General features: G+C 43.8%; 45 protein-coding genes and 1 pseudogene (1 of these 46 running past the window's edge). 24 read left to right on the top strand and 22 right to left on the bottom strand.

Going from position 1 to position 57,671, the window contains the following annotated elements:
* The 12 genes from AB4180_RS18775 to AB4180_RS18720 all read left to right on the top strand — a co-directional run.
* Nucleotides 1-841, top strand: the 3' portion of a protein-coding gene (locus tag AB4180_RS18775) for a beta-ketoacyl-ACP synthase III (protein WP_010437276.1). Its footprint begins 110 nt before the window's first position; only the last 841 of its 951 coding nucleotides appear in the window; its start codon lies off the left edge, out of view; it ends in the stop codon at nt 839-841.
* 80 nt (nt 842-921) lie between these two features.
* Nucleotides 922-1,845 carry an ACP S-malonyltransferase gene (gene fabD / locus AB4180_RS18770; RefSeq protein WP_102248938.1) on the top strand — a complete coding sequence of 308 codons (924 nt, stop codon included), beginning with the start codon at nt 922-924 and terminating at the stop codon, nt 1,843-1,845.
* A 25-nt stretch (nt 1,846-1,870) separates the two neighbouring features.
* The gene (fabG, locus tag AB4180_RS18765) at nt 1,871-2,605 is read left to right on the top strand and encodes a 3-oxoacyl-ACP reductase FabG (RefSeq protein ID WP_029222897.1); all 735 of its coding nucleotides are present in this window, start codon (nt 1,871-1,873) and stop codon (nt 2,603-2,605) included.
* A 166-nt stretch (nt 2,606-2,771) separates the two neighbouring features.
* Nucleotides 2,772-3,005 (top strand): acyl carrier protein, encoded by a 234-nt coding sequence (acpP, locus tag AB4180_RS18760; RefSeq protein ID WP_012603569.1) that lies wholly within the window; start codon nt 2,772-2,774, stop codon nt 3,003-3,005.
* A gap of 93 nt (nt 3,006-3,098) precedes the next feature.
* A complete protein-coding gene (gene fabF / locus AB4180_RS18755) occupies nt 3,099-4,343 on the top strand; it encodes a beta-ketoacyl-ACP synthase II (protein WP_004736554.1) in 1,245 nt (414 codons plus the stop codon).
* A 103-nt stretch (nt 4,344-4,446) separates the two neighbouring features.
* The gene (gene pabC / locus AB4180_RS18750; protein ID WP_017099036.1) at nt 4,447-5,325 is read left to right on the top strand and encodes an aminodeoxychorismate lyase; all 879 of its coding nucleotides are present in this window, start codon (nt 4,447-4,449) and stop codon (nt 5,323-5,325) included.
* On the top strand, nt 5,322-6,338 hold the full coding sequence (gene mltG, locus AB4180_RS18745) for an endolytic transglycosylase MltG (RefSeq protein ID WP_017099035.1): 1,017 nt from the start codon (nt 5,322-5,324) through the stop codon (nt 6,336-6,338). Before pabC ends, mltG begins: the two co-directional genes overlap by 4 nt.
* Before the next feature lie 10 nt (nt 6,339-6,348).
* Complete coding sequence (gene tmk / locus AB4180_RS18740; RefSeq protein ID WP_017099458.1) at nt 6,349-6,981, top strand: dTMP kinase; 633 nt, start codon at nt 6,349-6,351, stop codon at nt 6,979-6,981.
* A gap of 6 nt (nt 6,982-6,987) precedes the next feature.
* The gene (locus tag AB4180_RS18735; RefSeq protein ID WP_102248937.1) at nt 6,988-7,953 is read left to right on the top strand and encodes a DNA polymerase III subunit delta'; all 966 of its coding nucleotides are present in this window, start codon (nt 6,988-6,990) and stop codon (nt 7,951-7,953) included.
* On the top strand, nt 7,944-8,711 hold the full coding sequence (locus AB4180_RS18730; RefSeq protein ID WP_102248936.1) for a TatD family hydrolase: 768 nt from the start codon (nt 7,944-7,946) through the stop codon (nt 8,709-8,711). The genes AB4180_RS18735 and AB4180_RS18730 overlap by 10 nt, the downstream gene beginning before the upstream one ends.
* 444 nt (nt 8,712-9,155) lie before the next feature.
* Entirely contained in the window at nt 9,156-10,586 is a 1,431-nt protein-coding gene (ptsG, locus tag AB4180_RS18725) for a PTS glucose transporter subunit IIBC (protein ID WP_009848984.1), read from the top strand.
* Between the two features lie 391 nt (nt 10,587-10,977).
* Nucleotides 10,978-11,382 carry a hypothetical protein gene (locus tag AB4180_RS18720; protein ID WP_017100270.1) on the top strand — a complete coding sequence of 135 codons (405 nt, stop codon included), beginning with the start codon at nt 10,978-10,980 and terminating at the stop codon, nt 11,380-11,382.
* 58 nt (nt 11,383-11,440) lie between these two features.
* On the opposite strand, the gene AB4180_RS18715 is transcribed toward AB4180_RS18720, so the two are convergent.
* The 3 genes from AB4180_RS18715 to AB4180_RS18705 form a co-directional block, all read right to left on the bottom strand.
* Complete coding sequence (locus tag AB4180_RS18715) at nt 11,441-11,539, bottom strand: methionine/alanine import family NSS transporter small subunit (protein WP_009848986.1); 99 nt, start codon at nt 11,537-11,539, stop codon at nt 11,441-11,443.
* 2 nt (nt 11,540-11,541) lie between these two features.
* Complete coding sequence (locus AB4180_RS18710; RefSeq protein ID WP_009848987.1) at nt 11,542-13,002, bottom strand: sodium-dependent transporter; 1,461 nt, start codon at nt 13,000-13,002, stop codon at nt 11,542-11,544.
* A gap of 497 nt (nt 13,003-13,499) precedes the next feature.
* Nucleotides 13,500-14,093 (bottom strand): hypothetical protein, encoded by a 594-nt coding sequence (locus tag AB4180_RS18705; protein ID WP_029223909.1) that lies wholly within the window; start codon nt 14,091-14,093, stop codon nt 13,500-13,502.
* A 145-nt stretch (nt 14,094-14,238) separates the two neighbouring features.
* On the opposite strand from AB4180_RS18705, the gene AB4180_RS18700 reads away from it, so the two are divergent.
* Together AB4180_RS18700 and AB4180_RS18695 are read left to right on the top strand one after the other, a co-directional pair.
* Nucleotides 14,239-14,328, top strand: coding sequence for a YnhF family membrane protein (locus AB4180_RS18700; protein ID WP_102248935.1), 90 nt, complete (start codon nt 14,239-14,241; stop codon nt 14,326-14,328).
* A gap of 41 nt (nt 14,329-14,369) precedes the next feature.
* Nucleotides 14,370-15,572 (top strand): patatin family protein, encoded by a 1,203-nt coding sequence (locus AB4180_RS18695; protein ID WP_017100269.1) that lies wholly within the window; start codon nt 14,370-14,372, stop codon nt 15,570-15,572.
* A gap of 178 nt (nt 15,573-15,750) precedes the next feature.
* Here AB4180_RS18695 and pyk read toward each other — a convergent pair whose 3' ends face one another.
* Nucleotides 15,751-17,199: a pyruvate kinase gene (gene pyk, locus AB4180_RS18690; protein WP_012603578.1), complete on the bottom strand. Its 1,449-nt coding sequence runs from the start codon at nt 17,197-17,199 to the stop codon at nt 15,751-15,753.
* A gap of 319 nt (nt 17,200-17,518) precedes the next feature.
* Between pyk and AB4180_RS18685 the strand changes: the two genes are divergently transcribed.
* Both AB4180_RS18685 and AB4180_RS18680 read left to right on the top strand, forming a co-directional pair.
* Nucleotides 17,519-18,736, top strand: coding sequence for an ROK family protein (locus tag AB4180_RS18685; RefSeq protein WP_017102815.1), 1,218 nt, complete (start codon nt 17,519-17,521; stop codon nt 18,734-18,736).
* A gap of 167 nt (nt 18,737-18,903) precedes the next feature.
* Nucleotides 18,904-19,845, top strand: coding sequence for a chemotaxis protein CheV (locus AB4180_RS18680; protein ID WP_009848992.1), 942 nt, complete (start codon nt 18,904-18,906; stop codon nt 19,843-19,845).
* A gap of 318 nt (nt 19,846-20,163) precedes the next feature.
* On the opposite strand, the gene AB4180_RS18675 is transcribed toward AB4180_RS18680, so the two are convergent.
* The 4 genes from AB4180_RS18675 to AB4180_RS18660 all read right to left on the bottom strand — a co-directional run bounded on the left by AB4180_RS18675 (nt 20,164) and on the right by AB4180_RS18660 (nt 26,445).
* A complete protein-coding gene (locus tag AB4180_RS18675; RefSeq protein WP_102248934.1) occupies nt 20,164-23,256 on the bottom strand; it encodes an error-prone DNA polymerase in 3,093 nt (1,030 codons plus the stop codon).
* A gap of 113 nt (nt 23,257-23,369) precedes the next feature.
* Nucleotides 23,370-24,839: a DNA polymerase Y family protein gene (locus AB4180_RS18670; RefSeq protein WP_102248933.1), complete on the bottom strand. Its 1,470-nt coding sequence runs from the start codon at nt 24,837-24,839 to the stop codon at nt 23,370-23,372.
* 3 nt (nt 24,840-24,842) lie between these two features.
* Nucleotides 24,843-25,550 (bottom strand): translesion DNA synthesis-associated protein ImuA, encoded by a 708-nt coding sequence (gene imuA / locus AB4180_RS18665; RefSeq protein WP_102248932.1) that lies wholly within the window; start codon nt 25,548-25,550, stop codon nt 24,843-24,845.
* Nucleotides 25,551-25,704: 154 nt separating this feature from the next.
* On the bottom strand, nt 25,705-26,445 hold the full coding sequence (locus AB4180_RS18660; protein WP_029225624.1) for a YciK family oxidoreductase: 741 nt from the start codon (nt 26,443-26,445) through the stop codon (nt 25,705-25,707).
* 143 nt (nt 26,446-26,588) lie between these two features.
* Here AB4180_RS18660 and sohB point away from each other — a divergent pair, with 143 nt between their 5' ends.
* Nucleotides 26,589-27,650, top strand: coding sequence for a protease SohB (gene sohB, locus AB4180_RS18655; protein ID WP_009849001.1), 1,062 nt, complete (start codon nt 26,589-26,591; stop codon nt 27,648-27,650).
* A gap of 191 nt (nt 27,651-27,841) precedes the next feature.
* Here sohB and AB4180_RS18650 read toward each other — a convergent pair whose 3' ends face one another.
* The 3 genes from AB4180_RS18650 to AB4180_RS18640 form a co-directional block, all read right to left on the bottom strand.
* Nucleotides 27,842-29,404 (bottom strand): SpoVR family protein, encoded by a 1,563-nt coding sequence (locus tag AB4180_RS18650; RefSeq protein ID WP_017102060.1) that lies wholly within the window; start codon nt 29,402-29,404, stop codon nt 27,842-27,844.
* Between the two features lie 11 nt (nt 29,405-29,415).
* A complete protein-coding gene (locus AB4180_RS18645) occupies nt 29,416-30,687 on the bottom strand; it encodes a YeaH/YhbH family protein (protein WP_009848997.1) in 1,272 nt (423 codons plus the stop codon).
* Between the two features lie 142 nt (nt 30,688-30,829).
* Complete coding sequence (locus AB4180_RS18640; RefSeq protein WP_029222896.1) at nt 30,830-32,764, bottom strand: PrkA family serine protein kinase; 1,935 nt, start codon at nt 32,762-32,764, stop codon at nt 30,830-30,832.
* 354 nt (nt 32,765-33,118) lie between these two features.
* Between AB4180_RS18640 and AB4180_RS18635 the strand changes: the two genes are divergently transcribed.
* Complete coding sequence (locus AB4180_RS18635) at nt 33,119-33,874, top strand: MipA/OmpV family protein (RefSeq protein ID WP_017078144.1); 756 nt, start codon at nt 33,119-33,121, stop codon at nt 33,872-33,874.
* A gap of 192 nt (nt 33,875-34,066) precedes the next feature.
* Here the strand turns inward: AB4180_RS18635 and AB4180_RS18630 are convergent.
* The 7 genes and pseudogenes from AB4180_RS18630 to AB4180_RS18600 all read right to left on the bottom strand — a co-directional run.
* Nucleotides 34,067-34,153, bottom strand: a pseudogene (locus AB4180_RS18630) (prepilin-type N-terminal cleavage/methylation domain-containing protein); the annotation flags it as partial.
* 18 nt (nt 34,154-34,171) lie between these two features.
* Entirely contained in the window at nt 34,172-34,741 is a 570-nt protein-coding gene (locus AB4180_RS18625; RefSeq protein WP_017084001.1) for an outer membrane protein, read from the bottom strand.
* 396 nt (nt 34,742-35,137) lie between these two features.
* The gene (locus tag AB4180_RS18620) at nt 35,138-35,638 is read right to left on the bottom strand and encodes a YfbU family protein (RefSeq protein WP_009846313.1); all 501 of its coding nucleotides are present in this window, start codon (nt 35,636-35,638) and stop codon (nt 35,138-35,140) included.
* A gap of 221 nt (nt 35,639-35,859) precedes the next feature.
* Complete coding sequence (gene pflA, locus AB4180_RS18615) at nt 35,860-36,600, bottom strand: pyruvate formate lyase 1-activating protein (RefSeq protein ID WP_009846312.1); 741 nt, start codon at nt 36,598-36,600, stop codon at nt 35,860-35,862.
* A gap of 163 nt (nt 36,601-36,763) precedes the next feature.
* Nucleotides 36,764-37,765: a lipid A deacylase LpxR family protein gene (locus tag AB4180_RS18610; RefSeq protein ID WP_102248931.1), complete on the bottom strand. Its 1,002-nt coding sequence runs from the start codon at nt 37,763-37,765 to the stop codon at nt 36,764-36,766.
* Between the two features lie 200 nt (nt 37,766-37,965).
* Nucleotides 37,966-40,242, bottom strand: coding sequence for a formate C-acetyltransferase (gene pflB, locus AB4180_RS18605; protein WP_012603590.1), 2,277 nt, complete (start codon nt 40,240-40,242; stop codon nt 37,966-37,968).
* Nucleotides 40,243-40,549: 307 nt separating this feature from the next.
* On the bottom strand, nt 40,550-42,091 hold the full coding sequence (locus AB4180_RS18600) for a DUF3360 family protein (protein WP_009846317.1): 1,542 nt from the start codon (nt 42,089-42,091) through the stop codon (nt 40,550-40,552).
* Between the two features lie 791 nt (nt 42,092-42,882).
* Between AB4180_RS18600 and AB4180_RS18595 the strand changes: the two genes are divergently transcribed.
* The 5 genes from AB4180_RS18595 (at nt 42,883) to AB4180_RS18575 (ending at nt 48,983) form a co-directional block, all read left to right on the top strand.
* Entirely contained in the window at nt 42,883-43,653 is a 771-nt protein-coding gene (locus tag AB4180_RS18595) for an ABC transporter ATP-binding protein (RefSeq protein WP_004736532.1), read from the top strand.
* Nucleotides 43,654-43,777: 124 nt separating this feature from the next.
* Entirely contained in the window at nt 43,778-44,548 is a 771-nt protein-coding gene (locus tag AB4180_RS18590; protein WP_102248930.1) for an ABC transporter substrate-binding protein, read from the top strand.
* A 79-nt stretch (nt 44,549-44,627) separates the two neighbouring features.
* On the top strand, nt 44,628-45,368 hold the full coding sequence (locus AB4180_RS18585) for an ABC transporter permease (protein WP_012603591.1): 741 nt from the start codon (nt 44,628-44,630) through the stop codon (nt 45,366-45,368).
* A 2-nt stretch (nt 45,369-45,370) separates the two neighbouring features.
* Nucleotides 45,371-46,048: an ABC transporter permease gene (locus AB4180_RS18580; RefSeq protein ID WP_009846321.1), complete on the top strand. Its 678-nt coding sequence runs from the start codon at nt 45,371-45,373 to the stop codon at nt 46,046-46,048.
* 199 nt (nt 46,049-46,247) lie between these two features.
* Complete coding sequence (locus AB4180_RS18575) at nt 46,248-48,983, top strand: ImpA family metalloprotease (protein ID WP_102248929.1); 2,736 nt, start codon at nt 46,248-46,250, stop codon at nt 48,981-48,983.
* A gap of 136 nt (nt 48,984-49,119) precedes the next feature.
* Here AB4180_RS18575 and xthA read toward each other — a convergent pair whose 3' ends face one another.
* The 3 genes from xthA to emrD all read right to left on the bottom strand — a co-directional run bounded on the left by xthA (nt 49,120) and on the right by emrD (nt 53,723).
* Nucleotides 49,120-49,926: an exodeoxyribonuclease III gene (xthA, locus tag AB4180_RS18570; RefSeq protein ID WP_102248928.1), complete on the bottom strand. Its 807-nt coding sequence runs from the start codon at nt 49,924-49,926 to the stop codon at nt 49,120-49,122.
* Between the two features lie 169 nt (nt 49,927-50,095).
* On the bottom strand, nt 50,096-52,186 hold the full coding sequence (locus AB4180_RS18565; protein ID WP_198592236.1) for a S9 family peptidase: 2,091 nt from the start codon (nt 52,184-52,186) through the stop codon (nt 50,096-50,098).
* Nucleotides 52,187-52,517: 331 nt separating this feature from the next.
* Nucleotides 52,518-53,723 carry a multidrug efflux MFS transporter EmrD gene (gene emrD, locus AB4180_RS18560; RefSeq protein WP_102248926.1) on the bottom strand — a complete coding sequence of 402 codons (1,206 nt, stop codon included), beginning with the start codon at nt 53,721-53,723 and terminating at the stop codon, nt 52,518-52,520.
* A 513-nt stretch (nt 53,724-54,236) separates the two neighbouring features.
* Here emrD and AB4180_RS18555 point away from each other — a divergent pair.
* Nucleotides 54,237-56,354, top strand: a complete 2,118-nt coding sequence (locus tag AB4180_RS18555) for a methyl-accepting chemotaxis protein (RefSeq protein ID WP_017097702.1) — start codon at nt 54,237-54,239, stop codon at nt 56,352-56,354.
* Nucleotides 56,355-56,498: 144 nt separating this feature from the next.
* On the opposite strand, the gene AB4180_RS18550 is transcribed toward AB4180_RS18555, so the two are convergent.
* Nucleotides 56,499-57,632, bottom strand: coding sequence for a cupin domain-containing protein (locus AB4180_RS18550; protein WP_102248925.1), 1,134 nt, complete (start codon nt 57,630-57,632; stop codon nt 56,499-56,501).
* Between the last annotated feature and the right edge of the window lie 39 nt (nt 57,633-57,671).

Raw genomic sequence — 57,671 nt, 5'->3', positions numbered from 1 at the left:
AGGTATTAAAGAGCGTCGTATTTCAGCGGAAAACGAAACTGTTGCGGATATGGCGTTTTACGCTGCTGAGAATGCCATTGAAATGGCAGGTATCGACAAAGAAGATATTGATTTAATCATCGTTGCGACAACCAGCAGTAGCCACACATTTCCGTCTTCGGCATGTCAGGTACAAGGCAAGCTTGGTATCAAAGGCTGCCCTGCGTTTGATTTGGCTGCGGCGTGTTCTGGTTTTGTCTACGCACTGTCTGTTGCTGATCAACACATCAAGACTGGCATGTGTAAGAACGTTTTGGTAATCGGTGCGGATGCACTGTCAAAAACCTGTGATCCGACTGACCGCTCTACTATCATCTTATTTGGTGATGCTGCAGGTGCGGTGGTTGTTGGCGCAAGCGAAGAGCCAGGTATTTTGTCTACTCACATTTACTCTGATGGTAAATATGGTGAGCTTCTAAGCCTAGAAGTTCCAGAGCGTGGCGGTGATGCGGACAAATGGTTGCACATGGCGGGCAACGAAGTATTTAAAGTGGCGGTAACTCAGCTTTCTAAGCTAGTGAAAGACACATTAGCGGCGAACAATATGGATAAGTCAGAGCTTGATTGGTTAGTTCCACATCAAGCGAACTACCGTATTATCTCGGCAACCGCTAAAAAGCTGACGATGTCGCTTGATCAAGTTGTGATTACTCTTGATAAGCACGGCAATACGTCGGCAGCTACCGTACCAACGGCCCTTGATGAGGCTGTTCGCGACGGGCGAATTAAACGTGGTCAAACGCTTCTACTTGAAGCGTTTGGTGGCGGCTTCACTTGGGGTTCTGCGTTAGTTAAATTCTAACCCCAAGCGATAATCAACAAACAAGGCACATAACTTATGTGCCTTATTCAATTTTTTGCTTTGCTTAAAGGAAAATTACTATGAGCAAATTTGCTATCGTATTCCCAGGCCAAGGCTCTCAAGCTATCGGTATGCTTGCTGACCTAGGCGAACAGTATGATGTTGTTAAAAAGACATTTGCTGAAGCTTCAGAAGCACTTGGTTACGATCTATGGGCATTGGTTCAAGATGGTCCAGTAGAAAATCTAAATGAAACTTTCCGTACTCAACCGGCTCTACTAACAGCGTCTGTTGCAATCTGGCGTGTATGGCAAGAGCTTGGTCTAGAGCAACCTGCAAAACTAGCCGGCCACAGCCTAGGCGAATACTCTGCACTAGTGTGTGCGGGTGTTATCGACTTTAAAGAAGCTATCAAGCTAGTTGAGCTACGTGGTCAACTGATGCAAGAAGCGGTTCCTGCGGGTGTTGGTGCAATGTACGCAATCATCGGTCTAGATGATGAAGCTATTGCTACAGCGTGTGAAGAAGCGGCACAAGACGAAGTTGTGTCTCCAGTTAACTTCAATTCACCTGGCCAAGTTGTTATCGCGGGTAACAAAGCAGCAGTAGAGCGCGCTGGTGCACTATGTAAAGAAGCGGGCGCTAAACGTGCTCTTCCTTTACCAGTATCTGTGCCGTCTCACTGTGCCCTTATGAAGCCTGCAGCAGACAAGCTAGCGGTTGCTCTGGAAGCTCTAGAGTTCAACACGCCGGCACTGCCTGTTATCAATAACGTTGATGTTATTGCTGAAACAGACCCGGCAAAAATCAAAAGCGCACTTGTTCGCCAGCTGTACAGCCCAGTTCGTTGGACTGAAGGTGTACAAGCTATGAATGAGCAAGGCGTAGAGAAGCTACTAGAATTAGGCCCAGGTAAAGTTCTTACCGGTCTAACAAAACGAATCGTAAAAACTATGACAGCTGCTGCAGTTAATGACACTGCATCACTAGAAGCTGCTAAGTAAATAAACACTTAATAGAGAAGTTATGATGAATTTAGAAGGCAAAGTTGCACTAGTTACAGGCGCAAGCCGTGGTATCGGTCGTGCAATCGCTGAACTTTTAGTTGAGCGTGGTGCTAAAGTTATCGGTACTGCTACGTCTGAAGGCGGCGCTGCTGCAATCAGTGAGTACCTAGGTGAGAACGGTAAAGGTCTTGCTCTTAATGTAACGGATGTTGACTCAATTGCAGCTACACTGAAAACCATCAACGATGAATTCGGTGCGATTGACATTCTGGTTAACAACGCAGGTATCACTCGTGATAACCTACTTATGCGTATGAAAGACGATGAATGGAATGACATCATCGATACTAACCTAACGCCTATCTTCCGCATGTCTAAAGCTGTATTGCGTGGCATGATGAAGAAGCGTCAAGGACGTATCGTAAACGTTGGTTCTGTAGTCGGTACTATGGGTAACGCTGGTCAAGCTAACTACGCAGCTGCAAAAGCAGGCGTAATTGGTTTTACTAAATCAATGGCTCGTGAAGTTGCGTCTCGTGGTATTACAGTGAACACTGTAGCACCTGGTTTCATCGAAACTGACATGACTAAAGCGCTAAATGATGACCAACGTGCAGTAACTTTGGCGAATGTACCAGCAGGTCGACTAGGTGACCCTCGCGAAATCGCTGAAGCTGTGGTATTTTTGGCGTCACCTGCGGCAGCTTATATCACAGGTGAAACACTTCACGTCAATGGCGGTATGTACATGGTGTAAATTATGTGCAACATTTGTGCATGATTTAAGTCAAGATCATACGTAATTTCGGTTAAAATCGTGAAAATTGTGGTTTGACCAGAAAAGTTGACCTTGCAACTTTCAATAGATTGAATAAACTACGGAAAACATCGCATAAAGCGAACTCTGTAAAGGAAAAGAAAAAATGAGCAACCTCGAAGAACGCGTAAAGAAAATCATTGTTGAACAGCTAGGTGTAGACGAAGCTGAAGTTAAAAACGAAGCTTCTTTCGTTGATGACCTAGGTGCAGATTCTCTAGACACAGTTGAGCTAGTAATGGCTCTAGAAGAAGAATTCGACACTGAGATTCCAGATGACGAAGCTGAGAAAATTACTACTGTTCAAGCTGCTATCGATTACGTAACTAGCGCTCAGTAATAATCTCTCCCAGGCGGTCACCTCGACCGCCTGTGTTTTATCTAACTCATCTATCCTCATCTTAAATCACCTCAATCCCCGGAGTGTAATATCGTGTCCAAGCGTCGTGTAGTTGTCACTGGCATGGGTATGTTGTCGCCGGTAGGCAACACTGTAGAATCTTCTTGGAAAGCCCTGCTAGCTGGTCAAAGTGGTATCGTTAATATCGATCATTTTGACGCAACCAATTTCTCAACTCGTTTTGCAGGTCTAGTTAAAGACTTTAACTGCGAAGAGTATATGACTAAAAAAGATGCTCGTAAGATGGACTTGTTCATCCAGTACGGCGTCGCAGCAGGTATTCAAGCTTTAGATGATTCAGCCCTAACTATTACTGAAGAAAACGCTCCTCGTGTAGGCGTTGCTATCGGTTCTGGTATTGGTGGTCTTGGTTTGATCGAAGCCGGTCACAAGGCTCTAACTGAAAAAGGCCCTCGTAAAATCAGCCCGTTCTTCGTACCGTCGACGATCGTGAATATGATTGCGGGTCACATGTCTATCATGCGTGGCCTACGCGGTCCAAACATCGCGATCTCTACAGCATGTACGACTGGCCTACATAACATTGGCCACGCGGCTCGTATGATTGCATACGGCGATGCTGACGCAATGCTAGCGGGTGGTGCTGAAAAAGCATCGACACCACTAGGTATGGGCGGTTTTGGTGCGGCTAAAGCACTGTCTACTCGTAACGATGAGCCTCAAAAAGCTTCTCGTCCATGGGACAAAGGCCGTGACGGCTTCGTTCTTGGTGACGGTGCAGGCATGATGGTTCTTGAAGAGTATGAACATGCTAAAGCTCGTGGCGCTAAGATTTACTGTGAGCTAGTTGGCTTCGGTATGTCGGGTGACGCTTACCACATGACATCTCCAAGTGAAGATGGCTCTGGTGGTGCACTAGCAATGGAAGCGGCTATGCGTGATGCTGGCATTACTGGTGAACAAATCGGTTATGTTAATGCACACGGTACTTCGACTCCTGCAGGTGACGTAGCGGAAGTTAAGGGCATCAAGCGTGCTCTTGGCGAAGCAGGCAGCAAGCAAGTCTTGGTTTCTTCTACGAAATCAATGACAGGCCACCTTCTAGGTGCTGCAGGTTCTGCTGAAGCGATTATCACAGCGATGTCTCTAATTGATCAAATTGTTCCACCAACAATCAATTTAGATGATCCTGAAGAAGGCTTAGATATTGACTTAGTACCCCACACTGCGCGTAAAGTTAGCGGTATGGAATATGCTGCATGTAACTCATTCGGTTTCGGTGGTACAAACGGCTGTTTGATCTTCAAAAAGATTTAATCATCTTATATAAGAGTCAAACATCGTAGATAGTCATAATTAGAACTGTTTTTAAACGGCTCGATGCTTTAGCATTGAGCCGTTTCTTTTTATGGGGAAAAACATGTTTTGGGTTGATGGAGAAAGTCAGCAAACTGTCGATATCTTAGATCGCTCGTTTCAGTATGGAGACGGCTGTTTTACTACCATGCTTGTTCAAGATGGCCAGATTCAATATTTTCACGATCATCAGCGTCGTGTTGATGATTGTCTTAAAGCGTTACGCATTTCCGAACTTGATTGGAATACGGTTAACCTTTGGCTCGATAATGCACTTGAACATATCCAACACAATGCGCTTCCTGGTACAAAGAGCCTTAATGGTTCAACGAATCTTCAAGATAAAAACAAGCCTCATAATCAAAAAGCTGGGATAAAGCTACACGTTAGCCGTGGGGCCGGCGGTCGTGGCTACAGTACCAAGAATATCGCCAAGCCAACGATAACCATCAGTACATTTGATTTCCCTAGTCATTATTCAGCGTGGCAAGATTCTGGTGTAGAACTCGGTATCTGCCAACAAGCACTAGGTTTGAGCCCATTGCTCGCAGGTCATAAGCACAATAATCGTCTTGAGCAGATCTTGATGAAAGATGAAATGGATCAGGCCGATGAAGCTGATGGCGTGGTTCTGGATATATCAGGTAATGTGATTGAAACCACCATGGCTAATCTGTTTTGGCGCAAAGGTCAGATGATATATACACCTCAACTGACGCAAAGTGGTGTGGCGGGGGTTATGCGTAAGCAAGTGTTAACCGCGCTGAATCAAGCTGAACTTTCCGTTACAATTAGTGACTACTGCTTATCTCAACTCATGCAAGCTGATGAGATTTTCATGACCAACTCCATCTTAGGGGTTGCCCCAGTTACCCGTATTAGTGATACCCAATTCAACATTGGAACCGTTACTCGTAGCCTTCAAGGACAACTAAACTCGTGATCAAAAAGTTATTTATTTTTATTACCTTGTGCTTAATTGCAGCCGCTGCTGCTGGTTTTTATGTTTACAACCAAGCGCAAGATAACCTGAAACAAGTTATTCAATTAGAAAAACCGCAGGTGGTTACCGTTGCTTCAGGTAGCAGCTTTAACCGTGTTCTAGCACAGTTGATTAACGAGGGGCTTTTTGAGGCTTCTCCTTACGAGAAATTAATCCGTAAGTTACATCCTGAGCTTGTAGACGTAAAAGCGGGTACATTCCTGCTTGAACCCGGTTTAACCCTAGAGCAGACGCTACAAGTGCTTGTCGAAGGGAAAGAGCACCAATTTACCATTACCTTCGTAGAAGGCAGTCGTTTTGACGAGTGGCTTGTTCAGTTAAAAGACAACGAATTCATACAGCAGACGTTGAATGATGTCTCTGAAAAAGAAATCGCACAAAAGCTTGGTATCGAAAATGAAAAGCTAGAAGGCCTTTTCTTAGCGGAAACATACCACTACACCTATGGCACAACGGATTTAGATTTGTTGAAACGTGCCCACCGAGATCTGATGAACGTGGTCAATGATGAGTGGGAAAATAGAGCCGATAAACTGCCTCTTAAATCGCCTTATGAAGCGCTAATTCTTGCGTCTATCATCGAGAAAGAGACTGCTGTCGCTTCTGAGCGTGAGCGTGTGTCTTCTGTATTCGTTAACCGCTTGAACAAGCGTATGCGTCTGCAAACTGACCCAACGGTTATCTACGGCATGGGCGATAGCTACAAAGGCAATATTCGTAAGAAAGATCTACGCACACCAACGCCGTACAACACCTATACAATGAGCGGTTTACCGCCAACACCGATCGCGATGGCGGGTAAAGCGTCTATCAACGCGGCTCTGAATCCAGAGAAGAGCAACTACCTGTATTTTGTTGCGAGTGGAACGGGCGGTCACGTATTTTCAAAGAGTTTGACTGAGCATAACCGTGCAGTACGAGCTTACTTAAAGCAATTAAGAAAAAACAAATAAAGAAAGAATTATGAATCAGTCGAAATTTATCGTGGTTGAAGGCCTTGAAGGTGCTGGCAAAAGTACAGCAATCAATGCCATCGTTGAGACATTGAAAACAGCTGGTGTCGCTGACATCGTTAATACTCGTGAACCCGGTGGTACCGTGCTTGCCGAGAAGATGCGCTCGTTGGTCAAAGAAGAACACGAGGGCGAGAAGCTTCAAGACATGACTGAGTTGCTGCTGATGTACGCAGCGCGTGTTCAATTAGTAGAAAACGTCATCAAGCCCGCATTAGACAGCGGTAAATGGGTATTGGGTGATCGCCATGATATGTCTTCTCAAGCATACCAAGGTGGTGGTCGTCAGATCGCTCGTAGCACTATGGAATCATTGAAAGCAACCACGCTAGGCGGCTTTAAGCCAGATCTAACCCTATACTTGGATCTTGACCCTAGAGTCGGGCTTGAACGCGCTAGAGGCCGTGGTGAGCTTGATAGAATTGAAAAGATGGACATCTCATTTTTCGATCGCACGCGTGAGCGTTACTTAGAAATTGCAGGGCAAGACGATTCTGTACTCGTGATTAATGCACAGCAAGAGATTGAGCAAGTGGCTGCTGATATTAAAGTTGCGCTAGGTGCTTGGCTCGATAAACAGTAGGTAGTCATGGCTGAAGTTTATTCTTGGCTCACACCTGTATGGAGTGAGTGGAAAAAAAGTCTCGATGCAGAACGTTTTCCTAACTCTGTGATCGTTAATGCGCCTGAAGGGCTGGGCGTGGAAGCGCTGGTTAGTCAGCTCACGTCGGCACTGATGTGTGTTAACTACGAAAGTGAAGCATGCGGCTTTTGTCACAGCTGTGAATTAATGAAGTCGGGGAGTCACCCTGATTTCCATGTAATCGAACCTGAGAAAGAAGGTAAATCGATTACCGTTGACCAAGTGCGTGCGAGTAACCGCTGGGCTCAACAGTCGTCACAGTTGGGTGGCTTGCGTGTCATTTTGCTTAGTCCGGCTGAAGCGATGAATGAATCGGCGTCTAATGCGCTGTTGAAAACACTGGAAGAACCTGCGAGTAATTGTATTTTCATCCTTTCAACGCGCAACAGTAATCGCTTAATGCCAACTATTCTTAGCCGTTGCCAGCAATTTAATGTGGTGTGTCCACAATTGGATGCAGGATCGGCATGGTTAAATGGAGAAGTTGGTAAAACGGTTCCTCAGTACATACTGACATTGAACGACAACGCCCCCCTGAAAGCGAAAGCAATGTTTGATCAAGGTGGCGTCGAAGCTTCAACAAAAGCGCTCGATGGCTTTGTGAATGTGATAAAAGGCACTCAACCCGACATGCTGAAGTTCTCTACAGAGCTTAGCAAAGACCCTTTGATTCAACTTAGCTGGCTTTGGCATTTATTGTCAGATGTACAAAAGCTGCATTTTGGTTTAGCTAATCAGGCTATCATTCCGAGTGCGAAAGCACTGTGTGAGGTGATGTCTTATCAAAGTGCTTATACAGCGTCGAATAAACTGCTGATATTGATTGAGCAGTTAAAGCAACACCCTGGGCTCAATACGGAGCTACTCATAATGAATTGGCTGATAGCCACTTGCGAGGAAACATGTTCGTAGATTCCCATTGTCATTTAGACAAACTGGATTACCAAGATTTACACACCAGCGTAGAAGACGTGGTTAATAAGGCGAAAGCAGCAAACGTTGACCAACTGCTTTCTGTCGGTGTGACGCTGGATTCGTTTGAAAATATGCTTGAGATGATCTCGCCGTTTGATAACGTTAAGGCTTCGTGTGGCGTTCACCCTCTCGACGTAGAGAGCGACTTCTGTTTAGAAAGAATGCGTGAGTACGCGAGCAACCCTAAAGTGGTGGCGATTGGTGAAACTGGCCTAGATTATCATTACCAACCAGAGACTGCAGAGCTACAACAGATCAGGTTCAAGCAGCACGTTGAGTTGGCTGTTGAGCTTAATAAACCTTTGATCATCCACACGCGTAACGCGCGTGAAGATACGTTAGCTATTTTACGCGATGGCGGAGCAGAGAAGTGTGGTGGTGTGATTCACTGCTTTACTGAAGATCAAGCGTTCGCTGAAGCGGCAATGGAATTAGGTTTCTATATCTCGATCTCAGGTATTGTGACCTTTAAACAAGCCACAGAACTTAAAGACGTTGTGAAAAAACTACCTCTAGATAGGTTGCTGATCGAAACGGATTCGCCATATTTGGCGCCAATTCCATATCGTGGTAAAGAGAATCAGCCTGCATATGTAGTCGAAGTTGCGGCTTATATCGCCCAGTTAAAAGGGGTATCAATGAAAGAGGTTGCTGAACAAACGACCAAAAATTACCAAAAACTTTTTTTGCGATAGAAATCTAACTAAACAAACAAAAGGGAGCGAAAGCTCCCTTTTTGTGTTTTTGATCACCAAAAATGCGTTTTTTTTTAATGTTTACGGAATATGTTGAACTTGAGAGCGTGAATTACAACATTTGTAATTTTGTTACTAAAAATAACATTACCCTCTATTTTATTTACTCAGTAAAATAATAGGGATGGATTATAATTTATTTATTTTTCAGCTAGTTAGTGGCTTGTAAAGCATTGCATTTCTATATTTGACATGTGATCCAAGACGTGTTTTGAAACTAAATTTCGTAAGTGACTAGAAAGTTAGTTCCCCATCAATATATATTTAGCGGCAGAAAATATAATGCAATACATGGTTACATTTTCACTGGGTGCTAACATATAGGCTACGGGGGTGTGCCGTTAGGACCCATATAATTATTTTATCTTTATCAGGAGCATAAACATGTTTAAGAACCTTTTTGCTAGCCTGCAGAAAGTTGGTAAGTCTCTGATGCTACCAGTATCAGTTTTACCAGTTGCGGGTATTTTGCTAGGTGTCGGTGCAGCAGACCTTCCTTTCATTCCAGAAATCGTTTCAAACTTAATGGAACAAGCGGGTGGTTCAGTATTCGGTCAAATGGCACTACTGTTCGCAGTAGGCGTAGCACTTGGCTTTACTAATAACGACGGTGTAGCTGGTCTAGCTGCTATCGTTGGTTACGGCATCATGACTGCTACACTAGGCGTAATGGCTGGTGTAATGGGCGTTGATAAAATCGACACTGGTGTACTAGGTGGTATCCTAGTCGGTGGTGTTGCTGCTTGGGCATTCAACCGTTTCTTCCGTATTCAACTACCAGAGTACCTTGGCTTCTTCGCTGGTAAGCGTGCTGTGCCAATCATCACAGGTTTCTCTGCGATTGGTCTAGCAATCCTACTATCTGTAGTATGGCCACCAGTTGGCGGCGCTATCTCTGCGTTCTCTGATTGGGCTGCTCACCAAAACCCACAAGTGGCGTTTGGTATCTACGGTATCGTTGAGCGTTCTCTGATTCCATTTGGTCTTCACCACGTTTGGAACGTACCTTTCTTCTTCGAAGCTGGTACTTGTGTAAACGCTGCTGGCGAAACTCAAAACGGTGTTCTTACTTGTTACCTAGTTGCTGATGACGCATCTCGTGCAGCGGGCAATGGCTTCGGTCAGCTAGCTGGTGGTTACATGTTCAAGATGTTCGGTCTACCTGCTGCTGCAATCGCGATTGCACATTCAGCTAAACCTGAAAACCGCGCTAAAGTAATGGGCATCATGGCTTCTGCTGCGTTGACTTCATTCCTAACGGGTATCACTGAACCAATCGAATTCTCATTCCTATTCGTTGCTCCTGTACTGTACGCAATCCACGCTCTATTAGCTGGTTCAGCATACGTTCTTGCGAACACTCTAGGTTTTGTACACGGTACATCTTTCTCACACGGTCTAATCGACTTCCTAGTTCTATCTGGCAACGCGTCTAAGATGGGTCTAATGGTTGTATGTGGTGTTGCTTACGCTGCAATTTACTACATCGTATTCCGCACTGTGATTAAAGCACTTGACCTTAAAACTCCGGGCCGTGAAGACGAATCTGAAGAAGAAGTAGTTGCTACAGGTTCTGAACTTGCTGGTGAGCTAGTTGCTGCATTCGGTGGTAAAGCGAACATCACTGGTCTTGACGCTTGTATTACTCGTCTACGTGTTGCAGTAGCTGATACCGCTCTTGTTGACCAAGACAAACTGAAGAAACTAGGCGCTGCAGGTGTTGTTGTAGTTGCTGGTGGCGTACAAGCTATCTTCGGTACTAAGTCTGACAACCTTAAGACAGACATGGATGAGTGGATCCGTAACAACGGTTAATTCGCTGATTCAATAAATTGAAAGGAGGCCTTACGGCCTCCTTTTTTGTTTCCTGCAATATGCAAAATATCCTCACGTTTAATACCAATCGTAGTAAATAACTGGTCATCCTAGCTTGTTAAAAACCTCGATAACTTCGTTAGAATTTTTGATTGTAGAACAACTACTTATCAAAAAATTATGCCTTGTTCTCAAGGTTTTTTCCTGCGCTATTCCTGAACACTTACTTACTGTGATTGGTATAAGCTCTTCTTACTCAACTAGCTCTACTCAACTCTATGTGTTGAAGGCCAATACCGAACCTTGAGCGCCAGTTCGCTTTTACCTAGCGATGACACCTCTCTTTGTGAACCCAGTACACTACCATTTTTAAAAACAGTCTGAGAATATTATGAAACATCGTTATTTGGTCGGCCTTATGTGCTGCAGCGGAGCCGCGTTTGTGCATGCTTCTGAAGCACCAGATTTGGAAGTTGGATTAGCCATTGACCAAGACCTGAGTGTCGTTGTCGAATTTGATCAGAAATACCGTGCCACGATTGGCAACGACGGTGCTGCATTTGACTATATTTTGAAGCGTGGTCAGTTTGAGACTGAAGCTCCGTTGAGTTGGTATGTCGGTGCAGGTGCTTGGGCTGAGTGGAATGATGATTTTGGCTTACGTTTGCCTTTAGGTGTTAAAGTGAACTTCTACGAAGGTTGGAATGCGTACGCGCAAGTTCACCCTGAGCTCGACATGTATAAAGGTGTTGAATTACAAGTGGGTGGTGCACTGGGTATCACCTACAAATTCTAGGTGATGAGACAAAAAATGCCAGCTTAGTAGCTGGCATTTTTGAATGGTTTAAATAAGGTTATTTCTGTTTGTCCATTGCACGCTTTATGCAAATTGCAGCACCACCCCAAGTGATACCAAGACCAAGAACCATCATAATAATCGCACTCGTTGTCATGATTATGCTTCCTTCTTACTTGTCATATTTATGATAATGCCAATCGCTAGTAATCCTGCGATCATTGCCCAACCAAGAGTCAGGTCGTAGCCACCGTAACCGTCTGTAAACAATGCGCTTAGTTTTGTTGCAAGAATGATTGCAAGCATAACTGGAGTGACGAAGCGTAAACATACGTTAAACCATACGCCAATAGAGAAATCTGAAATCTCATTGACGTACGCACGTACATCGCTAACTTTGTTTAGTAACCATGCCATTAGAAGGATTTCAATGAATCCGCCTACCATGATGCCGACGTTGTTAGCGAAGTGATCGACTAGGTCTAGTAGAAGTAGGCCGCCGTTAGTTGCAAATGCCATAGACACCACAACACCAACGCCAATAACAATACTTGCTGCTTTTTTACGGCTCCAGTTCAGCTTGTCCATAATTGCAGATGTTACTGCTTCCATAATTGAGATATGAGAGCTTAAACCAGCCACAACAAGTGCAAAGAAGAATAGTGGACCCAGAATATACGGTGCTGGAAGTAAATTAATCGCAGCAGGTAGCGTAACAAACGCAAGGCCAACGCCTGCTGATACAACTTCAGTTAATGGTTTACCTTGTTCTTGAGCCATGTAGCCAAGAACAGAGAAAATCATAATACCCGCAAGAATTGAGAAACCACAGTTGATAAGAACCGTCATGAACGCGTTGTTCGTGATATCTGATTTTTCAGGCAGGTAGCTTGAGTAAGCCAGCATGATCGCAAAACCGATACTTAGCGTGAAGAAGATTTGTCCATAAGCAGCAGCCCATACTTTTACGTCCCAGATCTTGCTGAAATCAGGTTCGAACATGTAGTTCACACCATCTAGAGCACCAGGAAGGAAAACCATGCGTCCGATAAGCAAAATCACCATTATGAACAACACTGGCATCATTACTTTAGAAGCACGTTCGATACCAGCTTTAACACCACCCACGATAGCTGCATAAGTGATTGCCCAAGCGAGTAACATTGCGCCAGCGATGCCCCATTGGATGCTACCTAGGTTCGTCGGTGAGTTATCACCTAGAGCTAGATATTCACTGAAGAAGAATGCGTTAGTGTCTGTTCCCCAGCTTTGATTGAATGACATACCGAAGTATGAAATTGCCCAACCGATAACGGCAACATAGTAGACCGCGATGACAGCCGCTACACCCACTTGGAACCAGCCAAGCCACTCAAATTTTGAGTTGATGCGCGCTAAGGTTGCAGGTGCAGAGCCACGATATTTTTGACCCATACTGAACTCTAGGATCATAAATGGGATACCAGCCGTAAGCATGGCAAATAGATATGGAATGAAAAAAGCACCGCCGCCATTTTCATAAGCCATATATGGAAAACGCCAAATGTTTCCTAAACCAATAGCAGATCCTACTGCGGCAAGGATAAATCCTGCTCGGGATCCCCACTGTTCTCGCTTCATATTTAACTCCTTTACAACTTCCCTGAGGTATGAAGCTTCTCGTCACGCTGTGCTTGGTAAGGAGATGATAGTTAAAACAGGCAAACGGTTTGACTGTTTACTTTATCTTCCGTGATCAAGCAAAAGTTTAGATTATTATGTTGTTAGCGATTGGAGGACTCAGCGGATAATTCTTAATTGTTTGATGTGTGTTTGCATAACCTGAAATATTCAGCTGATGCGTGCTAATGAGCCTACCTAGTTAGAATGGTTAAAGCAATAGATTAGGTATGTTTAATAACTGTGGTCTTATGGTCTTTAAGATGTTAAATGATGGTTATTTTAGAGGTATGAATTGGTTTGGGGTTTTCTGATTGGTTTATGTGTCTAATTTTTTCTGTTTTATTAGGTTATATGACTTTATTTAAAAGTAGAGCGTATGACTGAAATTCATACACTCTATAGTTGAACTGACCAACTATTCGGAGGTTCTATTGGTATGAGATGGTCATCGATACTTAGAAAGTAAAACTCAGTCCGACATTGGCTTGGAATTGGTTCATCCAGTCGGTATCAAAGCGGATGATGCACTCTTGCCCGTTACTTGGGATGTTACAAACACCGGAGGTGTCGTTATCGACAACGGTACCTAACCAACGTAGTTGTGTGTTTAACGCTAATCGGTCACTAAATTTGTACTCTAAACCACCAAAGATAGAGGTTGAGAACCCATACTTATCTTTTGCCCAGTCTACATCGACGTAAGAAGCACCAAGGCCTAACCCCAAATAACCAGACAACACAGAAGAAGCTGGGTAGTAAATGCTACTTTGAAAGTGCAGGTATTGGATGGAGGAGCTTAGGTTGAGCGTTTCTAATTCAGAGCTTTGATTAGAATAGAAAAAGCCGATGCGTCCTTTTTCAAATGGCGTTTCAATCGCAAAGGTGTAGTTTTCAGACCCTTTCATATCATAGGTTTTACCGTCCTGGTCTTCGACACTGCCACCGCCTGTATAGCCCACCATCGGAGTAATGATGATCTCCGGCGAGGCATGTACGCTCGAAACGGAGATAAGCGTAATCAGTGCCATTATATTTGCTTTGTTATTCATGAGTATATCCTTATCCATACACTTACTAATTGTGATGGTTACATCAATATTGTGCGACTAATTTCGACGATTCTTGAAGATACTTCACACACCTGATAGTACTTAAATAGAGACTCGACAAATTAATAATAAGACAGAGGTGTCTATGGACCATAATCTGAAAAATGCCCTACAAATAACGGTTGTCATCTACGCAATCATTCTCTCATTTGGCTTTATTGCAATTGGTAGTTAATACCATCTATTGCGAGGCTGGGTTTTTATACTCAGGGAATAATGAATAGTGGGATTATAACCAATATTGATACAGCAATAGACTTAGATTATTACGCTAAGTTTATTGCTGGAAAAACAGCACTGGTCGCCCAAGGTGGCGGACAGAGAAGTATTTTTACTTCTGGAGTGCTGGATGCCTTTCTTCTTTCAAATTTTGATCCCTTCGACGAGTTTTTTGGTACCTCTGCAGGTGCTCTTAATTTGTGTGCTTATCTGTGCCGCGATAAAGGCCTTGGCCGTTCTTTCCTTCTCGACCTCACAACATCACCTGAATTCTTCAATCTCTTTTCTTATATACGACACAGAAAGAACCTTGGATTAGAATGGGCCTTAGAACAAATCATGGCTTACCCATATAAGCTTGATTTGGATTTAGGACGACAAACGCTAGGCGATCGCCATTTCTATGCAGCCGTCACGGATTCTAAAGACTTACGAGATCACTACTTTCCAGTATTGGGTGAAGATTGGTACAAAGTGATGATTGCAACCTGTGCGATTCCTCGCTTATACAATGATGAAATCTTTATTGGCGACAATGCTTATGTGGATGGTGGTGTATCAGCTTGCATCCCAGTTCAAGAAGCGTGGCGTAGACAAGCCCGTTCCATTGTTGTGATCCGAACTGAGCCTACGCTAGAGGAAGAGGTCGAGGTTCAAGCTAACAGTACGCGATTAAAAACACCCAAACCGATATCAGCCGAAGAACTGGAATGGTTCCGCGAATCTTTTGACAGTGTTCAAGGTCATTGGCAACAAAAAGTGGAGCAGTGGAAAACCGATTGGAGCTCGTTCTTTCAACAACAAATTCTCAGCTCAAAAGAACAGAAGCGCGACAGATCACATTTGGATTTACTGAATGGTGGTCGATGGTTATTCGGGGCGGATGACATCTATAGATTAAGTCATTTAATTGGTGATAAGTTTGATTCCGGCTTAGCAGATATGCTGATGGTGCATTACCAAACTTACTCATTGACTCAGGATTTTTTGAACTCCCCACCAGACGATGCTTTTGTAGTGCAAATTGCCCCGAGTAAGCCGCTGAAATCCAATTCATTAATGAGTAATAAAGAAGATTTACTGCACGATTATGAATTGGGTTTAGAAGCCGGTTACCGATTTGTTGAAACTTATACCTCTACGAAAAATGCCCGCAGTTCACACATGCCACAGTTGGCAACCATTGCTGCTGAGAAGTAATGCTTGAGGTTGATTAATAATATTTGAAGTTGATGAGTTAGCATGCTGTGAGCTGAACGTGCTGTTTAAACTGATCGTTAGTGAGTCGTGTTCTGAAATGAAAAGGGTTATTGAACTTGGTTCGATAACCCTTTTTTGTCATGAGATTAGGCAAATCGTTTCGCCTTACGGGCAAACATTAGGTGACAGGCAAGATTCTCATACAGTTGGTTGATCCCGCCACATCCATAATGTCGCCTTGAGTGACGATAACGAGATCGCCAAACTTAAGATGCTCTTGCTCTTTTAGGCAGGTGAGCGTAGATAGGGCAATGTCAAAACTGTCTTTGGCTTCTGTCTCGAAGTAGATAGGTGTTACACCTCGGTACAAGGTACAGCGATTAAGTGTTCCTTCGTTACGAGATAGTGCGTAGATAGGCATATCTGCACTTAGACGAGACATCATCAGTGCAGTACGGCCTGATTCAGTGAGAGTGACTACGCCTTTAATGCCTTCCATATGGTTTGCCGAGTAGATAGTCGCCATCGAAACGGTTTCTTCGGCGGTCACAAACGTGCGGTCAATTCGGTAATTGGATTGGTTGTTAATCCCCGCCATTTTCTCAGCACCAATACACACTTCAGCCATCGATTTTACGGTTTCGACCGGGTAATCACCTGCAGCTGTTTCACCTGAAAGCATGACCGCATCTGTTCCATCAAGTACCGCATTGGCAACGTCCATGACTTCGGCACGGGTTGGCATTGGCGCTGAAATCATCGATTCCATCATTTGGGTTGCGGTGATCACCGTTCGGTTAAGCGCTCTAGCACGGCGTATAAGCTGCTTTTGTACTCCGACCAATTCAGGATCGCCAATTTCGACTCCGAGGTCACCACGAGCCACCATGACCACATCTGAGGCCATTATGATGTCATCCATGTTCTCAACAGTGGCTACCGTCTCTGCTCGCTCTACTTTTGCTACAAGGTGAGCTTCTAAACCTGCTTCACGTGCGAGCTGACGAGCGTAGTGCATGTCTTCGCCGTTGCGTGGGAAAGACACCGCGAGGTAATCCACTTTGATTTGTGCGGCGGTGACGATGTCGCGTTTGTCTTTTTCTGTCAGCGCTTCTGCTGACAAGCCGCCGCCTTTTTTGTTTATGCCTTTATTATTCGAGAGAGGGCCGCCAATGATGACTTCGGTATGAACGCGACAACCTTCCACTTCGGTTACTTTTAGCTGTACACGACCATCGTCTAGCAACAGGATGTCGTTAGCTGAAACGTCGTTAGGTAATTCTTTATAATCAAGACCGACCGCTTGTTGGTTGCCTTCGCCTAAACCAAGGCTACTGTCGAGAGTAAATTGGTCACCAACGGCAAGTTGGATTTTGCCATCTTTGAATGTTGACACTCGAATCTTGGGACCTTGTAAGTCACCGAGAATAGCGATCTGAGTACCAAGTTTTTTGGCTATTGCGCGGACATTTTCTGCACGTTGTATATGGTCGTCGCTAGTGCCGTGAGAGAAGTTCATACGGACGACATTGGCACCGGCTTTGATGATCTCTTCAAGCACGTTACCTTTATCAGTAGAAGGGCCTAGCGTTGTGACGATTTTCGTTTTTCTTAATTCGGCTGTCATGAATACTCCTAGAGTGAGGCCAAGTAATCTTTTAAAAGACTGAATTAAGTATATGCATTAATTGATTATTTATTGGGAGCTAGAAGGATATTTCTTTATTTGTATCTAATTATTGAATTCAGGGCTCAATAACGATGTTTCATTGAGAAAATTAAGTCTCAATTTATCGATGTAGGTACTAATTTTTCTCGAACTATTTGACTAGATACACAAAGATTCATGTATATACGTGATACGGGTCACGGCGATATACCAAGTGACTTCACAATTACTTCGCAAAGTAAAAAAATTACCGCGTTGATGATTTCTGGAGCGTAAAATGTACATGGCTCAACCGGGCCATATTGATCATATCAAACAGGTCAATGCTGGTCGTGTATATAAACTAATTGACCTTAAAGGTCCTATTTCTCGTATCGATCTGTCCAAGCAAAGTGAGTTGGCCCCGGCGAGTATTACTAAAATTACCCGTGAACTCATTGAAGCTCACCTTATTCACGAAACGACGGTTCAAGAAGCCACGACTCGTGGGCGTCCTGCTGTCGGTCTGCAAACCAATAACGAAGGTTGGCAGTTTCTGTCGATGCGTCTTGGTCGTGGATACTTGACGATCGCGCTTCATGAATTGGGCGGCGATGTACTTATCGATACCAAGATTGATATTCATGAACGTGACCAAGACGATGTACTTGCGCGTCTTCTACATGAAATTGATGAGTTTTTCCAAACTTATGCCGAGCAACTCGATAGGGTAACAAGTATTGCGGTTACGCTACCGGGGCTTGTGAATTCTGAGCAGGGAATTGTGTTGCAGATGCCACACTATAACGTTAAAAACTTAGCGTTGGGTCCTGAGATCTACAAAGAAACAGGTCTACCTGTCTTTATTGCCAATGATACCCGAGCGTGGGCATTGGCAGAGAAGCTGTTTGGTCACTCTCAAGATAACGATAATTCCGTTCTTATCTCGATTCACCACGGTGTAGGCGCTGGGATCATTCTCGACGGTCGAGTATTGCAAGGTCGCCACGGTAACATCGGTGAGCTGGGTCATATTCAGATCGATAAACAAGGCAAGCTTTGTCATTGTGGTAATCATGGCTGTTTAGAAACGGTTGCGAGTTCACAGGCTCTCCGTGAGCAAGTCAAAGAAAGACTGGCTAATGGCGAGGCATCATCACTAACGGCGTTTGAAGATGTCACAATTGAACAGATCTGCGCTGCTGCTGCTGATGGTGATCCACTGGCTGTTGAAGTGATTGAACAGTTAGGTCGTTATTTAGGTGCCGCGATAGCGATTGTGATCAACCTTTTCAATCCTGAGAAAATCTTGATAGGTGGTGTTATCAATCAGGCTAAAAGCGTGTTGTATCCTGCGATTCAAAAGTGTATCGAAGAGCAGAGTTTATCGGTTTACCATCAAGATTTAGAACTGGTGGAATCTCGATTCTATAAACAAGCCACCATGCCAGGTGCTGCGCTTGTTAAACAAGCTTTATATGATGGCCAATTGTTAATGAAAGTGATTGAAGGCTAACCCTTTTTTTATCGTTTTTAGCCTTCCTTTAACCCTTTCCATGCACTTAAACTATGTATAACAGCATTTGTTGTACTTAGTTTAAGCATCTGTGTATTTGCGCTTTGCTTTAACCTATCGAATTAGGCTATTGTAGCCACAGTTATTATTTGTCACTAAGGTGTTGTATGTCTGGCGTTTTAAATTCTGTTGATCAGAGAACTAAACTCGTCGGTGAAAACCGTCTGGAACTCTTGTTATTTAGCTTAAATAGTCGCCAACTATTTGCGATTAACGTATTTAAAGTGAAAGAAGTCTTAAAAGTGCCTGTACTCACTCGCTTGCCAGGCTCTCACCATCATATTACGGGTGTTGCTTCTTTACGTGGTGAATCTGTACCTGTGATTGACTTACGGAGTGCGATTGGTTTCCCACCATCACGTGATGAGACTCAAGAAAACAACTTGATCATTACCGAATACAACCGAACCGTACAAGGCTTCTTGGTTGGACAAGTTCGCAATATCGTGAATACGACATGGACAGAAATCCAACCGCCACCAAAGACTACGGGTCGAGCAAACTATTTAACTGCTATCACGCATATCCAAGAAGAAGAGCAGCACAAAATCGTTGAGATCATCGATGTTGAAAAGGTGTTAGCGGAGATCATCGACTACGATGTGTCGATTTCTGACGGTGTTCTAGATCAGCAGTTAGCGAATGAAATGGTTGGCCGTAATGTGCTTATCGTGGATGACTCTTCAACAGCACGCAACCAGATCAAAGGCACCTTGTCGCAACTTGGTTTGAACATTATCGAATGTTGTGACGGCTTAGAAGCACTGACTTTACTTAAGAAGTGGTGTGATGAAGGCAAAGACATCAATCAAGAAATACTGTTGATGATCACCGATGCCGAAATGCCAGAAATGGATGGCTACAAACTGACTCATGAAGTTCGAACTGATCCTCGAATGCATGACTTGTTTATTACGCTAAATACTTCATTAAGTGGTAGTTTCAATGAAGCCATGGTTGAGAAAGTAGGGTGTAATCGCTTTATTTCTAAATTCCAACCAGACCTCTTAGTTGAAGTAACTCAAGAGCGAATGCGTCAGATTTTGTAATTAATGCAGCTGTACGGTTTGTTTCGAATGACCTTGGCGAAAACGTTTGCTAGTATTTGATACAGCATGTTTTTTAACAAAATATGCTCAACTACTAACGTAACTTTTCATGCACAATCTAAGGTAGTTCCTCTGAATGATATGGTTAACGTCTAAAGTCGTCATGACTTTGAGCTTATTACTGTATAGGGAATTTAAGAAAAGACGTACGGAAGCGGACGTTGAGGTATAACTCAACAACTTGAATTTAAGGGAAGCGGATGCTTCTCTTTTTCGTTTCTAGCGTTTCTAGCGTTTCTTGGAGGGCAACTTGATTCGTTAATGAAAATCTCGGGATTTGGTGTTCAAACCAATAATGTCATCGGTAATATCGATGAGTTTACCCGCTATAACATGCACAACTTCGCCTTCCTTTTCTAATATTCCTTGTACTTTTAACGCTTTGGCTGTCAGATAAGCTTGCTGTTGAGCGCGCGCGGTTGCTCCCCATACCACGACATTAATATTGCCCGTGTTATCTTCTAATGTAACAAAGGTAACACCTGCCGCGGTTCCGGGAGCTTGTTTTCCTGTGACTAATCCAACAACCGTGACCATAGATTTGTGTCTTTGCTGTATTAAATCCTTCATGTGTGTGAATCGACCTAATCGTCCCGCTTCTTCTAGCAAAGTGATTGGGTGTTTGTTCAATGAAATTCCGACACTGGTGAAGTCTTCGAGTAGATCTTGCATCTCATTGGGTTTGTGCAGTGCATGTTCGTCATGTCCATCCCCAACATCGTCATAGACTTGGCTAAACAGAGGTAAATCAGAAGCGGAGTCCATGATTGTCCAGCGAGTCTGGAAGCGGTCTCCCGATACGTTATGTAGCGCATTGGCCGATGCCAGTAGCTCGATATCTTTCTTATTCATCGATAACTGTTTCACCTGGCTAGGGTGGCGATAACCGGATTGTGGACGATTGGCGAGCACGCTTTGAATCCCATGTTCGCTGAATCCTTTGATTTGTCGCAGCCCTAAGCGAATCGCTAAACCATTCTGATGAGCGATGACAGTGTGGTTGTCTTGTGAGGCGTTCACACATACCGGAAGAACTACCACATTGTGTCGTTGTGCGTCTTGTACCAACTGTGATGGGCTATAAAACCCCATAGGTTGGCTATTGAGCAAGGAAGCATAGAAGCATTCTGGGTAGTAGCATTTCAACCAAGCGGAGCAATAGGCTAGCACCGCAAACGAAGCAGAATGGCTTTCTGGAAAACCGTATTCGCCAAAGCCGCATATCTGTTTAAAGATCTGCTCAGCAAACTCTGTCTCATAGCCGCGTTTTTGCATTCCTTCGATGAGCTTATTTTTAAACTTAAAGACGTTGCCATTTTTCTTCCAAGCAGCCATGGCGCGTCTGAGCTGATCCGCCTCTCCACCTGTGAATCCTGCAGCCACCATCGCGAGTTTAATCACTTGCTCTTGGAATATCGGTACACCCAAGGTGCGCGACAGTACCGACTCCACGTCTTTAGATGGATAACTGATTGGCTCAATACCATCTCGACGCTTTAAGAATGGGTGAACCATATCGCCTTGAATAGGCCCAGGACGTACGATAGCAATTTGAATCACCAAGTCGTAATAAGTCCTTGGTTTGAGCCTTGGCAGCATGCTCATTTGCGCACGTGACTCTATTTGGAAGATCCCGACGGTGTCTGCTCGCTGTATCATGCCGTAAACCTGAGGATCATCCTTAAGACGAGTGATCTCAGCGATAGACAGGGAACGTCCATATAAGTGTTTGATAAGGTCAAAACATTTACGAATCGCAGAGAGCATACCCAGAGCAAGCACATCGACTTTAAGCAGTCCCAAGGTTTCTAGATCATCCTTATCCCATTGAATTATGGTTCGTTCGTGCATCGCGGCATTCTCGACGGGAACCAGTTCATACAAAGGCCCTGAAGATATGACAAAGCCACCAACGTGTTGAGATAGGTGACGTGGAAAGCCGATGATCTCATTCACCAAGTGGATAAATTGTTGCCCCTTCAAAGAATCAGGTTGCAGTCCCAATTGAGTTAACTGAGCCTGCCAACCTAGGCTTTTGTCCCTACGGTTGGTGTTCTTGATGAAGTAGTCGAGCTGGGTTTCTTGTAGCCCTAATGCTTTACCGACATCTCTTACCGCACTTTTAAAGCGATAAGAAATGACCGTTGCGGCAAGCGCAGCGCGTTCTCTACCGTATTTTTGATAGATGTATTGGATGACTTCTTCACGTCGTTCGTGTTCAAAATCGACATCAATATCGGGCGGCTCATCGCGCTCTTTACTGATGAAACGTTCAAATAGCACTGAGATCTGCCTTGGATCGACAGAGGTGATTTCTAAGCAGTAACAGACCACGGAATTAGCCGCTGAACCTCGACCTTGGTAAAGAATTCCTTGGCTTTTGGCAAACATGACGATGTCGTGGATGGTGAGAAAAAAGAAAGGGTAGTCAAGCTCGTCAATTAGCCCCAACTCTTTCTCTATGATTTGTTGAATGTTGTTAGGCACGCCTTGCGGGAAGCGAGCTCGTTTTCCTTTCTCGACTAACATGCGTAGATAACTCATGGGTGTCTCACCTTGAGGAATCAGCTCGCTTGGGTATTCGTAGCGCAAGCTGTCTAAATCAAATTCGCATAGTCCAGAGATTCGGTTGCTTTCTTCTAGCCATTCAGCTTTGAATATATGAGAGATCTTATTGATGCTGCGTAAACAGCGCTCGGCATTGGCGAGTAAGTGACTGCCCACTTCGGTAATGGATTGTTGGTACTTTATTGCAGTGAGTGAGTGCTGTAAGGGTAAGCGGTTCGCGTTGTGCATCAGCACGCCACCACACGCTGTTATCGGCAGTTGGTGATGTTGTGACAGCTCAACGCAGTAATCTGTGTATTGCTGGTCGGTTTGCTTTAGGTGTCGTTGTAAGCCGATCCAAAGCCGACCTGAATGGTGCTGGGAGAGCCATTGCCCCCAGTGCGCGTCTTCATTTTTCTGTTGAGGAAACCAAAGAATGAAGCAGTGTTTAGCCGACATGATATCCCACTCAGAGAGCTGATAATGTCCTTTGCTACTACGACGTCTCGCGTTGGTAATAATACGACACAGCTCGGCATAGGCCTCTCTATTTGGGCATAGCAAAACCACTTGGCACTCTTCATTTAACCAAAACATGCTCCCGACAATTTGCTTGAGCGACAGTTTATGTTGCTTGATTGCTGAGTGAACCTTAACGATGCCCGCGACTGAGCACTCATCAGTAACTGCGAGTGCTTTGTAACGTAAGAAGTCGGCCTGTAAAACCAACTCTTCCGCGTGCGAAGCTCCCTCAAGGAAGGAGTAATTACTTTGACAGAAAAGCTCTGAGTATTGCTGAGACATAACGTAATCTCACTTAACCATTGCGAGTGAACATGATTGAAAAGGGCGTTTAAATTGAGTAAATGGTGCGGGTTGGCGATTCAACTTTTGTTGGTTAGCTAAATAAGTGTTGGTTAGCTGAATAAGCCGTGTAAGAACCACTGTTTATCTGGTGTTCTAAATACCCATAACCATCGACCGTTTTCACTGTGAGCAATAAAGTAGTCACGAATGATCTTCTCTCCGTCCCACCAACCAGACACAATGCGCTCAGGGCCTTGAGATAAGGTGACGCTTTCGGTTAAGGCTTCGGGCTCGGGCAGTAAAATACTGGGCCGGAGTCGTTGTTGATGGACGTTGAGATCTATGGTTTGTTGCTCGCTCTCTGGGGGCGTTTGCTTTTTTGCCACAGACTTACTCAGTGTTGGGAGCGAATACTGATTGGCCTTTTCTGGCCTTGGATCATGCTGTATTTTCGGTGTTTGAATACAGGCTTGCCCAAGCTTTGCTTGCAGTAATGAGAGCAAATCTAACGCGGCAAGTGTTCCGGTATTACCATCAAAAAGATCATGGTAGGTCATTTGGGGTTCCCCATGACGAATCAAGCTGAGGGTCAGCCCTTGAACTGGTGCTGTGATCTTGAGTGACTCTAAGGTCAGATGGGTAAGGTTCGCCCATTTACTTGCAAGGTAATCGCCCTGCGCGGAATAAAAAGAGACATGATGGTCGTCTTTATCCCTTAGGTGCAAAGTCAGCGTTAACTCGAAAGCCACACGGTCACGTAACCTCAAAAAGCACTCGAGCTGATTCAACAATTTCAGCAAAGGCTTTTCGATGAATAGGATGTTTTCAATATCAAACAGCAGCTCCAAATATTGCTGGAAACTCTCTGGTGGGTGATAGAAATCAATCGGGTGCTTGAACTGCCCATTAAGACGACCAACATAGTTCACCAAGTCGATATCAAAGCGGCGCGCGACATCTTGCAAAGGCAGTTTTAATAAGTCTTCAACGACATTGATACCAACACGATTCAGGCGCTCAACTTGTTTAGTAGGCAGTTCGCTTGAACTCAGTGCTTGTTGATTAACCCAAGCTTTCATTTGTTCAACATTGTTCGTCGCTTGGTTGATGGATTGTTTGCCTAAAAGGATTGCAGAAAGCGGCGAATAACCTGTAGCAAAGCTAAACTGGATATTGAGCGTTTCTAAATGGCTTTTTAGTTCATGCCAGTAGTTATCTAGCCCATCGTAAAGCGACAGCATGTTAGAGGCTTTAATCAATAATCCATTGGGTGGCAGTAACGCCATGTCGGATGTGACCAGATAGGCCCATTGAGCAATCTCTTTCAGTTTACTTTTTTCTAGCTCAATACTGTAAGGGTGGACGTGCAAGTTCTGGCAAAGCGCAGCCGCAGACCCTAGCCCCATGCCCAGTGTAATGCCTGATTCCAAAGCTGCTTGGTTAGCTTGCAGCACACGATGATCTTTCTCATCGACGATGATAAGAGGCTGATTGCGTGAATCTTCGTTCGAACCCAATTCATTAGAGTTAAACAAGGTGTCCAATTGTAGGGATGAGAAATGCAGATACAACCACAGCATACGTTAGCCTTGCTTCGCAATAGGGAAAGCAAGCACAGTGTTACCTGACAAAGCACGATCTAAATTGTCTTCATGAATGACTTTCTCTGTGAGTAACGGCCAGTTATGTGTCATGTCTAGAATAAAGCTGCCATACGACCAACTGCCTTTTCTTTTCGTGACTTCAACCTTTAACCCTTGGATGTGAGAAGACAGCTTCATGCTTAAAGAAACGGGTAGGGATAACTGATTATGGCTGGTGGTTTTAAAATGAAATTGCAGACACTTGCCCGTTTCGCTTGCCGCTTGCAGGCGCTTGGTTTGGTGAATTTCTAGCTCCGCTCCCCATAGCAAAACAGAATGACAGGCACCACTCTTGAGACACTGCTCTGCGGCCCATAACGCATCGAGATCACGTTGAGGCTGAATAACGAGAATGTTCTCTAATTCAATGCCTTGGTTGCTAAAAAACTCGGCACAGATCTTCCCTGGAGGGTTGATGAAAATGGCCAACTTCTGCGATTTTTGTTGAGCTAAATAAGGAGTGAGCAGGCGCAGTTCGCCGATCCCTTGTTGTGTTTCAACCTCAATAACGCCGTGCGTCGGGAAGCCGCCATCAAGCTGTTTATCCAATTGAGGATAGCCTGTCGAAGTGGTGCTGCCTTGCGTTGTTGATTGTAACCCTTTCCAGATTAACTGGCGGTCTTGTAAGTTTTTTATTAGTTCATGCATAATTAAATACCTGTATGTTTATACAGTATATTTAACAATGAAAAAGATGCAAAGCAAAATGACGAAAATTAGCGGAAGTAAGTGTTAGTTGATTGATTTAGATACAAAAAAAGCCGCTATTAAAGCGACTTTTTGTTATTGCTCATAATATCAGCTACTTAGGTTGAGCGTCGATACATTGGCCATTAATATCTGTCACACTAGGGTTCATTAAGTGTAGATACAGCGGGATGATGTCGAGTGGTGTTTTTAACTTGTTCGCATCTTCACCTGGGTACGCTTTTGCACGCATGCGTGTTTGAGTGCCGCCTGGATTAATCGCATTAACACGGATATCGGTACCTTCAAGCTCATCGGCTAAGATCTGCATCATGCCTTCTGTAGCAAACTTTGAAATCGCGTAAGTGCCCCAGAACGCGCGGCCAGAGTGACCAACCGTTGAAGAGGTAAAGACAATACGACCGGCTTCCGCTTTCTTAATGACAGGCAGTAACGCTTGAGTCATTAGAAATTCAGCTTTAACGTTGATTTGCATGACGCCATCAAACGTTTCTTCATCGATTTGATCGAATGGACTTAACGTGCCAAGCACACCTGCGTTATGCAGTAGACCATCTAAACGACCGAACTGTGATTCAATGGTTTCAGCCATGTCGATGTAGTTCTGTTTTGTCGCGCCTTTTAAATCCAATGGGATAATCGCAGGCTGTGGGTAACCAGCGCTTTCGATTTCGTCGTAAATTAATTCAAGGTTTTTGACATTGCGGCCTAACAGAATAACAGTTGCACCATGTTGAGCGAAACTTAGCGCGGCTTGGCGACCAATGCCAGCACCGGCACCTGTAACCAAAATTACTTTATCTTTGAGGGCATCTGTAGAGATTGGGTAATCCACTGTGCTTATCCTTCTTTCTTTTATTATGTTCGTCATTCCATTGATGTTTAATCACACAGATAACCGCAGGAATGATGAGAAATTCTTGGTAATCGTGACAAGATGGTTACAATACACTAATTCATACAATAGGGGATATGACATTGGAATTTTTGTTGGACTACGGCTTGTTTTTAGCCAAGATTGCGACCGTTGTAATCGCCATCATTGCAATTTTAGTGATAGCTAAATCTGTGGGTGGAAAATCAAGCGCAATTAAAGGTGAGCTGGAAATCACGAACCTATCTGAGCATCACAAACAAACGATTGAACAACTAGAGCACCATTTGCATGATGATGCTTTCATCAAAGCACGTGATAAAGCAGAAAAGAAAGCGGAAAAAGAAAAAGTAAAATCACGTGGCAAAGAAGTGAAGAAAGCAGCGAAAGAGGGTGAGCTTGATAGCAAGCGTGAACCACACCTATTCGTTCTTGATTTTAATGGCAGCATTGATGCGAAAGAAGTGGCTTCATTACGTGAAGAGGTAACGGCGGTTCTGGCTGTTGCTCGTGAAGGTGATGAAGTATTGCTTAAGCTTGAGTCTGGCGGTGGTATGGTTCACGGCTATGGTCTGGCGTCTTCTCAACTTGACCGTATCAAAGCGGCAGGTCTGCCTCTGACTATCTCGGTAGATAAAGTCGCAGCAAGTGGCGGTTACATGATGGCATGTATCGCAGACAAAATCGTATCTGCACCGTTTGCTATTGTTGGCTCTATTGGTGTTATTGCTCAACTGCCAAACTTCAATAAACTGCTTAAAAAGCATGATATTGAGTTCGAACAGCTAACGGCGGGTGAGTACAAACGCACGCTTACTATGTTTGGTGAGAACAGCGATAAAGCACGCGAGAAGTTTAAAGAAGAGCTCGAAGAGACACATGGCCTATTCAAAGACTTCATCCGTGACCATCGTCCAGCACTCGATCTTGAAAAAGTAGCAACGGGTGAGCACTGGTTTGGTACACAAGCACATGAGCTTGGGCTGGTGGATGAGATCAGCACTTCTGATGATTTAGTCGTAGCGGCATGTAAGGACAAAACGGTTCTAGCGATTCACTACGTACAGAAGAAAAAGCTGTCAGACAAACTAGCGGGCGTGGCAGGTAAATCTGCAGACAGCGTGCTGATGAAGCTGATTGAACGCGGCCAAAAGCCGATTGTTTAAGCTTATTTAGTTTTAGCTCTAGTATCTAGGTTTAGTGCCTTGCGTCTATTGAAGACGTTTGAGCCTTAAAAAGAAAGCGCATAAGTCATCAGACTTATGCGCTTTTTTATTGCTCCACTTCCGAGCGGGTGACCACTATGTTGTAGGGGGAGCGGAGTTTTATACCAAGCACTGACTTACTGTGATTGATATTAAATCTTGGCTCCATAGTCATTGCGTTTTGGACAAGTGGTCAGAATCTCTCGATGACCTGTGTCTTTGAGCTCTTCCAGAATCACATCAAAGCCCCATAAGCGATAGAGATGTTTCATCACTTCGTCGTAGCCTTTATCAAGCGGGATACGGCCGTGAGGTACATATTGCAGTGTCATTGAGCGATCACCGCGAACATCGACATTAAACACCTGAATATTCGGCTCAAGGTTGCTTAGATTGTACTGCGCCGCAAGCTTTTCACGAATTAAGCGATAGCCCGGATCGTCGTGAATAGCGCTTATCTCAATTGTGTTTTTGCGATCGTCGTCGAGCACAGAGAACAACTTAAAGTCTCGAATGATTTTTGGTGAAAGGTATTGGCTGATAAAGCTTTCATCTTTGAAATTGTGCATGGCAAAGTGCACCGCCTCTAACCAATCACTTCCGGCTAACTCAGGGAACCATTCTTTGTCTTCATCGGTTGGTTCTTCACAGATACGTCGAATGTCTCTAAACATCGCAAAGCCAAGCGCATAAGGGTTTATTCCGCTGAAATAAGGGCTATTGTAGGCGGGTTGAGCAACCACACTGGTGTGGCTGTGTAGGAATTCTAAGATGAACTTATCACTCACCAAGCCTTCGTCGTAAAGGTGGTTAAGAATGGTGTAATGCCAGAAGGTTGCCCAGCCCTCATTCATTACTTGAGTTTGCTTTTGAGGGTAGAAGTATTGGCTTACCTTGCGAACAATACGAACACACTCACGTTGCCAAGGTTCAAGCAGTGGGGCGTTCTTCTCAATAAAGTACAGAATGTTTTCTTGAGGCTCACTAGGGAAACGTATCTTGGTCTCTTCTTCCTTACTTTTGTTCTGAGGAACCGTTCTCCAAAGTTCGTTCACTTGAGATTGCAGATACGCTTCACGTTCTTCTTGTCTTGCGGTTTCTTCCGCAATGGAAATCTTTTCTGGGCGTTTGTATCTGTCTACGCCGTAGTTCATGAGAGCATGACAAGAATCGAGAAGTTTCTCGACTTCAGCTACACCGTATTTTTCTTCGCAATCGGTAATGTATTTTTTCGCGAATAATAGATAGTCGATAATCGAGCTTGCATCAGTCCAAGTTTGGAACAGGTAATTACCCTTAAAGAACGAGTTATGGCCGTAACAGGCATGCGCCATTACCAATGCTTGCATGGTGACAGTGTTCTCTTCCATTAAGTAAGCGATACATGGATCTGAATTGATCACGATTTCGTACGCTAAGCCCATTTGGCCGTGTTTGTAGTTTTGCTCTGTCTGGATGAACTTCTTACCAAAAGACCAGTGGTTGTAATTGATGGGCATACCAATACTGGAGTAAGCATCCATCATCTGCTCAGAGGTAATCACTTCAATCTGGTTCGGGTAAGTGTCTAAACGGTAATGCTGCGCCACACGCTTAATTTCTACGTGATATTGCTCCAAGAGGTTGAACGTCCAATCTGGACCATCAGGCAGCATCTTGTCGTTTTTCTTCTGTGCAGATTTGTCTTTCTCTGCAACGTTTGATTTCGCTGTCATGGCAAACTCCCTTACGCAGTCTCTTTCTGGAACAGTTCTCTAAACACAGGAAAAATATCATCCACCGTTTTAATGTTCTTCATGGCGAAGTTATCGAAGCTCGCTTCTAGCTTCTCGTACTCGTGCCAAAGCGTTTGGTGTGAACGGCGCGTAATCTCGATGTAAGAGTAATATTGGCAAGTCGGTAATAGCGTATTGACCAACAGTTCTTTACAGCGAGGTGAGTCATCCGCCCAGTTATCTCCATCAGAAGCTTGTGCTGCGTAGATATTCCACTCATTAGCAGGATAACGATCTGCGACAATTTCTTTCATTAGTTTCAGTGCACTAGAAACGATCGTGCCGCCAGTTTCTTGTGAATAGAAGAACTCATGTTCGTCAACTTCTTTAGCCTGAGTATGGTGACGAATAAACACAACATCGACGTTTTCATATGTGCGATTGAGGAATAAGTAAAGCAGTACGTAGAAGCGTTTTGCGATGTCCTTGGTAGCTTGATCCATTGAGCCAGATACATCCATTAGACAGAACATAACGGCTTGGCTAGATGGAATAGGGCGCTTCTCATAATTTTTAAAACGCAGGTCGAAGGTGTCAATGAACGGCACGCTTTCAATTTTTTTACGTAACTCAGCAATCTCTTCTTTTAAGCGACTCTCTTCGAAAGGTTGTGCTGGTTCTGTCATTTTTACTTGGTCAAGTTGCTCCATCAGTAGGTTGAGCTCGCGCTTTTTACCTGCTGTCATCGCGGTTCTACGAGCCAGAGATTGTTGCAGTGAACGAACGATAGCGATGTTGGATGGAATCCCCGCACTTTGGTAACCAGAGCGGTGTGTTTTCCATTCGGTGATTTTGTTGACCTGATTCTTCTCTAGATTAGGCAGAGCTAAATCTTCAAAGAGAATATCAAGATATTCATCTTTTGAAATTTGGAAGGTAAATTCATCTTGGCCTTCGCCATCAGGGCTTGCGTCACCCTGGCCTGAGCCTCCACCTTGACCGCCACCTTTAGGACGTTCAATTTTATCGCCCGTGATGAACTGGTCATTACCTGGGTGAACGCGTTCTCTTACGCCGCCTTGACCTTGGTGAAAGCTTGGCTCTTTGATGTCTTTATGGGGAATAGTGACGTCTTCACCGGTTTCAGTATTGGTGATTGAGCGTCGGTTGACTGCATCGGCCACAGATTCTTTGATTTGCTCTTTATGACGTCGTAAGAAACGCTGTCTATTCACAGCACTCTTATTCTTGCCATTGAGCCTCCGATCGATAAATTGTGCCATAAGAACTCCCTCTCAGCTGATGTCGCGATCCTACTTTTTATAGGTTGTAAGAGTTATTGGTTTATTAGAGCTATTCGTTTATTAGGGTATAAAGTTATTGGTTTGTACGAGCTGCCCAATTGAGCAGCTCAATACAGTTTGGTTATGAGGATTTACGAACTCTTAGGTACCACTCAGATAGCAGTCTCACTTGTTTCTCGGTGTAGCCTTTTTCCATCATACGAGCAACGAAGTCGTCGTGTTTTTTCTGATCATCCGTTGAGGTCTTAGCATTGAACGAAATAACAGGAAGTAGCTCTTCTGTGTTAGAGAACATTTTCTTCTCAATTACAGTGCGCAGTTTCTCGTAGCTCGTCCAAACTGGGTTTTGACCGTTATTGTTGGCTTTGGCACGAAGCACGAAGTTCACAATCTCATTTCGGAAGTCTTTAGGGTTACTGATCCCAGCTGTTTTCTCGATTTTTTCTAGTTCACCATTCAGAGAAGCACGGTCAAATAGCTGTCCTGTTTCTGGATCGCGGTACTCTTGGTCTTGAATCCAGAAGTCCGCGTAGGTGACATAGCGGTCGAAGATATTCTGTCCGTACTCAGAGTAAGACTCTAGGTAAGCGGTTTGAATTTCTTTACCAATGAATTCTACGTAACGCGGTACTAGGTATCCTTTCAAGAACTCAAGATACTTCTCAGCGGTCTCTTGAGGGAACTGTTCACGTTCGATTTGTTGTTCAATCACGTAGAACAAGTGAACCGGGTTTGCCGCCACTTCGGCTTGGTCGAAGTTAAATACACGAGACAGGATCTTAAAGGCGAAACGCGTTGATAGCCCAGACATGCCTTCGTCAACACCTGCGTAGTCTCGGTACTCTTGGTAACTCTTCGCTTTTGGATCGGTGTCTTTTAGAGTCTCACCATCGTAAACCCGCATTTTTGAGAACAGAGAAGAGTTTTCAGGCTCTTTCAGTCTCGATAGGATGCTGAATTGCGATAGCAGATCGAGTGTGCTTGGCGAACAAGGGGCTTTGGATAGCTCACTGTGCTCAAGCAGTTTTTGATAGATCTTAACTTCTTCAGAGACGCGCAGACAGTAAGGGACTTTTACAATGTACACACGGTCGAGGAAGGCTTCGTTGTTTTTGTTGTTACGGAAGGTCTGCCACTCGGATTCGTTTGAGTGAGCCAGAATCATGCCGTCAAATGGCAGTGCAGAGAGCCCTTCGGTACCGTTGAAGTTACCTTCTTGCGTTGCCGTTAGAAGTGGGTGCAAGACTTTGATTGGCGCCTTGAACATTTCCACGAATTCCATCACACCTTGGTTAGCTTTACATAGCGCACCAGAGTAGCTGTAGGCATCCGGATCATCTTGAGAGAAATGCTCAAGTTTACGAATATCGACTTTACCTACAAGTGAAGAGATATCTTGGTTGTTTTCATCACCCGGCTCTGTCTTCGCGATCGCAACTTGGTCTAGAATCGAAGGACGCAGCTTGATGACTTTGAATTTGGAGATGTCACCACCGAAGTCATGGAGGCGTTTCGCTGCCCAAGGTGACATGATAGAGCGTATGTAACGTTTCTCTATTCCGTACTCTTGTTTCAAAAGATCGCCATCTTCGTTTACGTCAAATAGACAGAAGGGGTGATCATTCACTGGGCTTCGCTCACCATCGGCAGACAACACATAGATTGGTAGCTTTTGCATCAGTGCTTTGAGTTTTTCAGCAAGGGAAGATTTACCACCGCCCACAGGGCCAAGTAGATAAAGGATTTGCTTACGTTCTTCTAAACCTTGCGCTGCATGTTTTAGATAAGAAACAATCTGTTCAATCGCGTCTTCCATGCCGTAGAAATCTTTAAATTCACTGTAGCGTGAGATGACACGGTTCGAGAAAATACGACTTAGTTGAGGATCTTGAGCAGTGTCAATGACCTCCGGTTCGCCAATGGCGAGTAATAAGCGCTCGGCAGCATTCGCGTAAGCACTTTTATCGTCTTTACACAGCCCTAAGAACTCTTGCAATGTCAGCTCTTCTTCCTTGGCTGCTTCATAACGTGATTGATAGTGGTCAAAAATACTCATAGTCACATTCCCCTTGTTAACCAGTCAAAACTGACGAGCGATTGAAAAATAGGCTCTCCCTACATTTTAAGGTTAGACCCGCTTCGACAATTTTGCTTAACAATTATGTATTTATTTACAATTTTGCGTGTGAAAAACGTAGCGAGCGCAATAGGCAACTTGAGGCGTGTAGAATCCAATTATTTTACATTCGAGGGGATCTAGCCGTTTGTTTTGTGATTTTAGGTCGCTTAATAATACTCACACTGGATTTATGTGTATTAGATGTATAACTGAGCTCTATTGATTTATTGGAATGAAGTACCATATAATGCGCGGCGTTATCAAAAATTGCTCAATAAATAGGTAAATATAGTGAAGAATTATGGGTTAAAAATAGTGGCTATCAGTGTTGCGTTACTGGCTTCGACAGCAACACATGCAAAAATCTCGCAGTGGTCACTGGGCGTTGCCGCCTCTTATTCTCCGGCTGTCTATAAAGATACACCGTCAAACCGCGCTGTGATTCCTATGATTGGCTATGAAGGTGAGCACTTTTTCATGCGTGGATTCAGTGCGGGTTATCGCTTACTTCCTGCGGGCTCACCACAGAATATCGTGTTTCGAGCGGTTTATGATTCGAGGACATTGAAGCCGGGTGATTCTGATAACGTTGATATTCAAAAGTTAGATGAGCGTAAAGCATCAGTATTAGGTGGCATTAGCTACCAAGTGATCACCTTGGTCGGGATGTTTGAAGCGACAGCAGGATCTGACTTAGGATTTAGGCATAATGGTATCTATGCGGAAGCCGCATGGCGTTTGCCGATTCGTCGCAATGGGTGGGCGATTACACCCTCTATTGGTTATGCTTATAACAGTGAGCGCCTGAATAACCACCTGTACGGGGTGAGTTCAGCAGAAGCGTCGAGAACTAATTTGAACGAGTTCGATGCAGACTGGGATGGTCAGTACTTTATTGGTTTAGGTGGTTACTTGCATGTGACGCCAAATATCCGAGTCACTGGTGGCGTTCGTTATACCAACCTTGAAGGTGATATTGAGAACAGCCCAATACTTGAAAGTGGCATCAACATGGCCGCAAACGTCGGTGTTGCCTACGTCTTCTAGTTGCTTTGGTTTCTCTCTCTAAATGCGGACATTAACAAAGGGTTACTCATGATGAGTAACCCTTTTTATTTATGCGAAGTACCGACCGATTATTACAGTAATCAAATCAAATCAAATCAAATCAAGGAAAGGCATGGCTAGATTTAGCACCCATCAATGATTTCCCTATAAATCAAAGTACTACCGAACTCTTCACCCAGTGGTTTGAAAACTTGGGGCAGCGGTTAACACTAAGATACCAAGAATAGCAATAACGATGATCAGCTCAATTAGTGTAAAACTTTTCTACTTCATACCTTAGAAAGTGAAACCGGCCTGTAGACCTAGAGTGCCGTCACTGCCTAGGTTTAGACCACCTGAGCTGAAGTCATACCAATCAAAACCAACACGTGCCATAAACTTCGAGTTACCAAACATTGGTTGCGCTGACTTAAATTCAGCACCGATGCCGTAAGTTGCACCCCATTCGCTATTTGAATGCTTGTTATACACTGAGCCATCTTTATCAGTAGTCGTCAATTTAGAATTGAGGTTAGAGTATGCAAGACCAACTTTACCGTAGATAGCAAAAGACTCATCGAAGCTATATTTATACATTGGAGCTAAAGACATTTTGAAGTGTTTCAAATTGCCTTTGTACTTAGTTAGCTTGCCGTTTACGTCTGAAGTTACATCGCTGTTATCTGAATCGATGTAATTCATGGTTGATTCTAGATAAAAGTTTGTATCAAGAACTTGTGAACCAACAGTGAATTGTGCGCCTGTGTCGTCTTCGTTGATTCCAACGCCACCAAGTACGTACATTTCGTTAGCTGCGAAAGCTGAAGTAGACATGATAGCTAGTGATGCAAGGATGAATTTTCTCATTTTGTTTATCGCTCTGGTTAATAAATTTCGGGGAGCATTCTAGCTATCTTATTTAAAATAAAAAACACCGTTCAAAACAGATCGGTGGTTTTTAATTTGTATTAAATGTTTCGAAGTGGAGTTAATAAAGATGAATGACTTAATTGGTTATAAATTCTAGGTTTGTGTTCGTTGGTTAATGGGCGATATCAGAGAAATTAATTGAAAATGGTTCAATGTTTAATATCTTATCTTCATGATTAATTACGTTTTCTGTATATAAAGCTCACGTCATATCCATATCGCTTTATCATTCCCGGTTTCTGTTTGTATGCGAACATTAAAAAAGGGTTACTCATGATGAGTAACCCTTTTTCTTGAAATTTTTTTAAAAGTTATCGCTGATCTATTAACGTATTAAGCGCTAAAGATTTGAGATAGCTCTGTCGCACATAGGTGGTACTGACGAGGGCAGTTGCGCCATGTTGTTAGCATGCGACGGTACTTTTCTAACATTGGCATTTGACTATTGAAGTGGTGATCTGCTTTGTCAAATTGAGGGTAAAGTCCTTCAGAGTCAACAAGGAAACGCACGTAATGTACGATTTGTGCTTCAGAAGCGATATCGAAACCTAGGAATTGTAGACGACGTTGGTCGACTTCCGCACGCTCTTGATCTGCAAGCATTTTATTCGACTCTTGCATCGCATGGTACATCTCCATAATGTCGATAATTTCGCGACATTCTGCTTCAGTTAAACAACCAAATTCTTTGTTAAGCTCACGCATTTGGAGTTCGTAACCACGTTCTACAATCGTTTGTAGACGCTGGTATTTAGCTGAGTTCTCAGGATCCATTTGAGACATTAGGTAGTATTGATTTGATAGAATTAGACGCTGAGCATTGGTCATTTCCATGGGAGGAACCTCACTAAAAAACTAAATGTTATATTATTTTGTTGCAGTAAGAGTAACAGCATTCCTAAGAGTGGAAACATGATCTCAACACGGATTTAATATGATTTTTTGAATTGATAAACAAAAGTTGTAAAGAAAAGTGAAAGGATTGTTTTAACCAAAAAAGAAAACGCCCCAATCGAAATTGAGGCGTTTGAAATCACTATTAACGTAAGTCTAAATTAGTATTTTACGTTTGAATGGTATTGACTGAGGATAGCAACAATCTCGTCCATTTTTTCTTTGCTTGGCGGATTTGTACCTTCAAGAGGGTAGTCGTGACCCAATGCTTCCCACTTATGAGCACCTAGCTTGTGGTATGGAAGCAGTTCTACTTTTTCGATGTTATCCATGTCCTTAATGAATTCACCCAGAAGATGCGCATCTTCTGGCGTATCTGTGTAGCCAGGAACAATCACATAACGAATCCACGTCTTCTTACCTATTTTGTGTAGGTAGCGTGCAAAATCCAGAGTACGTCGGTTTGATACACCAATGAAATCGTGGTGAATTTCATCTCGCATATGTTTAAGATCCAGCATTACCAGATCAGAGGCTTCTAGTACTTCATCGACCACTTCAGTGTGTTTACGAATATAGCCATTAGTATCAAGACAAGTGTGGATGCCTTCAGCTTGAGCCGCGCGGAAAAAATCACGAACAAACTCAGGTTGTAGCATCGCTTCGCCACCTGAACAGGTGATACCACCGCCAGAGGCTTTCATGAAATGACGGTATGATTTTGCTTCGTTAATGATCTCTTCGACCGTTACTTCCTTTCCGTCATGAAGATCCCATGTATCGCGATTATGGCAGTACATACAACGCATTAAGCAGCCTTGAAGAAACACAATAAAGCGGATACCAGGGCCATCGACAGTACCACAAGATTCGAATGAGTGAATGCGACCAGTTGTAGACATGAGCTATTCTCGTATAGGAATTTATACCGTTTATTTTATTACAAAAACGGTACATAAAATAGGGTCAAATGGTAACTAGGTCTTTAAAAATAAAGGCAATCACCTGTGAAGATGATTGCCTTTATTTAACTTGAAAAGCAGGCGGTGAAAGCCTTTTCTATGGCTAGAAGAAAGCAAACATAGTGATGCCACCAGTACCGTACACTGACTTTGTTGCTTCTTGGTAATCGGGTGTTTTTGCGGTAAGTGCGAAAGATGCACCAACGTATTGGTTATACCAAGCAACACCAAGTATCGCTGTCGCTTGAATGTTCTCTAAAGTGACATCGTAGATCGCAGGATCTTGGTCATTTTTCTTTGCATAATCATTAACACCGGAACGATCCCCTTCGACAGTCAGGTCATTAAATCGGTAACGCCCTTCAAGACCTGCGTAAGTAAACCAACCTGTATTTGAAGCACCTATCATGCCTGCTTTGAATGGGCTTTCTGTGCTGATGTTCGCTGCGCCAAAGTTGCCGCCCAAGTCAGTACCCCAACGGAACATAAATCCAGTAGAAATGTCGCTTCTAAAATTACCAACGTTGATCTCTGATACGTTAGATATCTCGAAGTCAGTATTCGCTAATGCTTGATTACGCATTAGGTTGAAATGACTTAAGTAACCAAGGCTACCTGCGTACTCATCATCAACTTGATACTTCCAACCCATAGGTTCGTCTGATTTAGTGATTGAGTGAACCAGTTTTTGAGCGTCTTCGGAAAGTGCTCGCTCGCCTGTAGTACCAAACGTGATGTTAAAACGCTGGGCTTGTTGTGGGTTCAAGCTGATGTAGTTGAATTCTGTATGTAGGTAACCTGCGTATGGACGATCATTGGCTGATGGTTTTTCTAATTCAATGTCAGAAGGCGTGTACATCTTGTGACCAATGGTGATTTCCCACTTATCTAAAGAGCTTGCGCCCCAATAGGAAAGGCTCAATGGTTTTACCCAAGCGTATGGCGTAATACTTGACGATGTGTAACCCAGAAATAAACCGTTGGTATAGTCTTGATCGACACCAAAGATACCATCGTTGTCTAACGCAAAAGTTAACGTAGAGCGTTCAGATGCCAGTGATGAACAAGAGAGGAGAATCAGTGGTAAATAACGAAGGTATTTCATGTAGCGGTTACTCTAAAATGATGAACAGAAATAGTACCGTAGTTTGAGTGGATTTGTAGAAAAAAAGTGAATGCGAGTGTGCTTTTTGTGGCCAATCTAATCTTTCTAAGGGGAGGGGCATTGATGAGATTTAGAGTAGATATAAAAAAGCCCCGCACATTGGCGAGGCTAATAGTTTTTACTGTCTATTGAGCGTGAGCTTATAGAGACTCAGTAAATGTACGTGCGATTACGTCAGCTTGCTGCTCTGTAGTCAGAGAGTTAAAGCGTACAGCGTAACCAGAAACACGAATCGTTAGCTGAGGGTATTTCTCAGGGTGCTTAACTGCGTCTTCTAGAGTTTCACGGTTAAGAACGTTCACGTTAAGGTGTTGACCACCTTCAATGCCAGCTTCGTGGTGGAAGTAACCATCCATTAGGCCTGCAAGGTTAGCACGTTGGCTATCTTCTTCTTTACCTAGTGCGTTTGGCACGATAGAGAAAGTGTAAGAGATACCATCTTGAGCATCAGCAAACGGTAGTTTACCTACAGACGTTAGTGAAGCTACAGCGCCTTTCTCATCACGACCGTGCATTGGGTTTGCACCAGGAGCGAAAGGAGCGCCAGCACGACGACCGTCTGGAGTGTTACCTGTTTTCTTACCGTATACCACGTTAGACGTGATAGTAAGAACTGACTGTGTAGGGATTGAATCACGGTAAGTCTTAAGCTTACGGATCTTGTTCATGAACGTAGAAACTAGTTCACAAGCAATGTCATCTACACGAGAGTCGTTGTTACCGTATTTAGGGTAATCGCCTTCGATTTCGAAGTCAGTTGCAATGCCATCTTCGTCGCGGATTGGTTTAACAGTCGCGAATTTGATTGCAGACAGTGAGTCAGCAGCAACAGACAGACCAGCGATACCACAAGCCATAGTACGACGAACGTCACGGTCATGAAGAGCCATTAGAGACGCTTCGTAGCTGTACTTGTCGTGCATGAAGTGAATGCTGTTTAGAGCTGTCACGTATTGCTTAGCTAACCAATCCATGAATGTGTCTAGGCGACCCATTACGTCATCGTAGTTAAGTACTTCGTCAGTGATCTTGTCGCCAACTGGGCCAACTTGCATTTTAAGCTTCTCATCAACGCCGCCGTTGATTGCGTAAAGCATAGTTTTTGCAAGGTTAGCACGAGCGCCGAAGAACTGCATTTGCTTACCAACGATCATTGGTGATACACAACAAGCGATTGCGTAATCATCAGAACCAAGGTCAGGACGCATTAGGTCATCATTTTCGTACTGGATAGAAGAAGTATCGATAGATACCTTCGCACAGAAACGCTTGAAGCCGTCAGGTAGTTGCTCAGACCAAAGAACAGTGATGTTTGGCTCTGGAGAAGGACCCATAGTGTATAGAGAGTTAAGGAAACGGAAGTTCGAACGCGTTACTAGCGTACGACCATCAACACCCATACCACCCATAGACTCTGTAGCCCAGATTGGGTCGCCAGAGAATAGCTCATCGTACTCAGGAGTACGTAGGAAACGAACCATACGCAGCTTCATTACGAAGTGGTCGATCATCTCTTGTGCTTGGTCTTCTGTGATTTTGCCAGCAGCGATATCACGCTCGATGTAGATGTCTAGGAAAGTCGAAGTACGACCTAGAGACATTGCAGCACCGTTTTGAGATTTAACAGCAGCTAGGTAGCCGAAGTAAGTCCACTGAATAGCTTCTTGAGCAGTTTGAGCTGGCTCAGAGATATCGAAACCGTATTTCTCAGCCATTTGCTTGATTTGACCTAGAGCACGATGTTGCTCAGAGATCTCTTCACGCAATTGCATTGTAGCAGCAAGATCTTCGCCGTTCTCGAAACGCTCTTGTAGAGAAGCGAATTGAGCAGCTTTGTCTTTCATTAGGAAGTTGATACCGTAAAGTGCAACACGACGGTAGTCACCAATGATACGACCACGGCCGTAAGCATCAGGAAGACCAGTCAGAACACCAGACTTACGACATTTTAGGATATCAGGAGTGTAGATATCGAAAACGCCAGCATTGTGTGTTTTGCGGTATTCTGAGTAGATTTTTGAAACCATTGGGTCAAGAGTTTCACCGTATGCTTTACAAGAACCTTCAACCATACGTACACCACCGTTAGGGATGATTGCACGTTTTAGTGGCTTCTCAGTTTGTAGACCAACGATAGTCTCAAGATCTTTCTCAATGTAACCTGCATCGTGAGCAGTAATGGTAGAGATAACAGAAGTATCGAAATCTACAGGTGCTTTAGTTGCGTTTTCCTGTTTGATACCTTCCATTACCGAAGACCAAAGCTTGTTAGTTGCTTCAGTACCCTCAGAAACTAGGAAAGACTCGTCGCCTTCATATGGCGTGTAGTTCTTTTGAATGAAATCACGAACGTTTACTTCGCTTTGCCACTCACCTGCAGCAAAATCTTCCCAAGCTTTAGCAAATTGCTCTGCCATGACATACCTACCTTTTTAGTAGAAAAAATACGTACATTAACACTGTTGAGCCAGCGCCCCTCGTAAGGGTAGTACACTCTTATTAATAACAATATATATGAGCATATGAGCGTCATATGGTTATATATATTGTCACTACCTTTTATATGTTGTCTTTACTCTATGTATTCAAGACTACGCTAAAAAATTTCTGCAAACCTTAAACTAAATCAATAAATGCCAAAAAAAGTTGAAAAAATTTGAGTGACAGGGGTTGCCACCCAAACTTTTTTTTAATCCCAATACTACTTTTGTGTAGTAATGAGCATTATAGCCAAGCTTTTAGGCCATATTGACTTTCTAGCATACCAACTGCAAGCATTGCTACTAAACAGATAACTAAAACGCCAACTGGGATTACAATCTTATCTACAAATGATAGACGCTTCGCACGCTCTTTATCACCAATTAGACCGTTGTTATCAAGAAGCATAGTCAGAGCCCATGCTAATACAGGGTTAACAACCGCTGAACCGAAGATACAGATACCAGCTGCTTGAGAATCCTTTGAATCCTTAACCATTTGCATACCCGCTTCAAGTAGAGGTAGAGATACACCTACAAGTAGCGCAACACGCATCACTGGTGGCCATACTGCAACGTCCATTGGGAAACCAAGAATCGCAACAATAATACATAGAGAACCAAGCAAGATTGCGCCGCCAGGAATTGGACGTTTCGCGATTGCTGCTGGGATCATGTAAGTACCCCAAGAAGAAGTGATGTTACCACCACCAACCGCTGTACCTACCATTTGACGCACAGAACACATAGTCATAGTGTCATCAACGTCCATCAGAACTTTTTCAGACTTTTTAGGGTAGTTTAGTTCTTGGAAGATACGGTGACCTAGGAAATCTGGTGACCACATCGCTACCGCTAGGATTGCAAATGGTAGAGAAGCGATGAAGTGTTCAACGTTTGGCAAGCCAAGCATCCAACCTTCAGAAGTCGAACCCCACCAGTAAACTGGGTTTAGGTTTGGGATACCCATTTCAGTTTCGAATACGATATCGAAACCAGCGCCCAATGCTAATGCAATAGCAAGGCCTGTGAATGCACAAACTGGGATAGCTAACCAACGCTTGTTCACTTTTGCTAAGAAAGCATAGATAGCAATAGTAATAGCAAGAACGATTAAACCAACGTAACCCATGCTGCCCGCTTCAACAGTAGAAGATTGAAGACCAACCGCCCATGCTTGAATCGAGTTAATTTGGCTCATGGTACCCGTTAGGCCTAAGAAAATGAGCAAGCCACCAGCGGTACCTTCCGAAGTCAGGTTAACCAGCTTGGAGCCGCCTTTTAGGAAACTTAGGATTAGACCGAAGACACCGATAAGGATAGCCAATGCAAGAGGGTGAGCACCAGCGAGAGCGATGGTACCAATAAGAGGAATCATTGGGCCGTGGTTACCGGCAAGGTTTGCTTTAGGGTTGAAGAAACCAGAAGCAAGGATACAGAACAGCAGTGCAGGAATCAGCATTTCTACACGAGCAACTTCAATCGCGAAGTCTTTACCTAGGTTTACGTGATCCCAAGCTTGAGTTAGGCCATCAGCCCAAGACATCATTACTGCAGAGTACATCGCGATGATACCGATGGTACCAGCAAGTGCAGGAACAAGATCTTCAAGTTCAAAACGGAAATCACGGCCTGGAAGGTTTAGGCCAAAACGACGAGGCTTCATGATTTGAAGTTCGTGATCTAAGTAATCTGAGCGGCTCTCAAATTCAGAAGCAGGGCGGTGTAGCTCTTTATAGCTTTTCTCTTCTACTTCAGAGTTCGCATTATTCACAACGTCTGACATAGATTCCTCATATTTTTATGTTAGTAATTCTAAAATTGAATTATAAAATTTCGCGTAATTGCGTTATTTCTTAGTTATAACTTATTAATATTATGTTGCACGGTTTTGATGTGCTTTATGCAGCTAAGTTAAAAGAAATGTTTGGCATTTTTAACGCCTTATTCTTTGCTGCTGAGTCTAACAAGCTTACCCTTTAGGGTGATTGATCTTGATCACTTTATGAGTTTATGTGAAAGAAAGCTACAAAACGAAGCGATTCATTAACGTACCGTTGATGAATTGTGTAATTAGTTTTCACAAATTGACGTTAGCTATCTTCTTCATGCCTTGCTCTACATAGCATCAGCCGGATACCTCTGACTTACTGAGTGGTTTTACTATTAGCAACTGGTCTCTTAGTTGCCTATGGAGTTTTAACCACTCAACGGCCTTTAAATGACGTTCTCGTATAGTGAGTTTGGTGTACTACTGCGGGTGTTAGATTTTGTCGGAAGCGCAGTTTTTAAGTTCACAAAACGTGTTTTTCTTGTGAGGCATCAAGCTACGAGAATCTCATTTTGATTAACTTTATTTAAACAATGTCAGAGTCGCAATTACAGCTTGTTGATACATTTCATTCAGTAAATTGAGACTAAAACGCTATTCATTGCATAATAAGTCAGAGTTAATCGCTATTTATTCTCAATTATTAGGTTAATAATTTGTTGCATGTTGTTTCGTGTGGTGCTAGTTTGTATCGCATGAAAAGGTCGGAGTACCTTGCATTTTCACAAACTTGGGAGAGAAAGCGCATGAAAGATGTACCAGCGCTGGACATAAAGGATTTACACAAAACGTTTGGTCAAAATGAAGTTTTAAAGGGAATTTCACTTTCTGCGCATAAAGGCGATGTAGTATCGATTATCGGATCTTCAGGGTCGGGTAAAAGTACTTTCCTTAGATGTATCAACCTTTTAGAGACACCTACTGCTGGCGAGATTTGGGTTAATGGTGAATTAATTCAAATGAAAAACAACCGCCAAGGTGTTTCTGTTCCTGCCAATGAAAAACAAGTACAGCGAATCCGTTCTCGCTTAGCAATGGTTTTTCAGGGTTTCAACCTGTGGTCTCATCTGACCGTTCTCGAAAATGTTATCGAAGCGCCTGTTCATGTCTTAGGTGTACCTAAAGCACAAGCGATTGAAAATGCTGAGCTGCTACTGAAGAAAGTAGGGCTATATGAACGCAAAGATTACTACCCGGGTCATTTATCTGGCGGACAACAACAGCGTGCGGCGATTGCAAGAGCGTTAGCGGTTGATCCTGAAGTAATGCTATTTGATGAACCAACATCGGCACTTGATCCTGAGTTAGTAGGGGAAGTACTTGGTGTAATGCGCGATCTAGCAGAAGAAGGAAGAACCATGCTTGTGGTAACACATGAAATGGCTTTTGCTCGTGACGTATCAAATCATGTGATGTTCTTACATCAAGGCTTGGTGGAAGAACAGGGCGATCCAGCTAAACTGTTTACTGAGCCTGAATCTGAGCGATTACAACAATTTATCTCATCGATTTACTAATCAGAATTGAAATGCTGTTGCTAAGGTAAATGGCGACAGTGTTAACAATGAAACACAACAAGTAACAACAAACACAATATTAAAATTAGCAAAACATAAAAACCTAAATCACAGGAGTAGGGATATGAAAAAGTGGTTATTAGTCGCGGCACTTGCTGCAACTGCTGCAACGGGCGTAGCTCAAGCAAAAGAATGGAAAACAGTACGTTTCGGTATTGAAGGTGCTTACCCTCCATTTAGCTGGACAGAAGCTGACGGTTCGTTGAAAGGCTTCGATGTCGATATGGCTAACGCGCTTTGTACTGAAATGCAGGTGAAGTGTAAGATCGTTGCACAAGATTGGGATGGTATTATTCCTTCTCTGCTTGCTCGTAAATATGATGCGATCATTGCGGCAATGTCTATCACGGAAGAGCGCAAGAAAAAGATCGATTTCACAGGTAAATACGCACTTATCCCGAACAAGTTCATCGCTAAAAAAGGTGCAGACCTTAACTTTGATGATCTAAGTGGTCAAAAAATTGCCGTTCAACGTGCAACAACTCACGACAAGTACCTAACAGATAACTACGGCGACACAGTAGAAATCGTTCGTTACGGTTCATTTGACGAAGCTTACCTTGATCTAGCTAACGGTCGTGTTGCTGCTGTACTGGGTGATGCATCTGCTCTAGAAGAAGGTGTACTAAACAAAGCGGGTGGTGAAGACTACGAGTTTGTTGGTCCATCACTCACTGATCCTAAGTGGTTCGGTGAAGGTTTTGGTATTGCTCTACGTAAGCAAGACAAAGATCTGACTAAGCAATTGGATGCCGCAATCCTTTCACTACGTGAAAAAGGCATCTACCAAGATATCGCTGCTAAATACTTCAACTACGACGTATACGGTAAGTAATCTCTAGCGTCACTTCTTAAGGGAGAGGCTCACCTCTCCCTGTCTTACCAACTTTTTCGCAGTTCTGTTGGAATTCATTATGTTTGATTTACAAGGATATGAAGCGTCGATCCTGAAAGGGGCGGTGCTTACAATTGAAGTTGCCTTACTGTCGCTAATTTTAGCTATGGTTCTTGGTATGCTAGGTGCCTTAGCAAAACTAGCGCCTTACCGCTGGGCTCGTGCTATTGCAACCCTCTACACAACCGTTATTCGCGGCATACCCGATCTCGTATTGATGATGTTGATTTTCTTTGGTGGACAAATCCTTTTAAACAACAGTTTGTATTCCATCAATGAGTGGCTCAATGAATGGTTCACGTCGAGTGACCCTAACCACGAGTGGACCGCTTACCTACCTGATTATATTGATGTCAGCCCATTTATTGCTGGCGTCTTAACCATTGGCTTCATCTTCGGCGCGTACATGGCAGAAACCTTCCGTGGTGCGATAATGGCTGTCGACAGCGGTGAGATGGAAGCGGCAAAGGCCTATGGAATGGGCCCTGTCTTAGCGTTCCGTCGTATTCTATTACCGCAAATGATTCGTCACGCACTGCCGGGGTTTGGTAATAACTGGTTGGTTTTACTAAAAACTACCGCGCTGGTTTCTATTATTGGCCTTGAAGACATGGTACGTGTTAGCGCTCTGGCGGCGGGTTCAACCAAAATGCCATTTACCTTCTATATGACGGTAGCAATCATCTTCTTATTCTTCACCAGTGTTTCGACGGGCTTACTTAAGTTGGTTGAACGTAAATTCAGTATCCACGCGAGGTAGTTATGGACTTTTCATTGATAATTGAAAGCCTGCCGATTTACCTTGGTGGTTTGTGGACAACGGCTTGGATGGTTTGTGTCGCTTTGATTGTTGGCTTATTCGTAGCCATACCATTAGCTATCGCTCGTAACAGTCCAAATATGATGATTAATGCACCAGCTTGGTCGTTCATTTATTTCTTCCGTGGTACGCCGTTATTGGTGCAGTTGTACCTGATTTACTACGGTATGGACCAATTCTTCCCAGTAAAAGATACACTATGGGAAAACGCGTGGTTCTGTGCTTTAGTTGCGTTTATTCTAAACACATCAGCATATACTGCAGAGATCATTCGTGGTGCTATTAATGGCTTACCGAAAGGTGAAGTTGAAGCAGCAAAGGCGTATGGTATGAGCACACCCAAGACATACCGCCGCATCATTTTACCAAGTGCTCTACGTCGTGCATTACCGGCTTACAGTAACGAAGTTATCTTTATGCTTCATGGTTCAGCGGTAGCAGGTATCGTAACCATTATGGATCTAACTGGTGCTGCACGTTTGGTTAACTCTCGCTACTACGCTCCATTCGAGTCTTTCCTAACTGCAGGTCTATTCTACATGGCGCTAACGTTTATCATCATTGCGATTTTCAAATTTGCAGAGAAGCGTTTCCTTGCTTACCTAAGGCCGTTAAGTTAACTCTACGATACAGATTTTCTTAGATAAGCGGCGCTCTTGTAGCGCCGTTTTTAATTTCAATTCAATTGTTCGGGTACCAATAAGTTTAAGTGGTATTTGTTAAATTCACTCCATAAATTACGAACCCATTAGTCGAATCAATTGACTTAAGTAAACCCATAGATACACTTGCTCCAATTTTTTTGAGTGTCGTATAACAATGAAAAAAAATATCTTATCTTTGTGTCTAATTCTGCCGTCGTCTCTACTACTTTCTGCATGTGGTGGTTCTAGTGATTCCGCTCAACCTCCGAGTAAAACGGCGGTACAAAAAGCGCTTGAATCCGGAGATGCATCCCTTGTATCTAATGCCAATGAGTTTATTGACGCCAGCCAAACGCTCGTTGCCCAATACAAATCTGATTACAGTCAAATTAAACAGTCTCTGTCTAAAAATTCAGACGGCACGCCGCTGCGCAATCTTCATTGGGATCCAACACACGATGCCGCGATAATCTTACCAACTTACGGCTTCAACGATGTCATCCTGCAAACCAATAAAGCGATGCAGAGTGGATATACTGACCAAGAGCTTGCGATTGGTATTGCAGGTTATACATCGAGCGGTAGTCGTTACGCTGCGTTAGCAAGTAACCCATTTCGAACTAAGCAACGTTCAACGGATTCAGTCAACGCAGAAATGGAAGTGTGGTTGAAAAACTTGGTGGGTTGGGCATCAGGCACAAGTTCACCTAAGAATGTTGTCTTGGCTCAGATGGATCAGTCTTATTATTTTCCTGATGACAAAGCAACGCGAAACTGGCTAACGAGCAACATCCATCCTTCGATGGTTATCAATGATGATAACGCCTGTGACGGCAGCAAATTAAGCCAATGTATTGAAACGAACAACCCTGATTTATTGATTTTGTCTCAAAAGTTAAATGATGGTGACGAAATTAACGATGTAATGACGGGGTTACGTTTGGCGTTCAACAAAAAGATTCCCGTACTGTACTTGCATCTTGATGGCGGTATGACGGACTTAGGCAACGCACTATTTGCAGAAATGCATATGACGTATGTTGGTGATAACTATTGGCGCAGGCTAGGGCTGTCAAATTGGGATTCAACGCAACTGATTGATCGAATGCCAGATAATATCGTCAAACAGCAAGCACTTTTACAGCGCCTGAAACTCGATAGTTTCACTGTTGACTTGAATTTATGTGATGACAAATCTTGCCCAGATGAGTCCAACATGGATGAAGAGTTCTATAAGGCAGCGAACAGTATTCGTTCACACCTAACGACGCTTGATAGCAAAAAAATTGATCTCTTTGCATCCAAGAACTACGAATATGAAAAGCTGTTACTGCTACTTGCTGATCGCTACCGACAAGACGTTAAGTACCCAATGGGTAAAGACGTAACAGATAGAATCGACTTTCTTCGGTCGTATTACAGTGATTACGCGACATACAACACTCGACAACATAACGCAGCACAGCCGAGTTTAGGGAACTTCAGTACCAAGAACTTTAAGAATGTCCCTCTCATCACCAAGATTATTACTTTAGAGTCAAAGAAAAACTTCCGTGCGGCGGGTGTATATGCCTTACCGGGTAAGACGATCAAAGTGACGCGATTAGATAATAACAAAGTGGCAACGTCGATTGCCCTTAACACACTACGTAGCGGTGCGACTCATGAGTTTTCGGGTAAAGACGGCTATGCAAGGCCGAAGTTTTTGACTTCGGTAACTTACCCCGTAAAACATGGAGAAACGATATACCTGACCTCTGCCTATGGCGGGACATTACAAGTTCATTTTGATACCAACGATATCGATGTAGAGCTGCGTTTTGAAAATGTTGCCCAACACCCTGTTTGGCGAAGTAAAGCGGACAACGATAGCTTTGTCGCGCAGCTCGAAGAAGGTAACTTTGACTGGGCTGAGTTGGTGACTCCCGGATTTGAAGTTCACTCTAAACTAGACAAGATGAAAGAGTCTATCGGAGCTTCTGATTGGGCACAGCCGCATGATATGGCTCTCGCCACAGAGCGTTACGTACACAACCTTCCTCATGCACTTGCGGGTTTCAAAGGGCCAGGAATTGATGAAATTGCTGAAATACACCAATACGGAGAGGCAAAGGGCTGGGAAATTGCGAACATTGATATTGTAAAGCACATGAATGCCGATCAAGCGACTTGTGGTTACGGTTGTTCAGGAAACCCTTACGATGCTTATTGGTCTTTTCATCCTCTAGGGCATGGTGATTTGCACGAGCTTGGTCATGGACTGGAAAGAGGGCGTTTTAGATTCTCTGGGTGGGAAGGCCACTCAACAACCAACTACTATTCGTATTTCAGTAAATCAAAGTATTACAAAGATACGGCAAAGGTATCGTCTTGCCAAAGCCTAGACTTTAAAGGGCAGTATCAACTTTTACAGCAGAGCCGAACTCAGCCAGATCCAAACGCTTTTATGGCGGCTCAAAATCAAACGGGTTGGAGTTGGGGGGCTCGTATGTTCATTCAAATGATGATGTTGACTGAGCAGCAAGGTGTATTGAATTCAGGTTGGCATTTACTAGGGCGCTTACACTTGATTGAACGCGAGTTTAATCGCTTGAAAGCCAGTGATACTCTTTGGAACAACGGTAAAGGCTCTATTGGTTTTTCTGATTACACCAAACAAGAAGCCGAAGGCATCACCAACAATGACTGGATGCTTATCGCATTAAGCTACGTAGCAGAAAGGGATATGAAGCAATACTTAGATATGTGGGGATTCAGTTTCAGTGATAAAGCGAAGCAACAAGTCACAGCTCTTAGTCTAAGTAACATGCCTTTGACATATTTTGCATCGTCTAATCAAGGCTATTGCTTAGATGAATTTGCTAAGACGCCGTTAGATGTTGACGGCACGACCGCTTGGCCGCTTAATTAGGTATATGGCAGATAGAGTCACGAAGAAAAAAGAGAGGAGATATTAACTCCTCTCTTTCGTTATTCGCTTCTGGTTAGCCTAGTGAACACGATTTACCAGCTACTTGATATGGCTAAGTTCTGTTACCTAAAAGTAACTACTTAAACGTCGACCAAATTGGCGCGTGATCTGACGGTTTTTCGATGCCGCGTAGTTCGTAGTCGATGCCCGCTTCAGTACACTTATCAGCAAGCTTTTGAGTTGCTAGGACTACATCAATACGCAGGCCACGGTTGTCCACGAAACCTTTTGAGCGGTAATCAAACCACGAGTATTGATCGTTCACTTCAGGGTGTAGAAAACGGAAGCTATCCACAAAGCCCCAATCCATCAGTGTTTTTAACCATTCGCGCTCTTCTGGTTGGAAAGAACATTTACCGGTTTTCAACCAACGTTTCGCATTAGGTTCACCAATACCGATATCAATATCGGTAGGGCTGATATTAATGTCGCCCATTACGATCACTTGTTCATCTTTGTTGTGGTAATCGTTCAGGTACGTCATTAAGTCCTTGTAGAACTCTCGCTTGTACGGGTATTTGGTTTCATGCTTAATGTTGTCGCCTTGAGGGAAATAACCATTTAGCACAGTGACCTTCTCACCATTGTCGTCTTCAAACGTCGCCATGATCATACGCTTTTGATGGTCTTCATTGTCTGTAGGAAAGCCTTTTTGTACCGAAATTGGCTCTTGCTTACAAAGCATAGCCACACCGTAGTGAGCCTTTTGACCGTGGAAGTAGACTTTGTAACCCATAGCTTCAACATCGGCTAGTGGGAAGGCTTCATCGTGCACTTTGATCTCTTGTAGACCAATCACATCAGGTTGGTGCTTATCGATAATAGCCTGAAGCTGATGAAGGCGGGCTCTAAGGCCATTGATATTGAAGCTGATTACTTTCATTTGTTTTTATACCTCTCGTAAACCCTTATGATTGCTTGTTTTTCAAGGGTTTGTTGATTTGGTGGATTTCATGATTAATCGTATTTAAGCATGCTTAATAATTTCTGTCGCCATTTTGTCGCCCCTAAATAGCGACAAAATGGTGTGAATACTCACTTTTGCGCAGAATCTACTGAGTCTTTAGCAAGTCTAAAAAGAACGCGTATTCAAGTGCGTCTTCTTTTAATCGCTTAAATCGACCGGAAGCGCCACCGTGACCAGCTTCCATATCGGTTTTGAACAGCAGCACGTTGTTGTCTGTTTTCATCTCACGCAGCTTCGCCACCCACTTCATGGGTTCAAAGTATTGTACTTGTGAGTCATGCAGGCCTGTTGTTACCAAGATGTTCGGGTAGCTTTGATCCTTCACATTGTCATATGGTGAGTAACCTAGCATGTAATCGTAATAGGTTTTATCGTTCGGGTTGCCCCATTCGTCATACTCGTTGGTGGTAAGAGGAATCGATTCGTCAAGCATGGTTGTGACAACGTCCACAAACGGAACATGTGCTCCGATGCCACGGTACAGTTCTGGTGCTTGGTTGATGATTGCGCCCATCAATAGACCGCCAGCAGAACCACCAACGGCGAACACTTTATCTTGTGCGCCGTAGCCTTCTTCAACCAGCCCTTTGGTCACATCGATAAAGTCGTTGAACGTATTTTGCTTGGTTAGCTTTTTGCCGTCCTCATACCAAGGGCGCCCGAGCATCTCTGAACCTCGAATATGTGCGATCGCATAAACGAATCCGCGATCAAGTAAGCTGAGTCGAGCCGAGCCAAAGGTTGGTTCGATCGTGTGGCCGTAAGAGCCATAGCCGTATTGGTAGATTGGGTTAGTGCCGTCTTTCTTGAATAAGTCTTTACGATAAACCAGAGAGACAGGTACTTGCTTACCATCGCGAGCCGTTACCATAATTCGCTCTGATTGGTAGTTATCCGCTTCGAAATCACCCAATACAGGTGTTTGTTTCATGACTTCGGATTCTCCTGAACTTAGGTCGAAATCATAGTAAGTACCTGGTGTGGTTAAGCTGCTGTAATAGACGCGAACTTTTGAGTTATCTAATTCATAGTTACTTGTTAAGTAAGCAGCAAAAGCAGTGTCGTTAAATTCAAGTGGGAACTCTTTCTCTGTTGAGAGTTGACGAACTTTCACAGTAGACAAGCCATTCGCACGTTGCTCGTAAACCAGATGGTCATCAAACAGCTCGAAGTCAACAAGCTGAGTATTCTCGTCAGCAGGAATGATATCGACCCATTTAGAGCGGTCATGCATCTTTTCGGCTGTGACTTTCATTAAACGGAAGTTGACTGCTTGGTAGTTGGTGTAGATGTAGTACCAATCACCTAGCTTAGCGATGCTGTACTCGATACCCGTTTCTCGTGGGTAGAAAGCTTCAGCTTTAGCGTTTGGGTTGTTGGCATCTATGACTGAAACACCGCTAGTTTCTGTACTCGAGTGCCAAATGTAGACCTGTTCACCATCTTTGCTTTTGCTCAAAGAGGTGTAGTAAGCGCTGTCGGTTTCTTCGTAGATTAACTCATCGCTTGTCTGAGGTGTGCCCAAAACGTGACGGTAAACTTGATAACCAAGTAATGTTTGTGGATCTTTTTTGATGTAGTAAAAGGCTTGGTTGTCGTTTTGCCATGCAATCGCGCTCGAAGCCCCTTCAATTTCATCTGTTAGGTATTCACCTGTCGTGAGGTCTTTAATCTTGATGGTGTAAATACGGCGGCTCAGCGTGTCTTCGCCATAGGCCAACAAGTTTTCGCTTGGGCTGATCGTTAAGCCACCAATACTGAAAAATTCATGGTCTTTTGCTAGTTCGTTAACATCTAAGATGACTTGCTTGTCTGTACCTAAAAAGTCATTTTCACGCAAGTGAACTGGGTATTCGTTGTCACCTGTGACTTCATTCGAGTAGTAGTAGCTGCCTTTGCGAACTGGAACCGAATGGTCGTCTTTTTCGATTCGGCCTTTGATCTCTTCAAATAACTGTTCTTGTGATGCTTCAGTGTGTTTCAGCACGGCCTCTGCGTACTGGTTTTCTTGCTCAAGATGCTGCAAGATCTCTGGGTCTTGGCGCTCATCATCACGCATCCAGTAATAATCATCGATTCGGGTATTACCATGAATCGTCATTGCATGAGGGACTTTCTTAGCTACGGGAGCTTGGGTTTGATGTGCGATGAGTTGCGATGGAGAGTTGTGGTCCATGGTTGTTATTCCTTGATTGCTGCATCCGGCGACAAGTGCGGCCGATACGGCTAATGTGGTTAAAGCGAAACGCATCTGTATATCCTATTGTGTACCTTACTCGTTTTAATGCCAGCATCCTTTAGTGGTTAGTTTTCTTCCAGTGATGTTATTTATAATTGGATTCTGGATTGGTACTTTCAGCGTAAGTGTCTGTTATTGTTTTCAATAAATCAAAGTAATGTTTAATGGAATCGATGGTAGATGTGAGCTGGGGGGAAACGTGCAATGAAAAAGGGACACACTTTTCAGTCTGTCCCTCTTCGTTGTTTGAGCTGAGGTAGAGTTTACTTTAGATAGCCAATGGCATTTCGTTTGAATGGTCAGGTTTACGATTAACCCAACGTAAACCAAGCATGGCGATGAATGACATTGCAATCATCAAGCAACCGAGCGGCAGTTGGTCTTGAGCTGGGAAGAACGAGGCCAATAGTGTTGCGATGCCAGCACCTAGGTTTTGCATACCACCCAAAATCGCACCTCCAGTACCTGCGTGGTACGGGAATGGCGAAAGCGCCCCTGTTGTTGCCGCCGGGAATAAGATACCAGCGCCCAAAAAGTAAATCGTAGCACCACCAATCAAAGTTAATGCTGTTGTTTGACCAAATAGACCTGGTATCAACACCACGGTAGACCCTACCAAGATAGCAACTAGTCCAACATTCAGTGCGCGACGCTCAGAGCGACGTTGTGCGATGTAACTAGATAGGCCAGCACCGACTAAGTAACCTGGAATAGGTAATACAAACAACAAGCTTACTGTGGTTGCAGGCAAGCCAAGTACACCGCCAAGCAATACACCTGCCGCAGCTTCAAATACCGCTACACCTGCAAATGTTGCGACCAATACCAATAAGAAACCTTGAAAACGTTTGTCAGATAGAACGAATTTGTAGCTGTTGGCAACCGATTCATGTTTGCGTCGTTCTTTTGGCAGAGTTTCCATCATGCTCGTCATCATGGTGATCACCACTGCGATACCAAACAGCGCCAGGAACAAGTAGCTAGAACGCCAACCGAAAGCTTCTGTTAAGTACCCACCTAATACAGGAGCCATCAATGGTGAGAAAATCACACACATGCTAATTAAGCTGTTTGCGCGGTGCAGTTCTGCGCCTTCAAAACAGTCGCGAGTCAATGTACGAGACATCGCACCACCACAACCGATACCCAAACCTTGTATAAAGCTACCTGCTAAAAACCATTCATATTCGTGAGCAAACAATACCACCAAAGTACCGATGATGTAGATGATCAAACCGACGACGATGATTGGTTTGCGACCTAGGCGATCAGAAAGTGGACCGTATGCAAATTGCGACAGACCATAAGGGATCAGGTAGCACGCCATCACAGCTTGAAGCGAAGATGCTGAAACCAAGAACTCACCCGCCATATGACCGATAGAAGGCACGTACATCGTTTGAGTCATTTGACCCACGGCAGTCAGGATAGCGATTAAAAAGGTAAGTTTCGCTAATGGAAACGTGGCGGACATTTGCGTATCTCTCCAAAAATTAGGACGTAAAAAGCCTTGGCGTTCCATTAAGGAGAGCCAAATAAGTAAAGTAACCTGGGAGTCTAGGCGCGAGATATTAGAGATTGAGCGTCTACTTAGCAACCAAAAAGTGTGAAGTTGATCAAGATAAAATTCTATAGCTTGGATTATAAAAACTAATCCGAATTTATTGAGGTTATAAAATAAAAAGGAGTCATAGGCTTCCTTGAAATGTTGCAACTGCTCTGAAGCAATTTGCGTTATTCATGACCGGAAGCTTAGGCACAAAGAAGCCTAAGTCTGACAAGCTGAAAGCTCTTGAAATCAAAGCAATAACAGACAAAATACACGATTTATTAACATTTCTATAAACTTTCGTTTTATATGCACGTAATTTGTGCTGTAATTATCCGCTAAGCTATTCGTCTAACTCATTCACATTGTGCATAGCAGTTTGTTACTAATGTGATGGTTACGGTTATGGAAGTCTTTTGGCTTAAATAAGGATATTAAATGCGCTCTCTATCAGTACAGTGGAAAATAACCCTCTTAGCAGGTTGTTGTTTAATCATTACGTCACTGTCTCTCATTGGTTTCTCGATCTACAACGCGACGAGCAATCAACAGGTCATAAAATCTCAAAGCTCAGAATCAGTGATTAACAAAACTCAACAGTTGTTGGCATCCGTTTCTCAGCTTAATGCTCAGGAAACTCAACGTTATGTCGATGAAGCTATTTATCGAGCAGAAATGTTGGCTTCTAGTGCTCAGTTTCTAAAGAACAACGCAGACGAAAACTTTACCCCAAGTGAAGAGCTTCGTACTGCGTTAGATGAAATGGTTCGTCGTTCTGTTTTGAACTTTGATTCTATTCAAGGAGCTTACCTAGTCTTCAAGCCCGATTTACTTGATGCTGAAGATGCGAATTATGTCGATGCGGATTATGTCGGCTCGAATGAAAGAGGGCGTTTTGCTCCTTATTGGAAGGTCGCAGATAATGGCGAGAACGTTCTTCCAAACGTGTTATCAGAATCAACATTGAGTGATAACAGCAATAGCGAACGCTTTTTCTGTCCTTTGTCATCTGGACAAACGTGTATTAGTACGCCAAGAGTTGTGAGTAGCGGTGGTCAAGAACTGCTTACGTCTTCGATTTCGGTGCCTATCATCGTTGATGATGTGGCGATTGGTTTCTTGGGCATCGACTTAAGGCTCGATGGTTTAACCAATGTTGTCACTCAATCGGATCAAAGCTTGTTTGAAGGTGCAGGCGCGGTTTACGTCGTTAGCTTAGACGGTTCCGTTATCGCTTCTGATGATCAAAGTATTGCGGTTGGTTCGAGTTTTCAAAGCAACAATACAAGTAGTGATCTAATGACGGACTTTATCTTTGGTGGCGAAGTCACGACTCAATGGAGTGAGAATGGTGAGTGGTTACTCGCATTTGCACCTGTTGTTGCCGCCAACCAAACTTGGGGTGTGCTGTTTGAGATTCCAAGAGAGAGTGTGGTTGCTGACGCGAATCAATTGGATGCCATTATTAGTACTAAGCTAAGTGAAGGTATTAAGACTGAAGTGATTGCGGGTATTAGCTTTATTCTTTTCGGTCTAGCGATCATCGCTTTTGCTTCACTGTCCATTGTTAAGCCTATTCGACAGGTGGTTGAGAGACTGAACGATATTGCTTCTGGTGAAGGTGATTTAACGCAACGCTTGGAAGTGAAATCTCAAGACGAAATTGGTCAGTTGTCACAAGGGTTTAACCTGTTCTTAGACAAGCTTCAACACACGATTAAAGAGGTGATTCAGACCACTGAGCAAGTGGCGAGCACGACAAGTCAAGCGAAGGCCTCGGCATCAAGCACTCGTGAAAGTAGTGAGTCTCAGTTTAAAGAAGTAGATCTTGTGGCGACCGCGGCAGAAGAGATGACTCAGACTTCGGGCTTAGTGGTACAAAATGCTGAAATAGCTGTTGATGCGGCTTGCGAGGCAAATCGTTCTGCTCAGCAAGGCCAACAGGTTATCGAGCTTTCTGCCGGTGAAATGAGAAAGCTGGTGGATCGTATGTCGAGCGCCGTGCCTATTGTTGAAGAGTTGGCTAAAAATAACGGTAACATCACTGAGATCTTAAGTGTGATTGAAGGGATCTCTGAGCAAACCAACTTACTGGCATTGAATGCCGCGATTGAAGCGGCTCGTGCAGGTGAGCAAGGTCGAGGTTTTGCCGTCGTTGCTGATGAGGTAAGAAATCTCGCAAGCCGCACACAGTCATCGGTTGGTGAAATCAGAGCGGTGATCGACAAAGTCCACGCGGGCACTCAAGATGTCGTTGAAGCGATACAAGAAGGTAATATTCTCGCTAACGACACGGCATTACATGTTCAAAAAGCGGTCGAAGATCTGGGTTCGATCTTTACTTCTATAGAAGCGATCAGTGATATGAACAACCAGATCGTGAGAGCGGCAGAAGAGCAACAATCGGTTTCCGGTGAAGTGAACCAAAGTGTCGTTAATATCCGTGATTTGAGTGCGAAGATCTTGGATCAAGCCGCAGCTTCTGAACAAGTGGGTAGCGAAATTGACCAACTGTCCCAACAGCAGCAGAAATTGGTTAATCAGTTCAAGGTTTAGTCTAGTTGTTCACTGTATAGCTTTTAAGCTTAGTTAACAATTGAATAGAAAAAGGGACAAATGAAAATTTCATTTGTCCCTTTTATTTTTCTTGGGTTCTAACGCTCTAGGGCTTGGCGATATCCGCGAAACCGATTAACGAAGTTAGTCTTCGATAAACCAGTAACCTTTATTCACCAATTCCGTCACGACGGTTACACCTGAAGGAGAAAGATTAGTTGTTGAGTTAATTACCGAATCATCACACAGTACGTTTAGTAGCGAAGAATCAGCCTGTTCAACTTTAACGACTTCTCCATTGATGTAAGCTGTGTTGCTTTCATTCTCATGGTATAGCGCCTTTAACCCCGATACTCGACAGATCTCGCCTTCTGACTCTAAGTGTTGGGCGATCTCTTCTTCTGTCCATAATGGATCAGGAGCGACGATATCTAGCTGGTGGCGTGATTGGCTTAGCAGACACCCCATGAATTCACTGATGGTTTCAGGTTGCTCTAGTGCAGATTTCAACATGTCAGTGAGATTGCTTAAATCCGATGAACGAATTTTGCCGTAGCCTTCTTGCGTTTTGAACTCTGGATCATGCAGGTGAACATCACCCATATCATGAGCAAGTACAAAGTCGGCAAAGTTGCTGATCAGCTCTTGTTCTTTAGGGGAGCGGTAGCCAATAGAGTAGCTCATTGACGGCTCTAAAGTATTCCCTTCATGCGGGAAACCTGGTGGGATATAAAGGATATCGCCTGGCTCTAAAGTTTCATCAATGATCGGGTCAAAACCTTTGATTTGACGAAGTGCAGAAGCTTGAACGGTCTCTTTGTATTGGCCAATATCTTTTGCGCCGACTTTCCACTGGCGTTTACCTTGGCCTTGAATGATGAATACATCGTATTGATCAATATGGGGGCCTACGCCGCCTTCTGGTGCTGAATAGCAGATCATTAGATCGTCGAATAACCAGTTTGGTAACGCTTGGAACGCTTCAGTCAGCTGATTGGCACCCTGATGCCAGTGGTTAGCCGCTTGAACGATCAATTGCCAATGTGTTTCAGTGAGTTCGCCAAACTTCTCTTCTGAGAATGGACCATGTTCTGCAGTCCATTGATTGTCGAGGTTAGAGACAAAGCGAGAATCCACTTCTTCTTCCATCGATAAACCAGCAAGTTCTTCCGGCGAAATTGGGTCGACGAAGTTTTGGAAGCCACCTTTCAAGATGGTTGGTTTTTTATGCCAGTAGTTTTCAAGAAATTCGGGCATAGAAAAGCTAAGTTGGTACATGTGAATCCTGTATGTTTTTATGCTAGATGCTAGATGCTA

Source organism: Vibrio sp. 10N.286.49.C3 (genome assembly GCF_041469545.1).
Lineage (GTDB): Bacteria > Pseudomonadota > Gammaproteobacteria > Enterobacterales > Vibrionaceae > Vibrio > Vibrio tasmaniensis_A.
The sequence above is the reverse complement of the archived record's forward strand: the minus strand, read 5'-3'. Positions and strand labels throughout refer to the sequence as shown.

Excerpts from the sequence above, each read along its gene's own strand:
- fabD (WP_102248938.1), top strand. The coding sequence starts at position 922 with ATGAGCAAATTTGCTATCGTATTCCCAGGCCAAGGCTCTCAAGCTATC.
- fabG (WP_029222897.1), top strand. The coding sequence starts at position 1,871 with ATGAATTTAGAAGGCAAAGTTGCACTAGTTACAGGCGCAAGCCGTGGT.
- acpP (WP_012603569.1), top strand. The coding sequence starts at position 2,772 with ATGAGCAACCTCGAAGAACGCGTAAAGAAAATCATTGTTGAACAGCTA.
- pabC (WP_017099036.1), top strand. The coding sequence starts at position 4,447 with ATGTTTTGGGTTGATGGAGAAAGTCAGCAAACTGTCGATATCTTAGAT.
- tmk (WP_017099458.1), top strand. The coding sequence starts at position 6,349 with ATGAATCAGTCGAAATTTATCGTGGTTGAAGGCCTTGAAGGTGCTGGC.
- AB4180_RS18735 (WP_102248937.1), top strand. The coding sequence starts at position 6,988 with ATGGCTGAAGTTTATTCTTGGCTCACACCTGTATGGAGTGAGTGGAAA.
- AB4180_RS18730 (WP_102248936.1), top strand. The coding sequence starts at position 7,944 with ATGTTCGTAGATTCCCATTGTCATTTAGACAAACTGGATTACCAAGAT.
- ptsG (WP_009848984.1), top strand. The coding sequence starts at position 9,156 with ATGTTTAAGAACCTTTTTGCTAGCCTGCAGAAAGTTGGTAAGTCTCTG.
- AB4180_RS18720 (WP_017100270.1), top strand. The coding sequence starts at position 10,978 with ATGAAACATCGTTATTTGGTCGGCCTTATGTGCTGCAGCGGAGCCGCG.
- AB4180_RS18715 (WP_009848986.1), bottom strand. The coding sequence starts at position 11,539 with ATGACAACGAGTGCGATTATTATGATGGTTCTTGGTCTTGGTATCACT.
- AB4180_RS18710 (WP_009848987.1), bottom strand. The coding sequence starts at position 13,002 with ATGAAGCGAGAACAGTGGGGATCCCGAGCAGGATTTATCCTTGCCGCA.
- AB4180_RS18705 (WP_029223909.1), bottom strand. The coding sequence starts at position 14,093 with ATGAATAACAAAGCAAATATAATGGCACTGATTACGCTTATCTCCGTT.
- AB4180_RS18700 (WP_102248935.1), top strand. The coding sequence starts at position 14,239 with ATGGACCATAATCTGAAAAATGCCCTACAAATAACGGTTGTCATCTAC.
- AB4180_RS18695 (WP_017100269.1), top strand. The coding sequence starts at position 14,370 with ATGAATAGTGGGATTATAACCAATATTGATACAGCAATAGACTTAGAT.
- pyk (WP_012603578.1), bottom strand. The coding sequence starts at position 17,199 with ATGACAGCCGAATTAAGAAAAACGAAAATCGTCACAACGCTAGGCCCT.
- AB4180_RS18685 (WP_017102815.1), top strand. The coding sequence starts at position 17,519 with ATGTACATGGCTCAACCGGGCCATATTGATCATATCAAACAGGTCAAT.
- AB4180_RS18680 (WP_009848992.1), top strand. The coding sequence starts at position 18,904 with ATGTCTGGCGTTTTAAATTCTGTTGATCAGAGAACTAAACTCGTCGGT.
- AB4180_RS18675 (WP_102248934.1), bottom strand. The coding sequence starts at position 23,256 with ATGTCTCAGCAATACTCAGAGCTTTTCTGTCAAAGTAATTACTCCTTC.
- AB4180_RS18670 (WP_102248933.1), bottom strand. The coding sequence starts at position 24,839 with ATGCTGTGGTTGTATCTGCATTTCTCATCCCTACAATTGGACACCTTG.
- imuA (WP_102248932.1), bottom strand. The coding sequence starts at position 25,550 with ATGCATGAACTAATAAAAAACTTACAAGACCGCCAGTTAATCTGGAAA.
- AB4180_RS18650 (WP_017102060.1), bottom strand. The coding sequence starts at position 29,404 with ATGACAGCGAAATCAAACGTTGCAGAGAAAGACAAATCTGCACAGAAG.
- AB4180_RS18645 (WP_009848997.1), bottom strand. The coding sequence starts at position 30,687 with ATGGCACAATTTATCGATCGGAGGCTCAATGGCAAGAATAAGAGTGCT.
- AB4180_RS18640 (WP_029222896.1), bottom strand. The coding sequence starts at position 32,764 with ATGAGTATTTTTGACCACTATCAATCACGTTATGAAGCAGCCAAGGAA.
- AB4180_RS18625 (WP_017084001.1), bottom strand. The coding sequence starts at position 34,741 with ATGAGAAAATTCATCCTTGCATCACTAGCTATCATGTCTACTTCAGCT.
- AB4180_RS18620 (WP_009846313.1), bottom strand. The coding sequence starts at position 35,638 with ATGGAAATGACCAATGCTCAGCGTCTAATTCTATCAAATCAATACTAC.
- pflA (WP_009846312.1), bottom strand. The coding sequence starts at position 36,600 with ATGTCTACAACTGGTCGCATTCACTCATTCGAATCTTGTGGTACTGTC.
- AB4180_RS18610 (WP_102248931.1), bottom strand. The coding sequence starts at position 37,765 with ATGAAATACCTTCGTTATTTACCACTGATTCTCCTCTCTTGTTCATCA.
- pflB (WP_012603590.1), bottom strand. The coding sequence starts at position 40,242 with ATGGCAGAGCAATTTGCTAAAGCTTGGGAAGATTTTGCTGCAGGTGAG.
- AB4180_RS18600 (WP_009846317.1), bottom strand. The coding sequence starts at position 42,091 with ATGTCAGACGTTGTGAATAATGCGAACTCTGAAGTAGAAGAGAAAAGC.
- AB4180_RS18595 (WP_004736532.1), top strand. The coding sequence starts at position 42,883 with ATGAAAGATGTACCAGCGCTGGACATAAAGGATTTACACAAAACGTTT.
- AB4180_RS18590 (WP_102248930.1), top strand. The coding sequence starts at position 43,778 with ATGAAAAAGTGGTTATTAGTCGCGGCACTTGCTGCAACTGCTGCAACG.
- AB4180_RS18585 (WP_012603591.1), top strand. The coding sequence starts at position 44,628 with ATGTTTGATTTACAAGGATATGAAGCGTCGATCCTGAAAGGGGCGGTG.
- AB4180_RS18580 (WP_009846321.1), top strand. The coding sequence starts at position 45,371 with ATGGACTTTTCATTGATAATTGAAAGCCTGCCGATTTACCTTGGTGGT.
- AB4180_RS18575 (WP_102248929.1), top strand. The coding sequence starts at position 46,248 with ATGAAAAAAAATATCTTATCTTTGTGTCTAATTCTGCCGTCGTCTCTA.
- xthA (WP_102248928.1), bottom strand. The coding sequence starts at position 49,926 with ATGAAAGTAATCAGCTTCAATATCAATGGCCTTAGAGCCCGCCTTCAT.
- AB4180_RS18565 (WP_198592236.1), bottom strand. The coding sequence starts at position 52,186 with ATGGACCACAACTCTCCATCGCAACTCATCGCACATCAAACCCAAGCT.
- emrD (WP_102248926.1), bottom strand. The coding sequence starts at position 53,723 with ATGTCCGCCACGTTTCCATTAGCGAAACTTACCTTTTTAATCGCTATC.
- AB4180_RS18555 (WP_017097702.1), top strand. The coding sequence starts at position 54,237 with ATGCGCTCTCTATCAGTACAGTGGAAAATAACCCTCTTAGCAGGTTGT.
- AB4180_RS18550 (WP_102248925.1), bottom strand. The coding sequence starts at position 57,632 with ATGTACCAACTTAGCTTTTCTATGCCCGAATTTCTTGAAAACTACTGG.